This is a genomic window from Kordiimonas lipolytica (assembly GCF_001550065.1).
Genome location: NZ_LRUB01000033.1, coordinates 57,672 through 115,342, shown reverse-complemented (window position 1 = coordinate 115,342; position 57,671 = coordinate 57,672). Strand labels below are relative to the sequence as shown.

The following is a 57,671-nucleotide window of genomic DNA, read 5'->3' as shown; positions in this document are numbered from 1 at the left end:
TTTTGCCATGGCTTCCTTGATGACATCATTCTGAAGCTGCACATCGGCATACATCTTCTTGAGCCGGGCATTCTCCGCTTCCAGCTCTTTCATTCGGCTCATCAGCGAGGCATCCATGCCTCCGTATTTTGCACGCCACCGATAAAAGCAGGCGCTGCTCATTCCATGCTCCCGGCACAGTTCAGGCACCGGCGTGCCAGCCTCCGCCTGCTTCAAGATGCTGATGATCTGGCTGTCCGAATAACGTGATGTCTTCATGTAAAATCTCCTGCGTTCTGGTTACGAGAAAATTCTACTTTTGAGTACCGCTATTTATTGGGGGTATTACCCAGGGAGGAAACAGATTTTCAAATCTTTTAGCTTAGGCAGGAACCACACGCTGCGATCGCTCGATGTCGTCACTCGGGCCGCGTTTGTTTTTCTTGAACGAACCCTTTACTCGGAACACCACTCAAATCTGAAAGCTGTCATTTCTCGGGTGCTTGTACATTCTGGATACTGCAGCTTCGCGCACGGGTCATCCGCCGTGCGACAGAATGCACCCACCTTGCGATAAATAGAAAACGCCCCGCAGCCAGTCATGGGCCACGGGGCGCTTCAATCAGCCAGGCTATATGGGCTTAGCCGTCGTCTTCGTCGTCATGATCATCGTCATCGTCGTCATCGCCCTTGCCCATGGATTCCTTAAGCGCCTTCCATTCAGCCTTGTGACGCTCTTTCATCTCTTTCTTTTCGGCTTTCTGGGCGGCTTTCATTTCCTTCTTTTCGTCCTTGGACATATCTTTCATGCCCTTCATGGATTCCTTGTGCCGCATCTTCATGGCCTGCCATTCTTCATGATGGCGCTTTTTCATCTCAGCGGCTTCAGGACCCATGTCCTCGTCGTCCATCATTTTCTCGTGTTTGTGCTTCTTCTTGTCCTTCATTTTTTCGTGCTTCTTTTCGTGCTTCTTTTCATCGCCATGATGATCGAAGGCAAAAGAGGCAGGGGCAGCCACCGAAAGGGCCGTCAGTCCCATGACACAAGCTGTCAGAATATTCTTGATTGTCGCCATTTCACATTCTCCGTATGTGCAGAAAGAATTCAGCTATGGCGGAAGGTGCCTGAAAAGATTTCAGTAAAGATATCAGCAAGGATATCAGCTATGGCACTCGATACTATGGTTGTCCCTTCCCGCTAGCAGCTTCACACTATTACCATAAGAAGGCGAAATCTTGGCAGCACTTTCGCGGGACCGGCCATTCACGGTTTCGGCATGAACCTGACATCCACGCCTGCCCCGGCAAAGACATCCGCCATGACGCCGGAGCCCACGAGCCTTGCAGTGACGCCGTCGAATGCCCCAACAAAGGCACGGTTTTCAGGCGTGTCGTGGCAAACCACGGAAACACCGACGCGGATCAGCGCAAGGTCCGGGTTATAGGGCGGCAGCGGGCGCCCCAGGGACTTGAAAACAAAGATATTGTCCGGCAGTGACCCGGACATATGGTCCACACGGCCCGCAATCAACATGCGGGCTTTCGCAGTCTCCGTGGTGGTTGGCAAAAAGCTGGCGCCATAGCCTTCCAGCACCGTGGGCAGGGCAGAGCCGTTTGGATAGGCAATCTTGCGCCCTTCAAGCGCCTCAAGCGAGGCAAGCGGCGCTTCGCCGTAGCGGCTGAAAATGTGACTTTCCACCCATATAAGCGGGACAGTCTGGATGAAGCCGTCCGGGCCCTCAATCTCTTTGCCGGTTACCAAATGACCAATATCACTGGGATAAAGACAACTGCCTGCGATATCCTGAAAACTGACTTTGGCGCGCTTATAGGGCAGTGGCTGGTAGGCCTTGGGGCTGTCCATCGCATCAAGGACGGTGCCCAGCACTTCGTTATAAAAACCAGAACCGTCGAGCGCGAGCGTCATGCCCCAACTGGTGCCGTATATATCGCCCTGGCCGTCTGGGTGTGCGGGTTGCCTCAACCCGCCCTCTGCCCAGGCGCCAAACGTCTGGCAGATCGCCAGACATAGGATTCCAAAACTGTATGCGGCGGTGCGCACCATTGGCAACAAGCCCTTTCGCACAGACCCCCAGGCACGGCGAGCTGATAACTATATCAGCGAATATTGCTGAAGGGTACCCGTCTCCCCGGATGGGCGAAACGAGGCTTCACCCCGGCGGCCGGCGCAATATCATTCAGGTCTGCAGCTCCTGCATAAGGCGCCTGCATCACGCCCGCACTGGCCAGAAGGTCCTGAAACGCGGCGTCAGCCTGCAGCAAATCGATCCGCTCGTTCAATTGCGCAATGAACGCACGGTTGGCGGGCGTGTCGTGGCATACAATCGCGACACCTGCTTCAATCAGGGAAAAGTCCCGGTCGTAGGACGCCATGCGGGTATCCAGCGACTTGAAGACCAGATATTCATTCGGCAGCATGCCGGACATCATATCCACCCGCCCGGTGATCAGCATCTGGGCCTTGGCCGTTTCGTCATGCACGGAAATCAACTGTGCACCCGTATCCTTTAAAAGCTTGGTCATGATTGAGCCCGTGGGGACCGCCACTGTCTTGCCCTTGAGGTCCGCAAGGGATGCGGGCGGCGCCATGCCTGCGGGCGCGAACAGGTGTTCCGCCGCTGTGAAGAGCGCATTGGATTCGATCAGCTTCTGGCCACCATCATGTCCGCCGGTGGTCAGGACAGACCGCGCAGACGGATACAGGCAAGCTGTCTGGCCCACTAGGAACTGCGACCGCGCGCGCCGGTACGGCATCAGCTTATAGTCGACCGCTCCATCGCCTGCAGGCACCAGATCCCGGAAAACATCATTATAGAAACCTGTGCCGTCCTGCGCCAACGTCTGCCCCCAGACAGTGCCTAACACAACAGCCGGTTCCGGTGTTTCCAAATTGTCAGATGGACTGTCATTTGCCTGAACGCTGGTTGCTGCCAGCAACAGAATTGCTATCGAGACAATGCCCGACGCCACTACAAAAAATTTACGCAACACTCTTTCACCCAAAGCCTGATTACTAATCCAGGTCTCAGCTCCATGGCACCTGTCGCGGCTGTCCGTTCCCCCCGGCATGCCACACCATGTCGCCCTTTCCCGCAAAAAGGCTATTCAAAGGGAGACAGCAAAAGCAACGGCAAAAGAGCTAATTTTCATAAAATTGAGCCTTTTTACTGTGCGACATGATCGCAACTTCCTGCCGGGCTTTCATTATGCACCCATAAGAAGAGCCGCCGTATGGTTAACGCCGGTTTTTCCACCCCTCAATCCTGAACATTAAAGGAATCAGGCTTTTGACAGATTCGGAATAACTAGCGGGCTAGGATCCTATGGGTCAGAGCCTGCCCACGCGGGCGCGTTCCACAGCCGAATAGATGAAGAACTGATTGACGGTCTCACCGTCCTTCGACAGCGGAAAATAAAGCACGCTGACGTCCACATATTCCCGACCGTCCGAAAGCGCCTTCGACAGTCCAAGCGCCGGCATCCGCGTTTCTATGCAATGATTGCTGATGCGGCATACCCGCCTCAGCACCTGGTCACCGTGATAGTCGCTAATCAGTTGCCCGGTCGCCTCGCCATAAAGCGAACTGATCTCCGTCCCCATCAGGCGATAGCGCGCGTCCACCACATGGCCTTCCTCGTCAAAGACAGGCTCCAGGATTGTAATACGCGGCAGATACTTGCTAAGCCTGGAGGGTGAAACATCTGCCCGGCTGTTAAATGGGCGGTCGCCCCGGCTTTTGGCCATCAGCTCGACAAGGGCTGCCATGTCCTCGCGTATTGCCATGCCTTCCTCAACCGTCACCACATAGAAATGGTCGGCCCGTGGCCCCCTATTCCTGATCCGGATCAGCTCATTTTCAAACGAGGACATGCGCTCTACTCCCCCGCCTTCAGGCGCGGCATCAGAGAGCCCGAGGATTGAGCGGGGCATTCCCGCAACACCCAAAGACAGGACGTACTGACAGAGGCTGCGCGCACCACGGAGCGCATGCCGCCAACTGGCACACCATGTCGGTTCAGCGTTTTCAGGCTCATGCCCTATTATGGGCGCAGGCTGGTAAATAAATGCTGAAACGAAATTCCCGCGAAACCCCTGTAAATACCACTTATAAATGCATTTACAGGGGTAAAAGCCTTAATCCTGCAGGCTGGCGTAAAAATGCCTGAGCAGGGAGCGGTGAACTTCGTCCGCCGGTTTGCACGGCGGATGATACAGAAGCATCTCGCGCGTCAGCCAGAAACTTTCGCGGAAGGCCTGCGCCACCTCAACGCCGGAATGGTCCTTCAGCACGGCGTGCTTTTCCGCCAACAAATGGCCAATTTTCTCAGCGGCGGCATCAAAGCTTGGCCCCAAGCCGGTAAAATCCCCCGGCTCTGCCATCTTTTGCGCCATATCAAGCGCCCGGATCACCCCGCTTCGCTCTGAACAAAGCCGCATGAAAAGGCTGATCATCATGCCTGGCGCGTCGTCAATCAGTGCCGGGCAGGTATCCAGCTCATCCACCAGCGCCGATACGGTCTGCTCGCACTCCTGGCCCAGTCGGCTATCAAGGCACCGCAGCAGTGCGGTTTTATCGACAAACCGGTTATAGAAAGACCCGACAGACGCATCTGCCTGCCGCACGATTTCCTGCACCGACACCTCGTGCCAGTTACGGCCGGACAAAAGCCCCTCTGCCGCATCGAGGAAACGGAAAAATGTTCGTTCACTTCGATTTTGTGCCGGACGGGACACCCACCGTCCATATGACCATGCACTGCCCGACATGGCCCTCCGGGATGATGCCCCGGCTTCGGCCGCAATTGCTGCCATGGATTTCTCCTATATAATAGCCTCTCGGCGAGCCGCCACACTCGGCTGCCCGCAACCCCCAACCTTCAGACAAGCAGAAAGCCGGAGCCACCCAACGTCAGCTCCCCTGACACCAGGACTGTGACCACACGGCCCTGCGCCCCGGCTTTCCTGCCATCACACTCAAAACCCATTACCCGGAACAAACTCCGAACCGTCTTCATGACGAGACGCACAGCGCCAGCATAGCGACCGACGCCAGGCAAAAGCCCAGGCTGATGCCGCCGCCCTTTCACAAAGAGATTTATATTAGAATCAGAATTCTAATTCTATTACAAGAAAAAAATAAAATGCCGCAATCGCTTACAACCGCGTAGCAAATCAGCAAACCTTCGCAGCGGCTGGCGTCCGCCACAAATCGCAGCCCCTTCGCCTGCCAGCGATCGCCAGGTTGAACAGGGCAAGATCACGAACCGCAGCCTTCATCTGCAGGCCAATGCGCATCGCCCATATCTCCTTTAGTTTGAGAGGTGGCTTCTGCCCAATCAGCTTGCCTTTATTCCAAGGCTGGTGGGAGTTTTCATGGCGAAAGATGAGTTTCATGATCTGTCTCCTTTTTGATCAGGAGACAGTCATTCTACTCCCATCAGCTGAGTGCACTTTCTGACCCTTTGCGGACCATTTATGCTTCCCGCTGACGACTTGCTGTTACACCCTGGGCGCAGTCAGCATTTTGCCATACTTGAAAATGAACATCAGGAAGCCCAGGGCCCACAGAAGCCCTGCCGCTGACAATAGCATGCTGTAGGCATCTGGTATCAACGATGCTGCTACCCTGAGTACAGCGGCGAGAAAGACGGCCAGATACATTCCGGCACCAAACACGCCTGCCGCAAGGTCGCGACCGGTGTGCCCGAGCGTGGCGCGAGACATGACGGCAAGCGGCATCAACCCCATCAGGCCAGCCGTCAGGGCGTGCATGCCTGCGCTTGGCGTTATGCCAGCATTCGGCAGCAGCGTGTCGAGCCCAAGAAGCGCGAAGCCCACCGGCATCCAAAGATAGGCCGCGTGCAAAACAAGCACGATAGCACTCGAAACCGTTGCCCAACCCTTCCAGCGCGCGAGACGCACCAGATGCCCGACGGCAACCATAACAAGGAACATTCCAGCCACCATGCTTTGCGGCCCCACAACCCACAGGACAAGCGTTGCAGCCGTTGCAAGCAACAGGATTTTGTCAAACTGGTTGAAGGGCACAGGCCGGGCCGCCTTACCGGACTTAATCAACCAATTGGTAGTGAAGCTCGGGACAATGCGCCCACCGATAAGCGCATTCAGCATGACAATGAGCGCAAGCGCAGCACGCACGGCATAATCGCCGGAGAACAGCCCCAATGTTTCAATATGAAAGGCGATATTGCTCACTGCCAGCAGGCTGATGATCAGGCAAACCGGAGCATTGCGCCAATTCCTGCCCGCGATCACCTCGCGGCTTACAAGCCCCGCCACCGCCAGCAGGAAAATACTGTCAACCGTGGCGGCCGTCCCCGGCATCACGGGCGCCACCATGGCGATGCGCCCCAACAGCCATGCAAGCGCGAGCATTAGAAGTGGCATGCCGGATATTGGCAACCGGCCGGTCCAATTGGGGATCGCGGTCAGAAGAAAGCCGGTGATCACAGCAGCCAGAAAGCCAAACAGCATTTCATGGATATGCCAGCGAAGAGGGCCTATCCCACTCGCAATGTCACCACCGTGAGCGAAAAGAAACAGCCAGATCGGCACCAGAATGGCTGCCGAAAGGGCTGCCAAAAGAAAGAAAGGCCGAAATCCGAAACTGAGAAATGCCGGACCTTGGTACCGTTTCGCAGACATGATCTATCTCCTGCACCTGAATTTGAACATTCTAGCCAGACAACAACGAAAATGCCGGGCGCTTCTTGTCACACCCAGCACTCTCTTTTCCATAATTCAGCAGCTGCAGCCTAGAATTTGGCCTGCAGCGTGATCCAGATCTTGTCAGTGTCTGTCGCAAACTCATCCGCGTTATAGAAGGCTGCCTTCACCGAAGCCGACAGATATTTGTTGATCTTTTTCGTCACCAGGAAGTCAACCTCGCTGCCATAGGAAATACCGCCCGTATCGCTGGAAAAGTCGTGGTATACGGCTTTGAACAGCATACCGCCAAATGCACCGTCCCCAGGCACCTTGTAGGCCAACGACACGTTGATCTCCTCAAGGCCATTTCCAGGTGTTGCCAGAAATTTATCAGCCCAGCCATTGAACTTGTGAAGCGTGGCAAGCGGAGTCTGGAAGGCCACGCCATTGTCGCTGCCCAGAAGCTCATACCCGATCTGGCCGGTCACAGCGCCCGCGGTCGCTGACACGCTACCGTTCCAGTAATCGGCCGAGAAGTCATTTGGATTATCTTTATAGTCGGACTGCGACGCATATTCGAGCTCATAGCCAAGCTTCAGGCCGTCAGAGACGGCATACTTGCCGTCAAACCGAACGCCGTACGTGCTGGATGACAGGCCATAAACCGGCGCATCATTGAGGTCGATCAGCAAGGCATAAGCCGTGATGTTAGCGAAATCAAAGCCCTTGTAGGTCAGGTTGATCACATGGGTGTTGGTGTCCAGGTCACCAAATGGATGGTCTTCTCCAAAAATCCGGTTCACATTCCAGACGTAGCCATAAATGGCAGTCAGGTCCTTGGTCGGCGTGGCGATTGCGGCCACCGCATCATAGGTCTGGTCATTCTGGCGGAAGCCAACCGTACCAACAAAACGCTGGTTATCCAGATTGATACCCTGACGCCCACCCTTGAGCGTGAAATAGTCATTCTTATACTGGATATAGGCTTGGTTCAGCTCTGTTGTGTCCGGGTCGGCAACTACCGGACGGGTAATGTTGCCGTTCACGGTACTATTGTAGGTATCCTGCCCCAACACAGTCGTATTGGTGCCCTCCAGATAGGCACTGAACCCATGCAGATCACCCGTTTTGTACCAGATTTTGGTCAGCAGGGTCGACGCGGTTGCCTTCTTGGAAAATCCATCCTGATCAACCAACTCAAGCCGGTAGCGGAGGTCAAGGCCTGCGTCGCCATCCTGCAGGAAATTACCGGTATCTTCGGCGGCTGCGGCGCCGGTTGCAGCAATTGCAAAAGAACTAACAGCAATCAACAGGGGGCTCTTTCTCATGGTTCAAACTCCTTAAAAACCCTTCAATGAGTGTGTTTTAGCTGCACCTGCGGCTAACTTACCTGATCCACATCAAGTGGATGAAAAAATTGGAGAATTTGACAAATTGTTGCACCTGGGTGTGGTATTAGCGACACAGGCGACGGAAGCGGTCTTCCTCGGGGCGGTATGAGAGCAGCTCGCCGCTGTCCAGATGGAAGTACCAGGCGTGAAGCGCAAGTCTTTCATCCTGCACAGCCTGGCGCACCCACGGGTAACCGGCCAGGTTCTGGATGGAAACAAGTGCGCCTTCCATTTCTGCCAATCGAAGGCATTCTTCATGGTCGTGGGCTGGATTGCAATTTTGCAGAACCGCCTCGCGGGCTGGAGCAAGAATGCCCACCCAATCAGCGATATAATCGTCTTCATCGGCGTCAAACCGGTCCGTGGGATCCTTAGCCATCAGGGCGGCAATACCGCCGCAGCCGGAATGCCCCATCACGATGATATGCTCCACCTTGATATGGTTGACGGCATACTGGATGGCGGCCCCAAGCGACTTGTGGTGGCTTTCGCCCTTCTCGTATGGCGGTACGATATTGGCAACATTATTGACGACAAAAATCTCACCCAGGCCAGCGTGGGTCAAAATGGCGGGGTTCACCCGGCTGTCGCTGCAGCCAATAATCAGAACCTTTGGCGCCTGCCCTTTCGAGGCCCAGTCCCTGTAGGCCTCATACTTCTTGTCCAGATATTCAGCACGGAAGATTTTATAACCTTCAATCAGCTCTTCGTATGAATCCATGGTGCACCTCTATGCCACCGCTCAGGCGATATGCAAATTGAAACGCGACACCTTAGAGCGCAGCCGCGAGATCAAAGCCCGCAATCTTTGCCCTTCCAGCAAGGTCCAGTATGTAAGACTGAATTCCATGGCGAATGCTCCTGGTGTGCAGATAATCACGGATGCGCGGCTCCACCTCACTGAAGGGAAGCGGCATTTTGGCCCCTTCCCCGGCACTGAACCGCTCGATGTTATGATCATAATAATGGCGACAGACTTCCGGCGTGGCTTCGGGAGCTGTCACTTCAGACTGGATCAGCTTCATGATCCCGGCATCGAGAGCTTCTTCTTCCGCGTCTTTGGCCAGAAACCCCTTTTCCTGTGCCTCCTGACGCAGCAGTTCCCGGATCAACAGGGCCTTGGCCGCCTCATCGCGGGCGGCCTCCCTGGTTGCGGCCGGGTGAAACTGCATTTCCTTGAACACGTCATCGTCCGTGATTTCGGTTTTGTTGACGAAGATCGGCATGGCTCAGGCCCTCCGGCGCACGATCTGGTAGCCAGACCGGAAGATATATTTGATCGGGGCGGACAGGATGTGCACCAGCCGGGTGAAGGGGAAGAGCACAAAGATCGTCAGCCCAAGCACGATATGCAGCTTGAACACCAGCGGCTCATGCAACACGAAATCCGCTGCACCGCCCCGGAAGGTCACGATATGCTGGGCCCAGTTGGCGAGTGCGATCATTGAGCTGCCGTCTGCATGCTGGGCAGACGCCGGAATGGTGGCGAGCCCGAGAATCAATTGAACGTAAAGCACCAGAAGAATCATGATGTCCGCCGGCTTGCTGGTGGCTCGGATACGTGGGTCGGTCAGGCGGCGCACCAGAAGAATGGTCATTCCAATGAAGCAGAGCGTGCCGAAGATGCCGCCTGCAATCATGGCCATCTTTTGCTTCACAGCCGCTGTCATAACCAGGTGGTACACAGATTCTGGCGTCAAAAGCCCGACAAAATGGCCAAAGAACAGCAGGATGATGCCCACATGAAACAGGTTGCTGCCCGCTCGCATGCCTTTTGAGCGGAGAAGCTGGCTGGAGCCCGCTTTCCAGCTATAGGGATCCTGATCGTACCTGAGGATAGACCCAAGCACCATGATGACGATGGCAAGATAGGGATAAATCCCGAAGAAGAAATCATTGAGATAAGCTGACATTCTTGCCTCCTATCGCTGAGCGTTTGGCGCGGCTGGGGCCGTGCCTTGATGGCGGGTCGCAGATGGGCACACAGCGCAGGACGCATCGCCGTCGAAAGCAGGCGTCTCCTCCCACTGTTTGTCCAGCGCCTCAAAACTGGTGTCTTCCTGTTCGGCGTCGATAAGCGCCTGTTCGACAAACTTCTCGTCCGCCTTCGCATCCGTCAAAGCTTCAAGTGCGCGGTATACGTGGCTATAGCCCAGCTTCTTGGCCTTGAGCTTGGCACCCACGGCGCCGAGGATATGAACTGTCTCAGCCAGAAGTTCCTTGGCTTCCTCAAACGGCAGGACCGCCAGGAATTCGAGGAACAGTGGCAGATAGTCCGGCAGTTCCCGGGCCGCCAGTTCAAAGCCGTGGCTCTTATAGAGGTCCATCAGGTCCACCATAGCCTGGCCGCGGTCGCGGCTTTCGCCGTGGACATGCTCGAACAGATAAAGCGAATGCGCCCGCGAGCGGTCGAAGTTGGCCACATAGTCTTCCTGTACCCGCATCAGGTTCCGGCGGGCCAGATCATCCATAAAACCAAAGAGCGGCTTCATGACCTTGGCCGGAATGAGCTTCTCTTCCGCAATCACGGCCTTGAGTTCATCCATATGTTGCTGCAGGTCTTCCGTTGGGTAGGCAAGCAGCATGCCCATGATTTTGAACGTACGCATTAGCCTCTCCTTACATTGCCGGACATGGTGTTCTTGTGGGTTTTGCCGCCGAACAGGCCACCCGAACGGGCGCTACCGCCGCTACAGCCGTTACCGAAGCTGAAGCCGCAAGCCGACCGGCTCTCGAACGCGATTTCGTTGTCGAACGGCGTTTTGCCTGCATATTCACGGTGGTTGGTAGGAATGACGAAACGGTCGTCATAGTCGGCCAGCGCCATGATCCGATACATGTCGGCTACGGTTCGTTCGTCCAACCCCACCCGGCCAAGCACGTCCACATTGCCTTCGCCGCCCACAGTTTTGGACCGCATGTAGCTGCGCATGGCCATCATGCGCTCAAGCGCATGCACCACAGGTTCTTCCTTGCCCCCTGTCAGCATGTTGGCCAGATATTTCACCGGAATGCGCAGGCTCTTGACGTCTGGCATGATGTCGTCGCCATCAATTTTACCCTCAGCGTAAGCGCTCTGGATCGGCGACAGCGGCGGGATGTACCAAACCATCGGCAACGTGCGATATTCAGGGTGCAGCGGGAAGGCTACTTTCCATTCCATCGCCATCTTGTAAACAGGCGAGTTCTTGGCGGCCTCGAGCCAGCTGTCCGGGATACCGTCCTTGCGCGCCTGCTCAATGACAGCGGGATCGTTCGGGTTCAGGAAGATATCAGTTTGGGCTTCATAAAGATCGCCCTCGTCTGCAGTCGATGCAGCTTCCTCAATCCTATCCGCGTCATAGAGCATCACACCCAGATAGCGGATCCGGCCCACGCAGGTTTCGGAACAAACCGTTGGTTCGCCGTTCTCGATGCGCGGGAAGCAGAAGGTGCATTTTTCGGATTTGCCCGACTGCCAGTTGAAATAGATCTTCTTGTATGGACAGCCCGAGACACACATGCGCCAGCCGCGGCATTTGTCCTGGTCGATCAGAACGATGCCATCTTCCTCGCGCTTGTAGATCGCGCCCGATGGGCACGCCGCCGCACAGGTCGGGTTCAGGCAATGTTCACACAGCCGGGGCAGATACATCATGAAGGTATTTTCAAACTGGCCATAGATATCTTTTTCGACATCCTTGAAGTTATAGTCCTTCGACCGTTTGGAGAACTCACCCCCCAGGATTTCTTCCCAGTTCACGCCCCATTCGGGCTTGTCCATCTTCTGGCCGGTGATGACAGAATGCGCCCGCGCGGTTGGCACGGTTTTCATTTCCGGCGCATTCTGCAGATGGGCGTAATCGAAAGTGAACGGCTCGTAATAGTCGTCGATTTCCGGCAGGTCCGGGTTGGCGAAGATATTCGCCAGCACGCGGAACTTGCCGCCGATCTTCGGCTGGATCTTGCCGCTGGTCTTGCGCTCCCAACCGCCATTCCAGCGGTCCTGGTTTTCCCATTCGCGGGGATACCCCACGCCCGGCTTGGTTTCCACATTATTAAACCAGGCATATTCCACGCCTTCCCGGCTGGTCCACACGTTCTTACATGTGACCGAGCACGTGTGACAGCCAATGCATTTGTCCAGATTTAGGACCATGCCGATTTGTGCACGTATTTTCATGAGCTTATCTCCTACTCGGCTGCCTGGGTGGAGGCTTCTTCTTCGCCCCACTCAATGTTGTCGACGCGGCGGACAACGACGAACTCATCGCGGTTGGACCCGACCGTGCCGTAATAGTTGAACCCGTATGCGAGCTGCGCGTAACCACCGATCATATGCGTTGGTTTGACAACCGCACGGGTCACCGAGTTGTGGATGCCGCCCCGACCGCCCGTAGTGTTGGAGACAGGCGTGTTAATCATCTTCTCCTGGGCGTGGTACATCATGGTCATGCCTTCGGGCACGCGCTGGGAGACAACCGCCCGGGCCATGATGGCCCCGTTGGCGTTATAAAGTTCGATCCAGTCGTTATCCTCGACATCGATCTTCCTGGCGTCGATTTCCGACAGCCAGACCACAGGCCCACCCCGGTTCAGCGTCAGCATCAGCAGGTTGTCACTGTAGGTGGAGTGAATGCCCCATTTCTGGTGCGGCGTGATCCAATTGAGCGCCACCTGTTTGTGGCCCCGGCTGTATTTGTCTTTCACTGGCGCCACCGTTTTGGTGTTGACCGGCGGTTTATAGACACAGAGGCTTTCACCAAAATCACGCATCCATTCGTGATCCTGATAGAACTGCTGACGTCCCGTCAGGGTGCGCCATGGGATCAATTCATGCACGTTGGTATAGCCCGCATTATAGCTGACATGCTCGTCTTCAAGGCCCGACCAGGTCGGGGATGAAATGATCTTGCGCGGCTGCTGCTTGATGTCGTGGAAGCGGATTTTCTCTTCCTGCTTTGGCTTTGCAAGGTGGGTGTGTTCGCGCCCGGTGATGGCACCAAGCGCTACCCAGGATTTCACGGCCACATGGCCGTTTGTCTCCGGCGCCAGTGAAAGGACAACCTCAGCCGCGTCCACATCGGACACAATCTTCGGCATGCCTTCATTAGCGCCTTCTTCGTCATGAATACCGTTAAGTCGGCCCAGAAGCTCGACTTCCTCTTCAGTTTTCCAACTGATGCCTTTCCCGCCGTTACCAATGTTCGCCATCAGTGGACCGAGGGCCGTGAAGCGTTTGAAGGTGTTGGGATAATCCCGTTCCACCTCAATGATGGCTGGCATGGTTTTGCCCGGGATCGGGTCGCATTCGCCCTTCTTCCAATCGGTTACGCCAAGGGCCTGGCCAAGTTCACCCGGGGTGTCGTGCAGGATCGGAAGTGTCACTACATCCTTCTCAACGCCCAGGTGACCAACGCAGACTTCCGAGAATTTCTCGGCAAGGCCACGGTAGATATCCCAGTCGCTGCGGCTTTCCCACGCCGGATCAACGGCGCGGGTCAGCGGGTGAATGAAGGGGTGCATGTCGGAGGTGTTCAGGTCGTTCTTTTCGTACCAGGTGGCGGACGGCAGAACCACATCTGAATACACGCACGTGGTGGACATGCGGAAATCAAGCGTTACCACCAGGTCCAGCTTTCCTTCCGGCGCTTCATCGTGCCAGACAACCTCGCTAGGTTTCTGGCCTCCGGTGTCGCCCAGGTCCTTGCCCAGAAGGCCATGCTGGGTGCCAAGCAAATGCTTCAGCATATATTCGTGGCCCTTGCCGGAAGACCCAAGAATGTTCGAGCGCCAGATGAACATATTGCGCGGGAAGTTCTTTGGATCATCCGGGTCTTCACAGGCGAAGCCCAGGTCACCAGATTTCAGCTTGTCAACCACATAGTCCGCAGAAGACATGCCTGCATCAGTCGCAGCCTTGCCCACTTTGAGCGGGTTTTCATTCAGCTGCGGCGCAGACGGCAACCAGCCCATCCGTTCAGACCGGACGTTACAGTCGATGAGGCTATAGTCTTTCCATTTGTCTTTGTCCGCGAGCGGCGACAAGATTTCATCCACGCCAAGCTTCTCGTACCGCCACTGGTTGGAGTGGTTATAGAAGAAGCTGGTGGAGTTCATGTGCCGGGGTGGGCGAGCCCAATCAAGGCCGAACGCCAGCGGCTGCCAGCCAGTTTGCGGACGCAGCTTTTCTTGCCCCACATAGTGGGCCCAACCACCGCCGGATTTGCCCACACAGCCACACATGATCAGGAGGTTCATGATACCCCGGTAGATCATGTCCATATGGTACCAGTGGTTTACCGCAGCCCCCAGGATCACCATGGAGCGGCCGCGGGTCTGGTCTGCGTTGGTTGCAAACTCCCGCGCCACCTGGATCACTTTTGCGCGGTCAACGCCAGTAATCTTTTCCTGCCAGGCCGGGGTATAGGGGATGTCGTCGTCGAAGCTCGCGGCTACATTTTTGCCACCCAGGCCCCGATCGACACCGTAGTTGGCCACCATCAGGTCATAAACCGTGGCAACCTTCACCGGGCCATCCTTGGTTTCAACGGTCTTCAGCGGCACATTGCGCTCAAGCACGCTTTCGTGGTCTGTGTGCTGAAAGATCGGCTGATCGTTCACCAGGTTACCGAAGTATGGGAAGGCCACGGCAGAGACTTCATCGGACCGGTCAATCAGCGACACTTTCGGCCACACATCGCCGCCATCGGCCACATTCTTCAGCTCCAGGTTCCATTTCTTGGATTTGTCCCAGCGCGAGCCAATGGTGCCGTTGGGGATAACCACTTCGTCGCTGTTGCCGTCGAAGATCGCGGCTTTCCAGTCTGCGTTTTCAGTTTCACCCAAGGCGCCTTCAAAATCGGATGCACGGAGGAGACGCGACGGCACAAGGCGACCATCCTTCTCCTCCATGCGCACGAGGAACGGCATATCGGTGTACATGCGGCAATAGTCATCGAAATATTCCGACTTACCAGCCACATGGAATTCCTTGAGGATCACATGACCCATAGCCATCGCCATGGCGCTGTCGGTCCCCTGGCGTGGGTTAAGCCAGATGTCCGTCAGTTTCGCGACTTCGGAATAGTCCGGCGTCACGGACACGGTCTTGGTGCCTTTGTATCGCACTTCGGTGAAAAAGTGGGCATCCGGCGTACGGGTTTGCGGCACGTTCGAGCCCCAGGCCATGATGTAGCCTGAATTATACCAGTCCGCGCTTTCAGGCACGTCTGTCTGTTCGCCCCAGGTTTGTGGCGAGGATGGTGGCAGGTCGCAGTACCAGTCATAGAAAGACATACACACGCCGCCGATCAGCGACAGGTACCGGCTGCCGGCAGCATATGACACCATGGACATGGCCGGGATCGGCGAGAAACCGATGATCCGGTCGGGGCCATGTTCTTTGGCCGTGAACACATTCGCCGCAGCGATGAGGTCGTTGGCTTCTTCCCAGCTTGCCCGCACGAAACCGCCAAGGCCGCGCACTCGTTTGTATTCCCGGGTCTTCTTCGGGTCGGAGACAATCGAAGCCCAAGCGTCAACTGGATCACCATGCTCGGCTTTCGCCTTGCGCCACAGCTCCAAGAGGCGGCCGCGCACCATGGGGTGCTTCAGACGTGCCGCGCTATAGAGATACCAGCTGTAGCTGGCGCCGCGGGCGCAGCCGCGAGGCTCGTGGTTCGGAAGATCTGGCCGTGTTTTTGGGTAATCGGTTTGCTGGGTTTCCCAGGTCACCAGACCGTTCTTCACATAGATCTTCCAGCTGCAGGAGCCGGTGCAGTTCACCCCGTGGGTTGACCGCACGACTTTGTCGTGCGCCCAGCGGCCGCGGTAGGCCTTTTCCCAATCCCGGCTTTCGTCGGTTGTGATACCGTGCCCGTCCGAGAATGTTTCGGGCGATTTGGTGAAGTATGAGAGCCTGTCGATAAAGTTGCTCATGGATTGTCTCCGGATGCCCTGTTTTCTTATGGGTTTTTCACGTATGCGCCTGGACGCAGGTAGAACCACCAGTTGATAAGGATGCAGACGCCATAGAAGATGGCAAAGCCATAGAGCGCATACTCAGGCGTGGTGGCTTTGATCTGCTCGCCGAACACTTTTGGGATGATGAAGGCACCGTATGCCGCTACTGCTGACGTCCAGCCAAGGACAGGGCCCGCCTGCTCCTTGTTGAACACCACAGCGATAGTGCGGAAGGTGGAGCCGTTACCGATGCCGGTGGCTGCGAACAGGATGATGAACAGCACAAGGAAGGGATAGAAATATTCCTCTGGTGTTGCAGAACCGTAGGCCGCTTTCATGAAGTAGGCCACGCCCAGCGCACAGGCCACCATCACAACACTGATGATTTGTGTTACTTTCGCGCCGCCCATCTTGTCTGCCCAGCTACCGCCGATCGGACGGATCAGTGCGCCAATGAACGGGCCCATCCAGGCGAACATCAGGGCCGATGGGCCGTTCGGGTTCACTGTATTGTGGGTCATCACACCATCAACCATGATGTGTTGGAAACCGAACACCACTTTGATCGCCAGACCCATCGCAGCCGCATAACCAATGAAGCTGCCGAAGGTCATGGTGTAGATCACCGTCATCGCCCAGGTGTGCTTGTTGTCGAAAATCTGGAACTGACGCTTCAGGTTTGTCTGTATTTTGCCAGGGATCAGCTTCAGCGCGAAAACGGTGAGTGCGATCACAATCGGCAGGACAATCCATTTATTGAGCTCAAGGCCGGACCCACCGGTTTTGGCAGGCAACATCAGCCACAGGCCAAAAGTTGCGGTGGCAAGGCCAATCGCCAGCATACCCAGGATTTTGGCAAAGGCCGGCAGGGCAGAGCCCGCATCCGGCGACACATGCTCGTCGCGAATGTTGTTAAGGCCGAACCAACCAGCGAACGCCAGCGGCACCAGTGCGATCAGCCACACCCAGCCGGCGTTAAAGATATAGGTTTCCGTCCCCGCAGGGATTTTGCCGATCAGGGTGCCGGACGTGTTCTGCAGCGTCATGCTTTCGCCGCCAAACAGCGCGAATGTCATCACCAGCGGCACAACAATCTGCATGGTGGTGACACCAAAGTTACCAAGGCCCGCATTCATGCCCAGCGCATAGCCCTGGATCTTCTTGGGATAAAAGAAGCTGATGTTCGACATGGAAGACGCGAAGTTGCCGCCACCAAAGCCAGAGAGGAGTGCCATCAACTGGAACTGCCAAAGCGGTGTGTTAGGGTCTTGAAGCAGGAAGCCCGTTCCGACAGCAGGGATCATCAGCAACGCCGTGGTCAGGAACAGTGTGTAGCGCCCGCCCGCGATGCGGATGAAGAAGGAGCTTGGAATACGCAGTGTTGCACCAGAAAGGCCAGCGATAGCCGCGAGCGTAAAGAGCTGGCTTTGCTCAAACGGAAAGCCCAGGTTCAGCATCTGAACCGTGATGATGCCCCAGTAGAGCCATACTGCAAAGCCACACAGCAAGCTTGGAATGGAAATCCAGAGATTGCGCGTCGCGATCTTCTTGCCAGCTTCGGCCCACTGGACATCATCGTCCGGGTTCCAGCCGTAAAGGTCGTGGCCCTTCTCTTCTAATTTGGTTGCTTGTTCAGTCATTTGAACTCTCCTAAACGAGGCCTCGCGGGACCCCTAAGTAATCTGGGGGAGAGGCCCCAAGGGGCCCCTCACATCCTTGAGGTCTAGCCCTTAAGGCCTTCAAGCTCCGGCAAGTTGCGTGGCCCACGCAATTCCGGGATGCGTTTCTTCTCCAGCCGCTGGATTGCGAAGTGCATCCAGGTAAGCGCGATGGCAATCAGCACCGTCAGCAGCATGAAACAGCTGGTCCAAACGCCGATCACGTCATTCATGATGCCGAACACGATCGGGAGCACGAAACCACCCAGCCCGCCAATCAGGCCAACCATGCCGCCTACGGACCCCACATGAGCCGGGTAGTAGACAGGGATGTGCTTGTAGACAGCCGCCTTGCCGAGCGACATGAAGAAGCCCAGCACGATCGTCAGTGCCACGAACAATTCCAGCGGGATGGTGATATTGAAGGCGATCGGTCCAGTGATGCCCGCCACGGTATAGTCGGTGGCTGGGTAAGACATGATGAAGGTGCAGATCACGCTTGCGATGAAGGTCCAGTACATGACCGTACGCGCGCCAACCTTGTCAGACAGCCAGCCGCCGAGAGCCCGGAAGATGGACCCGGGCAGGGCATAGCTTGCCGCCAGGATGCCCGCAGTGCCGAGTTCAAGCCCGTAGGCGCCCACATAATAGCGTGGCAGCCACAGTGCTAGCGCCACATAAGCACCAAACACAAAGAAGTAATAGAGCGAGAAGCGCCATACTTGCAGGTTCTTCAGCGGCTCAAGCTGCTCCATGAAGCTGGGGTGCTTGTGGCCCTTTTCCTTGTGCGCCGCATGGACCGGATCATCCTTCGTCAAAAAGAAGAACAGAACCGCAGTGACCGCCAGCACAATGGAATAGATCTGGGCCACGCCCTGCCAGGCGCCACCAACAGCCACAAGAAGCATCGGCGCACCGAAGTTTGTAATGGCCGCACCCACATTACCCATCCCGAAGATGCCAAGGGCCGTACCCTGTTGTTCTTTCGGGAACCAGCGCGACACATAGGCCACGCCTACCGCAAAGCTGCCACCGGCAAGACCAACGCCCAGGGCGGCCACCAGGAACATCTCATACGTTGTCACCAGTGTCAGCAGGTAGGCTGCCACCGCTGTAGCCAGCATCTGGATGGTGTACACGATCCGGCCACCATACTGGTCGGTCCAGATGCCCAGGAACAAGCGACTCAAAGAGCCAGTCAGTACCGGCGTTGCCACAAGTATACCGAACTGGGTGTCAGTGAGCCCCAGTTGCGCTTTGATCTTGATCCCGATGATCGAGAAGATCGTCCATACAGCGAAACACACAGTGAACGCGAGCGTGCTGGCGGTCAGCGCGTGTCTGCTTTGTCCTTTGCTTACCAGGGTGTCAGTCACGATTCCCTCCTGACATAGTTGTTGCCCTTTTGGTTGTTGCTAATATGTGCGTAGGATGGGAAGCCGTGTTTGATCCATATCAAGTGCCTCGCTTTTCTGAAGAAAAGGCGTCAAACCAAAGACTTAGAAGGCACTTACAAACAGGGGGAGCACATTAGGAATTGTACTTCGCAGGCGCATTAGCTTGATTGAAGGGCAAAACATGCGATAGTCGGCCAAACAAATTCGGGGATGCGGGGACGCGGAATGAACACACCTGTTCAGAACACAAAACTGGTACAGGAGCTTTTGCATAAGCTTGGCGATGTCGTGCACAAGATCCAGCGCGAACGCGGCTGTGCTGGGTTGCTGCTGGATAGCCTGGGCAAGATATTTTCCCGCCGATACGATGAACAAAACAAGGCCGTCGACAAGGTCATAGCAGAATTGCGGGCTTTCTCGGGACGGACAGATGTGCGGGATGCCCTGCCCCCAAGCTTTGAGGCCCGCCTGACTTTCCTTCTCAGGAAATTTGATGAACTCGCCGATGTCAGGGACCAAATTCGGCTGATGAAGGTGCGCTATACACAGGCTCTCAACAACTATACCTTTAAATTCACGGTCCCCACCATCGACGCCATGATCGAATTGGCCCAGCGTGAACCCAGGCACAATTCTGCTCTCGTGTCTGCTTATTCAAACTTCCTGCAATGGAAAGAACGCGTCGGTATGGAACGTGCGCTCGGCGCCAGGGGCTTCTATACCTTCTCGTTCCGAAACCAGGAATTCTGTGACCGCTTCGTGGCACTGGTCGCGGAACAACGCACCTATTTTGATACATTCAAAGCACTGGCATCGCCAGGTCAGATCGCTGTGTTACAGGAAGCGGTACAGGATGCAGACCTGCGCGCCCTTGGCAAGATCAACGACCTTCTGGAAGAAGGCGCGCCCCCAAGCGAGATCGAGCAATATTCGGGCGAAACCTGGTTCGAGCTTCTGACCCGCATGATTGACGGCTTAAGACAAGCAGAGGTTACCCTTGTTGACGGGCTCGAAGGTGCGGCGACTCCTGTATCAAACTCGTCCGCCCATTCAGGGAAGATGGCGCAATATCGACCCTTCCTCAAATCATTGCCAATGCTGGCGGCGCTGGCGGATGGCGATCTGGATGAGCTGCTGTCGCTTTCTCAGGTTCGCGAATATGAAAAAGACAAATTGCTTTTCCTAAGGGATGAGCCTGCCGCACGGATGTACATCATCCTTGAGGGTTGGGTGAAGGCCTATAACGGGCTGGAGACAGGCGAAGAAGCCATTTTGCAGATGCTCGGCGCCGGTGAAACACTCCTCGAATCCGCCGTATTCCTAAACATGCCCACGCCTGTGAACGCACAGGTAGTTGAGCACGCAACATTACTTTCGATACCAGCGCCAGTGATCCGACAACGCATTCAGGCGAGCCCCCAGCTGGCGGTTAACATGCTGAACGCCGTTTCGCTTCGGTCCCAACGCCTGGTGCAGCAGCTTGAACTTTCTCGTCTCAAAAGTGCGCAGGAACGCGTGGGATGGTTCCTCTTGCGCCTGCGACTTAACCAAAAGTCACCCGATGGTACGATTCTCCTTCCTTATGAGAAGTCCATCATTGCCTCGTATCTGGACATGCGGCCAGAGACTTTCTCGAGGACACTCAAGAAGTTCAAGGACGAAGGATTCAAAGTAGCAACAGATTACGTTGTAATGCCGGATGACAATGCTCTGTGTGGGTTTTGCGACGCTGAACTTGCAGGGAATTGCAACCGGGTACATACGGATGAATGCGCCCGCCCGGAACTTAGCGACCTTGTCTTTAAGCCCGACGCTTGATCTGCATCAAACGCCCCAACTTCATATAGCGATATTCCTTCGATTGCAGAGTGCTCAACTCCGAAGCCTCTGGCCCTAACTGGTGCATGCCACAAGGGCCTTTGGCCGCAGCCGTTGCTGCCGGGTCTGTTTGGGAAACCGACTGGCCTCTCGCTATTAGAAAGGAGCCTGTTTGTGCGCTTAAGTGATGGATTCGGCCGCACCTTCAAATATCTGCGGCTGTCAGTGACCGAAGCCTGCAATTTCCGGTGCAGCTATTGCCTGCCGAATGGCTACAGAAAGTGTGCCGGGCCACAGCCGCTTTCGGTTGACGAATTGCGCCGCGCCGCAACCGCATTCTCCGAACTGGGGCTTACCAAGATTCGCCTGACCGGTGGCGAGCCGACGGTGCGAAAAGACTTTCTTGAAATCGCAGAAGCAATCAGCGCATTGCCGAATGTGCAAAAACTGGCACTCACAACCAACGGCTATAAGCTCGAACACCGTGCCACCGCTTTCCGTAATGCAGGCATCAATGCGATCAATATCAGCCTGGACAGTCTTGATCCCCAAACATTTCACAGCGTCACAGGCCATGACCGCTGCAATGAAGTGCTTCGCGGCATTGATGCTGCTTTTGAGGCGGACTTCGATAGTATCAAGCTGAACGCGGTTTACTTGAAGGGCATCAACGACCTGGAACTGGACGCCTATCTGGCACTTGCCAAAAATCGCCCCCTTGCGGTTCGGTTTATCGAACTGATGGAAACAGGCGACCATCCGGCTTATTTCAAGCGGCACCATATTCCCGCCACTGTGATTGCCGAAAAACTGGAGCGCGCGGGCTGGACCAAGAAACTCAAGGCCGCAGACGCAGGCCCTGCCAACGAATATGTCCACCCGGACTATAGGGGCAGCATTGGACTGATCGCGCCTTATTCTAAAGATTTCTGCAAAAGCTGTAACCGGCTGAGATTTTCAAGCATGGGCAAGCTTCATCTGTGCCTGTTTGGAGAGTTCGGTGTGCCCATGCGCGCCCTTCTGCAGTCCGACGACCAGATCGAAGAGCTGAAAGCCAAGCTAACAAAAGCCGTTGGTCAGAAGGTCGCCAGCCATCAGCTCGCAGCAGGCCTGACCGGGCAGACCTCAAACCTTTCCAGTATCGGGGGATAACCTGATGCATGTTTCAGGAGACTTTGGCTATGTTTGATCCAGCTTTGGACTGTTGTTCCGGCTCAGGCCTCAGGCATTACGTGGATTGCCTGGAAGACCTTCACCGCGAGGTCATCCATCTTGGGGCGACGGAGGTCCCCCTCGCGGAAGCTATCGGGCAAACACTGGCCGGCGACCTCAAAGCGCCCCTTTCCCTGCCCTCCTTCAATAATAGCGCCATGGATGGATTTGCTTTCAATTCTGCGCTTGTAAAAGACGCCGCGATGGACACACCGGTCGAGCTTCCAATCGTCGGCGCCAGCATTGCCGGGGACAACGCAAAACTTGCACAGCTGAACGGCCCTCAGGCCGTGAAGATCATGACAGGTGCTCCCTTGCCCCAGGGGGCAGACACAGTCTTGCCGGTCGAGGCCGCAAGTTGGGAAACAGAGGCCCTGACCTTCCACGCACCCTACCCGGCAGATCAACACGTCAGGCATATCGGTCAGGATGTGGCACAGGGCCGGACGGTACTGAAGGCGGGCACCCTGCTTGCCTGCCAGCATTTGCCGCTGTTGTCGGCATTGGGGCTTGGCAAGGTGGCGGTCAATCAAAGACCAACCGCTGCCTGGATATCCACCGGACAGGAAATTGTTGATGACTTCAGCCAACCCTTGAAGCCCGGCCAGATCTATAACGCCACCCGCCTGTACGCCGAGACCATTGCCCGGGATCTGGGCTTCAACCTCAGGCACGTCGTAACCGTACGCGACACACCGCAAGACTTTGCGGCCGCGCTTGATGCCGCAATCGAAGGCAAGCCCAGGCTTATCCTTTCCACGGGCGGCGTATCGGCGGGCCAGTATGATTTTGTCAAACCCGTTCTGAGTGACATGGGTGCGACAATCATTTTCCACAAGGCGCGCATCAAACCGGCAAAACCTGTTCTGTTCGCTCGGTTGCCCGGGGGCAGTTTCTTCTTTGGGCTGCCCGGCAACCCCATTTCGACGGCCCTGGCGCTCAGGGCCTTTGTCTATCCCTTTGTCCGGGGTCTCTCGGGGCAGCCCCCCGAACCCATGCGGGTCGCCACATTGACGCGGGACGTTCAGGTCGACGCATCGAAAACGGTATTCCTGATGGGGCGTATGCGCCTGAGTGACAGTGGCCTGATGATCGCTACGCCCAGCAAGCGGCAGCAATCCTTCCAGACGTCGCCTTTCTCGGAAAGCAATGCTTGGCTGATGGTGCCCGAACGTGTGTCAGAGCTGTGCGCGGGTGACCAGGTTCACTGCCTGCACTTCAACCCAGGATCAAACTGACAAACAGACACAGCAGGAAAGAAAAAGCCTTTATGCCCGCTTGTGGCGAAAAGCGGTCAACTCTCACATTTGCAGGAACGTCTGCTTTCCAGTTTCAGAAGCCACGAATTGCCTTGCAAATTTGATGTCTTTAGAGACGTCAAGTCTCACATCTGCAGGAGCCAGACAAAGTCATAGATCGCGAGACAGATTCTTGTCCTGCATGCTGTGACAAAATCCGCCGAACGACGATGCTGGACTCGTGAAAATGAGTTTAGCTAAGTCATTGTTTTTCTGAAATTGAGAGTCTGGTGTACTGTGGAGGACGACAACTCCAAGCCCCTCCTCCACGACGAGCCATATCTTTTTTACTTCACAAATCGAAGCGCTGAACGTCTAGCCGCTTTAGGGCTCTGAATGGGGATCCCCGCATTACCTGCGTTTTGGCGCTTGACTCTTGTTTGTACCCATTGTACCCCTTATATACACGGTACATAGGGAACAATAAGAAAGCCAAGTGATCCCAGACCTTTCGGAGCATCAACCCGAGTCCCGACAGATGAGAAGAATATGGAAATTGTCATCGATATAGACGCCGAGGAGCCGCTCTTTTCCCAGCTGATGGCCGAGATCAAGCGCGCCGTCGGCTCAGGCGGCATTGGCCCAGGCGACGCCCTGCCCTCCATCCGGCAACTGGCGAACGACCTGAACCTGAACAACAAGACAGTCGCCAAAGCCTATCAGCTTCTGGAGCGAGACAAAGTGATTGTCACCAAAGGCTACCGGGGCACCTTCGTGCACCCGGACGCCCGCGAAAACATGAATTTTGACCTGAACGACTGGGTCACATCCCAAATTCAGCAAACCATAACCGCATGCCGCGACAGAGGCGCGACCGACAGCGAAATCAGAATAGCCTTCGCGAATATCATGCAAAACAAACTAGCCGCGGGAGAATAACAATGCACGCCGCACTTATCATCATGCTCATGCTCGCCACCGCAGGCGGCCTGGCCTATCTGTTCAAAAAACTTGTCGGGGGTCAGTGATATGCCGTTCGATATGCCTGAAAACACTGTTCTGGCGATCACCTATGCTGTTTTCCTGGGCCAGATTTACCTGATCAGCCACTATTTCCCCGCGCGCTTCATCGCCCGCGTCCGCTATGTGATCGATAATTTCCCGGTAGCTGACTATCCGAAGCTGTTCCCAAACGCAGGCCCGAACTTCAAGGAAAACATGACGGGAAAACTGAAGTTGTTCCGTGTCGTCAATAATGTCATTGCAGTGATTGGCCTGGTTATCCTGTTCAGCATGCTGGCGCGCGGATACCGGCCTGACCCAAAAGGCGGCGACGAGATCTTCGTCATGTTCTATTTCTTTCTGCAGGTCATCCCATTCATTGTTGCGAGCATTACAGAGCACGCCCAATATAAGGCCATGCGAGGCGCCTTCACGGAGGCCCGCCGCACCGCGGACCTCAGACCCAGGCATCTGTTTGACTTCGTCTCGCCTGCTGCAGTATTCGCTGCCCTTGCCTGCTATGGCGCGTGGTTGATTTACTATCTGAGCGTCAAGGGCTGGGACCAGCCCTGGGGTGAGGAGGTCTATATCTCTGTCGGCATGACAACCGCCATGAACCTGGCCTATGCCTTTGTCATTGCGCGCTTTATCTACGGCAAAAAGCTGGACCCCTACCAGGCCAGCAAAGACCACCTGAAAACCGTGGAAGCCGTGACGAAGGTGCTTGTCTATTCCTCAATCGGCATCAGCCTGTTTCATATCATATCTGTTGCGGCGGATGAGCACGCGCTTGAAGCCTTCGACCCTGTGTTCTCCAGCCTATACATGCAATATTGCACGCTGATCGGCTTTGGCGTCATGCTCAGCATCGCGCGGGTGGAAGACTTTGATTTCAGCGTCTACCGCAACAAAGACCAGACAGGCAAACCTGCCTGAGCCATAGGTACGGGAGGCGGCAGTCGCTGGCCGCCACACCGGGGACGCCTGGCGTTCGGCATTCCCTAAGCTCCAACAGAGAGATGTCTGAAAATCTGGCTTGATCCCGTGCTGGCGGGTGGCCCCGGTGCCGCCCGCCATTTTCTTTTCACCCCATTCTGGCATTCGGGCGCTATTCGCCTTAGGCTGATCCCATCGCCAACGCCAGGGGCCAAACATATATGACCTTTTCAGCAACGATGATTTCCTTCATTGCATTTGCCATTGCGGTTGCTCTTCTGTGGCTCGCCTGGCGGATGATGAAAGGCCGCATGGGGGCGGCCTCACGCAAACAGCTTCGGGCGCTGAAGCGCGCCCGGCTGGAGCGCAAGCGGATCATGCGCCAGGGCGAATATCAGCTTTATGGTGACCTGCAGACTGTGCTGCGCGCACTGGGTGGCGGGTATCAGGTGTTCCCGCAGGTATCCATGGGGGAGTTGATCGCCAGCGACACCGACGACGGCTTCCTGGCCTTCAACAGCAAACGCGTGGATTTTGCCGTGACAGACGCGAAAGGATATCCGGTTATCCTGGTGGAATACCAGGGCACAGGCCATGACCTGGACGGCACAGCAAAGGGCCGTGACACGGTCAAGCGCGAAGCCGCCACCCGCGCAGGGATTGGCTTTCTGGAAGTTTTCCCGGACTATGACACCGATGCCCTGAGGGCCGACATCCAAATGCTTCTGGAAGAAGCAAGCTAGCCAACAAAAAAGGCGGCCCCGGAACTGTTTTCCTTAAGGGACCGCCTCTTCCATAACTGATCAGGCTTTACCTTACATCACGCCGGCGATGGCATCTGCCACATACGGGATGTTGGCTTCGGTCAGGCCCGCCACGTTGATGCGGCCGTTCGCCGGGAAATAGATGGACTTGTCTTTCTGCACGCTTGCGACCTGCTCGGGCGTCAGGTTCAGCAGCGAGAACATACCCGTCTGGCGGCCAACGGCACCGAACTGTTCGCCGTAGCCCTTCTGGGTCAGGCTGTCTGCCAGCGTGCGACGAAGGGTATTCACCCGGTCACGCATTTCGCCCAGTTCCGCCACCCAGTCAGCGCGCAGGGCTTCGTCCTGCATCACGGTGGTCATCAGCGCAGCACCATGGCTTGGCGGCATGGAGTAATTTTCACGTGCGATCCGCGCCAGGTTGGTGGTCAGCGCCTTCGCGGCGTCCTTGCCCTGGGATTTCACAACCAGCGCCCCTGTGCGCTCGCGGTACAGGCCAAAGTTCTTGGAGCAGCTGTAGGAAAGTACAGCTTCCGGCAGCTTTTCAAACGCACGGCGCAGCGGGCCGGCATCAGCTTCCAGCCCCTGAGCGAAGCCCTGGTAGGCCATATCCAGGAACGGCACCAGGCCACGCTCGCCGATCAACTCGATCACGCGGTCCCATTCATCGTCATTCAGGTCAGCGCCGGTCGGGTTGTGGCAGGAGGCGTGCAGCAGCACGAGGTCACCGGCTTTGGCGCCCTTCAGGTCTTCGAGCATGCCTTCAATGTCGATCGACGTGGTCGCGCGGTCATAATAGCGGTACACCTTGCTATCGAGCCCAGCGGCCTTCAGCGTTGGCACATGGTTCGCCCAGGTTGGGTTCGACACCCACACAGTAGTGCCCGGTGCGGCATGGTTCACCAGTTCAAAGCCAAGGCGCAGCGCGCCGCAGCCACCCGGCGTCTGGATCGCGCCAAGCTGGCCTTCAAGCGCATGCACAAGTGGCGCGCCCAGCGACAGGTCAAGCGCGGCATCTGTGAACCCCGGCCAGCCAGTTGGCGCAATGTAAACCTTGCTGCCTTCCGTTTTCGCCAGCCGGTTAAAAGCTTCCTGAATGGAGCGCATAATCGGCGTGTTGCCCTCTGCCGTCTTGTAGACACCGACACCCAGGTCAACTTTTTCTGGGTTGGTATCAGCCTTGAAAAGCGCCGACAGGCCAAGGATTGGGTCAGCGGGAAGCGGCTCGAGGTGCGAAAACATTAGACTCTCCTAAGGGTGTGGATCGCAGCAAAACAATTGGTTTCATTTGTAACTTTAAAGTGCGGCATTTCCAACCCTGGAATCACCTGCACTGGTGCGCCTATATATACCTGACGATTAATGCTGGCAAAGTGGCAAAATCTGCTGCAAGAGTTTAGCAGACCTATAGGGAAGGCAAATGTATGTATAAATTGGCGATCGCGCTTCTGGCCGGTATGTTCGGCCTGCAAGACCCGGCTCTTGCTTCAACCATCGAGCAGGGCGAAGCGGAAGAACATTCCAGCTATCATTTCGACACCGAAGCACCCTACAAGCCGTCCGCTGATGCGATGACGGAAGTGGATGCCACGCTGGACCGCGCGCGCCGGTCCGGCAAGCTTGCGATGATCGTGATGGGCGCTAACTGGTGCCACGACAGCATCGGGCTTATCGAACACCTGAACAAACCGGAAGTCTCCGCCGTGGTGAAGGCGGGCTATGAAGTGCAGATCGTTGATGTGGGCTACCTTGACCACAGCCTGCATGTGGCCACGCGCTTTGGCCTGCCGGTGATTTACGGCACGCCCACCGTGCTGGTGATTGAACCAGAAACCGAAACACTCCTGAACGCCAGCACGCTGAACCTGTGGCGCGACGCGGCAGCCATGCCAACGGAAGAAGTGATCAGCCTGTTTGCGGGCCAGCCCCGGACCGTTACCCCGGAACCAGAGCCCACCGGCGAACTCGCCCGGCTTCTGCAGGAAATCAAGGACTTCGAAAGCAAGCACGCAGCCCGCATCTATGGCGGCTTTGCCATCGTGGGCCCCATGCTGGCCGCGGACAAACGGCCTGAGCATTTCGGCAGTTACTGGACCCAGCTTCGGAACCTGCGCTACAGCATCACCGAAGACCTGACGCGCCTGCGCGAGGAAGCCCGCACACGCGTCGCCGCTGGCGAAACAGGAATCACTCTGGACTATCCTGAATACCCGGCCTTTGACTGGGAAAAACAGGATGGCTAATATTTTTGCATTAATTTGCAAACGTGGATTAGAAACAATAAACAACTGTAAATAAGGCCTCATTCCGAAATGAGGCCTTTTCTTTTGCAACAACTAGCATCTTTTGCAGAAATATTTGCAATGAGTTTGCAGTTGCGCCTATACTCCCCTCCGGGCCGAAGGAGGGAACCATGGGAATCATCAGGCTTTTTCAAGTCGCTTGCTTTGCCGCGCTTGTGGCAATCACTCCCGCCAGCAGCATGGCAGCGGGCGGTGTTGCCTCCAAATATGATCCCAAACCCTATATGCAGGTTCAGCATCCGGACTGGGCGAAAAACGCCGTCCTTTACCAACTGAACACCCGCCAGTTCACGCCCGAAGGAACCTTTGAGGCCGCGCGCAAACAGCTGCCGCGCCTCAAGGAACTGGGCGCAGACATCATCTGGCTGATGCCCATCCACGAAATTGGCGAAGAGAACCGCAAGGGCAGCCTTGGCAGCCCCTACAGCGTGAAGGATTACTATAGCGTCAACCCGGAGTTCGGCACGCTTGATGACCTGAAAGCCTTCACCCGAGACGCGCACAAGATGGGCATGCGCGTGATCCTGGATTGGGTGGCAAACCACACCGCCTGGGACAATGTAATCAGGGAAAAGCACCCCGACTGGTACGAGCGCGACTGGAAAGGCGATTTCCGCCCCACACCCTGGTGGGACTGGTCTGACATCATTGACCTGGATTTCTCGAAACCCGGCCTCAGGCAGTATATGACCGAAGCCATGAAATACTGGGTTGAGGAAGTGGGCGTGGACGGTTTCCGCTGCGATGTGGCGGGCTTTGTGCCGGTGGATTTCTGGAACACGGTGCGGGCGGAGCTCGAAAGCGTCAAACCGGTTTTCATGCTGGCGGAATGGGAATCGCGTGACCTTTACCAGCACGCGTTTGACGCCACCTATGCCTGGAGCTGGGGTGAGACCATGCACAAGATCGCCCACGGCAAGGCCGACACGGGCGCGCTGTTTGTCTACTATAGCTGGAATGAAAGCGCCTACCCGCGCGATGCTTACCGCATGACCCATGTGACGAACCACGACCAGAATTCCTGGGAAGGCACCATGTTCGAACGCTTTGGCGACGCGCTTGAGAGCGCCATCGTGCTGTCTGTCGTCGGTGAAGGCATCCCGCTTATCTATAACGGCCAGGAAGCCGGGAACGACAAGCGCCTTGAGTTCTTTGAGCGCGACCCGATCAAGTGGCGCGACCATGAAATTGGTGATCTATACAAAGCGCTGTTCAAGCTGAAGCATGAGAATACGGCGCTCTGGAACGGGGCGGCTGGTGCGCGCATGGTCTCCATCGTCAACTCAGCCCCCAAGCAGGTCCTCAGCTTTGTGCGCGAGAACGCCAAAGACGGTGTTTTTGCAATCATCAACCTGTCGGACAAGGCGCAAACCGTGCGCTTCGAGAATGGCCCGCACCTCGGGAGCTATCATGACTTTGAAGGCGGAGCAGCCGTTACCGTTGATGCGGATTATGACATCACCCTGCCCGCCTGGGGCTACCGCGTGCTGGTGGAAAACAAATAACCGATATCCGAGACATTTATGCGCTTCATCAAACCTACCCTGATTGCCGCCAGCCTATTGACGATCGCTGTCACCGGCACCTCCTGCGCGGGGCCTGAAACAAGCCCAATCCCAGAGACGGAGCGCGCAGGCAAGCCTGTTGTCTATCAGGTTTTCAGCCGCCTGTTCGGTAACCAGAACACGACAAACAAGCCTTGGGGCACCGCAGCCGAGAACGGCGTTGGCAAGTTTGCTGACTTCACGGACGAGGCACTTGAAGGCATCCGACGACTGGGTGTCAGCCACGTTTGGTACACGGGCGTGCTGCACCACGGCGTGATCCGCGACTATACGGCCTACGGCATATCGAATGATGATCCGGACGTGATCAAGGGCCGCGCGGGCTCACCCTACGCGGTGAAGGATTATTATGGCGTCAGCCCAGACCTTGCGACCGACCCCGCCAAGCGCATGGATGAATTCCGCGCGCTTATTGACCGCACGCATAAGCACGGCCTGAAGGTTATCATCGACATCATTCCCAACCATGTGGCGCGGGGGTACACATCCCTTGGCAAGCCGGACGGTGTGGTAGACTTCGGCGCGGCAGATGACACGAGCGTAGAGTATGCGCGCGACAATAATTTCTATTATGTACCGGGTCAGGCATTCGAGGTGCCTGACTTCAAAGCGGGACACGAGCCGCTGGGCGGTGAAGCGCACCCGCTGGCTGACGGCCAGTTCACCGAAGTTCCCGCCAAATGGACCGGCAACGGCGCGCGGTCGGTCAAACCCAGCGCCGATGACTGGTATGAAACCGTGAAGCTGAACTATGGCGTTCGCCCCGACGGCAGCCATGATTTCCCAAGCCTGCCGGAAGGCTATGAGGCACTGGACGTCCGCGCCCACGCCACCTTCTGGGCAGACAAAGACCTGCCGGACACCTGGATGAAGATGCGCGACATCGCCTTTTTCTGGCTGGACCAAGGCGTGGACGGCTTCCGTTATGACGTGGCTGAGCTGGTGCCGGTGGAGTTCTGGAGCTTCCTGAATAGCGCCATCAAGATGCGCAACCCGGACGCCTTCCTGCTGGCGGAAGTTTATAACCCGAAGCTTTACCGGGACTATGTGCATAAGGGCAAAATGGATGTGCTTTATGACAAGGTCGGGCTTTATGATCTGCTGAAAGCCATCCTCCAGGGCCGCGAGACAACAGATGCCCTGCCGCGTGAGATCGCGAGCCTGAGCGACATCGAAGCCCACATGATGCACTTCCTTGAAAACCACGACGAACAGCGCATCGCCAGCCCGGAATTCGCAGGCAACCCATGGCGCGCCATGCCTGCCATGGTGGTCTCCGCCACGCTGCGCACGTCCCCCACCATGCTCTATTTCGGGCAGGCGGTGGGCGAAGACGGGTCTGAGGACGCGGGCTTTGGAGACCCGAGCCGCACCAGCATTTTTGACTATGTCGGGGTGCCTGCGCACCAGCGCTGGATGAACGGCGGCAAGTTCGATGGCGGCGCACTGACAGAAGATGAAGCAAAGCTGAGAGCATACTATGAGCGCCTGATGCGTTTCACCGCAGGCAGCCCCGCAATGATGGGCGATTACCGGGAGCTTCACAGCGTGAACCGACAGCATGTGCCTGGATACACGGACCAGCTGTTCGCCTTCGCGCGCTGGAGCGAGGATGAAAAGCTGGTGGTTGTCAGCAATTTCGCAGAGAATGAAACTGCGACCTTCCCGCTGCGCCTGCCCACAAAACTTGCAATAGATTGGGGCTTCACGAATAACGGCAGCTACCCGCTTTCGGATGTGCTGGGTGGCGGCAACGCTACCCTTGTGATTGAAGACGGGCAGGCTATTATCGAGCTGACGCTCGAGCCGCTCCAGTCCATGATCCTCCAATTGCCACGAGGCGAGTGATGACCAACGCAGACCGCAACATCAAAAAGATTGCAATCGTGGGCGGCGGCTCCGCCGGCTGGATGACGGCGGCGGCGCTTTCAAATGCACTTCAGGGCGCTGCTGAGATCACGCTGGTGGAATCGGAAGAGATTGGCGTCGTGGGCGTGGGCGAAGCCACCATCCCGCCGATCAAGATTTTCAACCAGTCACTGGGCATAGGTGAAGCCGAATTCATCCAGCGCACCGAAGGCTCCTTCAAGCTGGGGATCGAATTCGTAAACTGGTTCAAGGAAGGCCACAGCTATTTCCACCCGTTTGGGGACTATGGCGCACCCTTTGATGCCGTGCAGCTGTACCACTATTATCTCAAGGCCCGCACGGAAGGCCCAGTGGACCCAATCGACGATTATTCCATGGCCTGGGTTATGGCCAAGCACGGCAAATTCAGCGTACCTGCCCAGGACCGCCGCATGGTCCAGAGCACGTTTGACTATGCCTATCATTTCGATGCCATCATGTATGCCCGGTACTTACGCGAATACAGTGAGGCCCGCGGCGTCAAGCGCCTGGAAGGCAAAGTGGTTGATGTGGGCCTCCGCGGCACTGACGGCTTTATTGAAAGCCTGACGCTTGAGAACGGCACAAAGGTGGACGCCGAATTTTTCATCGACTGCACAGGCTTCTTCGGCCTGCTGATCGAGAAAACCCTCAAGACTGGCTATGTGGACTGGACCCACTGGCTGCCGTGCGACCGCGCCGTGGCGGTACCGTGTGAGCACGGCGGCGAGTTCACACCCTATACCCGGTCAACAGCACGCAAGGCAGGCTGGCAATGGCGCATCCCGCTGCAGCACCGCATCGGCAATGGTTATGTGTATGCGAGCCAACACATCAGCGACGATGAAGCCCAGGCCACACTGTTGGATAACCTTGACGGCAAGCCCCTGGCGGACCCGCGCCTCCTCAGGTTCGTGACCGGCAGGCGCAAGAAATTCTGGAACAAGAACTGCGTGGCCATCGGCCTCTCCGCCGGTTTCATGGAACCGCTTGAGAGCACCAGCCTGCACCTGATCCAGAGCGGCATCACGCGCCTTCTGGCGCTGTTTCCGACACTGGATTTTGATGAATACGCCGCCCAAGAATATAATCGCATCACTGTGGGTGAATATGAGCGCACGCGCGATTTTATCATCCTGCACTACAAGGCCACCGAACGCCGCGACGCGCCCCTGTGGCAGCATGCCGCCGACATGGATATCCCCGAAGAGCTTGCCTACAAGATCGAACAATTCCGGCGCGGCGGCCGCATTGTGGCCCATGAGCTGGAGCTGTTTCGGAACCCAAGCTGGCTGGCGGTCTATACCGGCCAGGGCATCTGGCCCGAGCGGTACGACCCGCTCGCAGACGCGCGGAATGTGGACTATCAGGGCCGTCTTGCCGGCCTGAGGCGCGTGATGGAAGAAACCGCCGCCGCCATGCCAAGCCACGCGGACTTCATTGCCAAACATTGCCCGGCAAAACGCAGCATGTAGACTCCTGCAATACCCCGCAAGGGAACAGGATTCTCCGCTTTCGCGATAAATTGGTAACGTCAATTCCCCGTTAAGTTTTTTTGCGCTATTAAAGTTGCATCAAGCCACAGGAAGGAATGACCGCTTGCCGATGCAGAACAGACCGAAGGAACAACTGCAGATCCTGAACAAGTTTGCGCGGGACCTGATGGGGCTGTCCTCTGTTGAAGACCTGATCTGGTATGTGGTTGAGGAAGTTGTCGGCCAGCTGGGTTTTGTCGACTGTGTGATCTACCTGCACGACGAAAAGCGCGGCACACTTGTTCAGCAGGCCGCCTTTGGCGAAAAAAAGGGTGCCGACCATTCCATTGAGAACAAGATTGAGCTCAAGCTGGGGGCTGGCATCAGCGGGCATGTAGCCCTGACGATGAAGCCTGAGCGCATCGCTGATACGCGCAAAGACCAGCGCTATGTCGAGGACCTTCGGGGCATGCGATCCGAACTGACGGTGCCTATCGTTTATAATGACAAACTTTACGGCATCATCGACTGCGAGCACCCTGACGTCGGCTATTTCACCAAAGACCATGAAGACCTGCTGACCACCATCGCATCCATGCTGGCTGTACGCCTGGCTGAATGGCAGACACATGAGCAATTGGCAGAAAGCGAGGAAAAATACCGCCAACTGTTCGAGATGTCAGAAGACGCCATGATGATCCTGGCAAACAACAAGTTCGAGCTGTGCAACCAGGGTGCCGCGACCATGTTCGAGTATGCAAGCCCAGAGGAAATGGCAAAGGCGCACCCATCCGAGGTATCGCCCGAATATCAACCCTGCGGGCTGACATCGTTTGAAAAAGCCGAAGACATGATGCGCATTGCGGTACAGGAAGGCTATACCCGCTTTGAATGGATGCACCGCAAGAAATCCGGTGAGATATTCCCGGTTGAAGTGACTCTGACCCGCGTGCCTTACCAAGGCCAGGTGGCGCTATATGCCATCTGCCGGGATATCAGTGAAGCCAAGGCCGACCAGGCAGTACTGCAGCGCGCGCTTGCGGAAGCCGAAGCCGCAAGCAAGGCCAAATCCGCGTTCCTGGCGAACATGAGCCACGAGCTCAGAACGCCGCTGAATGCCATCATCGGCATGTCGGAAATCATGAAAGACAAGGTTTTCGGCCCCATCGGCAGCGCCAAATATGAAGAATACAGCAGCGATATATACCGGTCAGGCACTTTCCTGTTGCAGATGATCAACGACATTCTTGACCTGTCGGCCATCGATGCGGCTGAACGGGCAATGGAAAAAGCCCACCTGGATATCGCCGAGATTATCGCCGACTGCACGGTAATGGTCAGCGCGCAGGCCAACAAAAAGCGCATCCAGATTCAGCCGGACCTTAGCAAGGCGCCTTCCACCGTGTGGGCGGACTCGCGCGCGCTCAGGCAGACCCTGATCAACCTGATGTCAAACGCCGTCAAATTCGGATACGACGGCGGACACGTTCAGGTGCAGGTGGTCAACGAAAAGGAACGGGTTGTCTTCCGCGTTAGCGATAACGGACGCGGCATTCCGGAAGACCGCTTGGCCACCATCACTCAACGGTTCGACCGCGGTCACCTGGACCCGACCAATGCGGTGGAGGGTACTGGCCTTGGCCTTGCCATCGTGGAACAATTCGTCACGCTGCAAGGCGGCACGCTGCAGATAGAAAGCCGCCTGGGTGAGGGTACCACCGTCACCTTTGACCTACCCAAGGAACGGGGCTAACCCCTCCGGCGCGCGGGCCCTACGGGCGATTTTTGGTCCAGCCTGGGCCTTGCGGCAGCCGCGGCCAAGCGCCAAGAAATTGCCACGAAAAAGGAAGCGCCGCCGGTCGCACTTTCACCCGCTCTATCGAGACCTGAACGAACCGTTCGGCCCCTGGATAGTCATGGATACTGTCTTCAGGCCAGGCGATCGCTGCGGCCCCGCCCACCTGCAACAGGTCGCCGCTTTCGAAATCGATAAACAGCAGCCCAGCGCGGCCCGTGTCGTGAATGTTTCCCAGCGTTTTGAAATGCCGGTTGCCTGAAAAATCAGGGAACAGGAGCGTGCCTTCATTCAGGAATTTCACAAACCCCGGCGCGCCGCCCCGGTGCGATACATCCACACCGTGGCGCGCATCCTGCCCCAAATGGGCGGACGCCGAAGCGATAAAGAATGTATCCGCGCGTTCGATAACACGCCTGTGGGTTGCCGACAGGGCGCTTTGGAGTGGGCTTTCCTGCCGCGCCACCAGGGCGTCCGGCACGCGCGCCTGGATATATTGCGGGCAATTCCCAAACGATTGGGTAACCCGGAGCGTCACGTCATCGGCGTCCACTTCCGCCACCCGGCCGTTGATGCGGTTCCGACGCCGGTTTTCCAGCATCAGACCAAGGCCGCCGACCTCCACAGCCAGAACAAGGGCCTCCGCCGGCAGGCACGCGCGCGGGATCACCAGATGCTCTGGGTCCGGCGACCGGATGAACCCTGGCTGCCCCCATATCATGTGGGCCCAAGGCATGCCTTCCGCGTCCACCGTGCCCAGAAAGAAATACAGCAGCCCAGAGAAGAAATCGCGGTGTTGGTCCGGCATGTAGGGACGCACCATTCTGGTGGCATATTTTTGGACTTTTTCCTGCACACCCAGCCTTTCCTGGATGGCGAGCTCGCCGTCATGAAACGGGCTGACCAATTCCTTCAATTTCTTCTCCTTTAACTGGTTGGCCGGGGCAGCCCCCAAAGCGAGGAGATGGAAACGCCCACCCCGGCCTGCGACCACCCCGTCAGGCAGCCGCTGAAACCTCTGTGTGTGGAATTTCCACAAAGCCTTCCTGCGCTTCTATGCGCGCAAGCCAGCCGCGGATGTTTGGATAAGGCTCAAGACTGACAAAGCCTTCAGGTGCCCGCGCCACATAGCTGTAGAGCGCCACATCAGCGAAGGTGATCGCGTCGCCAACAAGGAAATCGCGCCCATCAAGATTTGCCTCCAGCCCTGCAAGATAAGCATGGGCATTTGTGATAGACTCCTCTTCGTCGAAATTCGCACCGAAAAGCTGGATCAGCCGGGCACGCGCGGGACCGGAAGCCAGCGGGCCGCTTGCCTGCGCGAAAAAGCGCTCTACCAGCGCCTTGCCGGCTGCGCTTGCTGGAATCCACTTGTTGTCTGCATCATATTTGGCTGCCAGATAGGCCAGGATAGCAGTAGATTCGTATATCACGTCCTCGCCATCCAGGAGAACCGGCACCTTGCCTTCGGGGTTCAGCTCCAGGAACCAGTCGGACTTATGCTCGCCTGTGCCGAGGTCGACCACCCGGTTTTCGAACTCAAGCCCCATAAGCGACAGCGCCAGCTCGGCCCGGTGTGAATGTCCCGATAAGGGAAAGCTATAAAGAATGCGTTTTGTTTCAGACATGGAAGCCTCCGTAGTGGCGCTTTGGGCACCAGAATTTAATATGTACTGATCGGTACGTTTTAAAATGAACAGATCGGTACATATTGTCAACTTCATCGCTTTCACATGACCGTGAACGGCCAGGATTTCTCATTAAAGAATTGTAATTAATAGATTATTTCCAAACTGGATTGAACAAGACAAACATGATACAAAAAGAACAGATCAGTAATTTTTGGAATAATCAGCTATGCGCGCGTCGCGGAAAGACGAACTGATAGACAAGGCCTTGGAGGCCTTTTACCGGGACGGCTTCCACGCCACCGGCATGGACAAGCTGGTGGCCGAGACCGGCATCTCGAAAACTTCCATGTATAAATATTTTCGCACCAAGGAAGACTTGATCCTAGCCACCTTAGAGCGTCGGCACGAGCGCCTTACTGCCTTGCTGGTTGACGGCCCCGCAGCGCGGGCCGACACACCAAAAGGCCAGCTGGTGGCCAGCTTCGATGCCCTGCAGGAATGGATCGCGGGCGACGACTTCAACAGTTGCATGTTCATCAAGGCATCATCGGAATATCAGGACCCATCGCACCCCATCCATCAGGCGGCGGCGGCACACAAACGGTCACTGACAGATCACCTCGCCAGTCTGGCACGCAGAGCCGGCGCGAAGGAGCCTGAGACGCTGGCGCGTCAACTGATGCTTCTGAAGGAAGGTGCGATTGTGACAGCCCACATTCAGGGCAAGGCCTTCGCCGCCCCCGATGCCAAGGATGCCGCGCGGACACTGATCAACCTGGCGTGCCCGAAAGACTAAATAGCCGCTAGCCGCTACATCCCTGGCGCGGCACAGTGTTTCGCGATGAAGTCTTTCTGCGTCGGCAATTTGGGTACTGTGCCGCCAATGATGGTCCTCAGGTTATTGAAATAGTCCCGAAGCTGCGCCTCATCAAGCGCATCCGCCATGGGGTGATAGGCTTTCGGCATCACACGCTGGCCCAGCATCACCTGCAGCCATCCGGCTTCCGAGAACAGCTCGTTATTGAAGCGGAAGATGCGGCCCGTTTCCCTGAACAAGTCCATCTTATGCTTCAGGCTTTCGGGGATTTCCATCTCTCGGCAGCGCTTCCAGAAGGCGCTGTCGTCCCGTTCGGTGGCGTGATAGTGCAGGATGATAAAGTCGCGAATGCTTTCAAACTCGAAGCCGACTTGCTCGTTATATTCAGCCACGTTGCTGGCGTCCAACCCCAGGCTTGGGAACATCTGCACGAAGCGCACGATGCTTGTCTGGATCAGGTGGATGCTGGTGCTTTCAAGTGGCTCCAGAAAGCCGGATGACAGGCCGACGGCGATACAGTTCTTGTGCCAGAATTTCTCGCGCCGCCCAACCTTGAACGGGATTACGCGCGGGTCAGCCAGCGGCTTGCCTTCCAGGTTATCCAGAAGCGCCTGCGTGGCTTCGTCTTCGCTGATGTAATCGGAACAGAAAACATGGCCGTTTCCGGCCCGGTGCTGCAGCGGAATACGCCACTGCCAGCCCGCCTTGTGGGCGATGGACTGGGTATAGGGCCGCATGCGCGCGCCGTTTTCGGCAGGCACCGCCACCGCGCGGTCGCACGGCAGCCAGTCTGTCCAGTCGGTATAGCCAACGCCCAGCGCCTGACCGAGGAGAAGCGACCGGAAACCCGAACAATCGATGAAGAAATCGCCTTCAACCACCTGCCCGTCTTTGAGCGTGACGGATTCGATATTGCCGCTTTCACCATCAAGCGACACATCGGTGATCATGCCTTCCACGCGGTTCACGCCCGCGTGCTCACAACCTTTCCTCAAGTACCGCGCATAAAGCCCGGCATCAAAATGGAAGGCATGCGTGATGCCTTCGAGCGGCGAGTTGGGGATTTGACGCAGGCGGTCGAACCGGTCCTGTTTCGCCGCCTGATAGTTGAAGGAGAAATCCCAAAGGTCACCGGCGAAGCCCGCGGCCTTGGCGCGCAGCCAATAATGTTGGAATGGCACCATGCCGATCTGCCGTCCGATGGCGCCAAAGGCGTGCATATATTTGTCGCCCACCGCCCCCCAGTTTTCAAACTGGATCCCGAGCTTGAAGGTGCCCTGGGTGGCCTTGATGAATTCGTCCTCATTGAGGCCCAGCACATTATTGAAAATCTGGATCGGCGGAATGGTGGCTTCGCCCACGCCCACGGTGCCAATATCGTCGGATTCGATCAGCACAATCTCAAGCTGGCCACGCATCAGCTTTACAAGGAGGCTTGCCGCCATCCAGCCAGCGGTGCCGCCGCCCACGATTACCAGTTTCTTGATGCTGTCTTTTTGCACGTCCCGTGTCCTCACCCAATCCCGAAAAGAAAACCCCTGCCGACAATCATATCGGCAGGGGCAATTGTTTCAACCAGCCTCAGCCGGACCTGACTACATTTTGTAGTTCAGGCCGAAGAGGAAGGTACGGCCATAGTTCTGGAAGTCACGAACCTGGCGGCTGTCCTGATTGTAGAAGGTGGTGAACGGCTCGTTCGTCAGGTTGTTCACCTGGAACAGAACGGTCAGGCCGTCGATACCAACTTCACTGAGGTCGTAGCCAAGCTGCGCATCAATGATGGTTTCTGCTTCAACATCAACCTTCACACGCGTCAGGCTGAGAGCCGAAACCTCACCCAGGAACGACGAACGGTGGCGTACGGAAGCACGCGCCTGGAAGCCGTGGTTCTCATAGTAAACCGTACCGTTCAGGACTGTCTTAGACAGGCCAGGCAGCGTGATCTTTTCCTGGCTGCTTGGATCAACAATCGAGCTCTTGGTAAAGGACGCGGAACCCAACATACCAAAGCCTTCAAGCGCTTCAGAGAAGTTCGAGAATGGCAGGGACGCAGAGAATTCAACGCCATAGATCTTACCGCCGTCTACGTTGTCTTTGAAGTCGCGGCGACCAACGGTGGAAAGCGTGAACTCATTGCCCTCACCGTCAACAAACGTCAGGTCTTCGCCAAGTGGGCCCAGAACTTCCGCGAAGTCATAAACTTCAGAGTCGCTGAACGGGAAGCTGGTGATCTGCTTGTAGAAACCAGCGACCGAAACATAGGCGCCTTCGCCGAAATAGTGCTCGAACGACAGGTCATACTGCCAGGTCTTGAACGGCTTCAGGTTCGGGTTACCGCCACCACCGGTGAAGATCAGGTTCTGCTGGTCGAAACCGAAGCCGAAGCCAGCGTTCATGTCAGCCATTGGCGCGCGCGCCAGCACCTGGGCCACACCAACACGGATCTTGTTGTTGTCGTCGAGGTTGAAGCTAAGGTTCAGGCTTGGCAGGAAGTCCCAATAGTCAGTGCCTTCCGTAACTGGCGTTGCAACCACCTGGTTATCAACCGTCTTGGCTGCCCAACCGTCCGAGCTCTGGTCAGTGTAAACTGCCTGCACACCGACGTTACCGGTAACAGGCAGGCTGCCCAGCTCGGTATCGATGTTGGCCTGAGCATAGAGGTTCACAACCTTCTCGGTCACGGTCCAGCTGTTGGTCAGACGGGACTGCGTGCTCGCCGCTTCGTCATTGATGACATAGGCACCGCTGTCAAACAGGGCTTTCGCATCATAGCTGAGAACGTCACCCATGCCGATGAACTCAAGCGACGTTGGGTCCTCAAGGAACTGGCTTGGTACCGGCACATCCGCTGGATATTCATTGAGCGTCAGGAAGAAGCCCTGATCCAGAAGCGTTTTTTGACGCTTGGAGAAGCGGGCACCATATTCAATGCTGGTGAACGGGCTGTCATCCAGGAACTGTTCAGCGCTCAGACGGATTGCAGAAAGCTCATCGTCTGTTTCAGGCGCGTTGATGAAGCCGTCCTGTGCGCGGTCATCCGGATAGAAGCCTGCAACGAACAGACCCCAGCCCCAGCTGAGCGGACCGCCAAGCTGAATGAGGCTTGGGTCGGAATAGTCAAGACCATGGGTGAAGACCGCACCGCCGTCTTCGCCAATGGTGAAGCCCAGGTTGTCGGTCGCACCATTGCCGCTACCACGACCGGTACCAGCGTAGGTTTCCATGTTGCTTTCGATGCGGTCTACGCTTGAGTAGCTAACATCGAGTTCAATCGTCAGGTTTTCATTCACCTGATATTCGGTGTTCCAGCCGAGAGCCAGCGTTTCAGCTTCGCGGTTAACGAAGTCGTTACGCACCACAACTTCTGCACCATTGAACTGGCCCTGAGTGATCAGGCCATCTTCAACCGTGTAGCCGTCCTGCAGCTGCGCGCCAGACCAGGCAAGCGGGATTTCAATACCACGCAGGGTCTGCTCGTCATCAAACTTGGAATAGTAGGCATCAATCGTCGTGCGGACCTTGCTGTCATGGGGCGCATATTCCAGCACACCCAGGAAACCATCGCGCGTCAGCTCGTTCGATTTCACATATGGCTTGGCACCACCAATGATCAGGTTACCGTCAGAAGCCTCCGGGAAGCCCCAGCTGTTCCAGCGCTCTTCCTGGGTTGGAGAGAGCATGCGTGCATAACCGATGGCAATACCCAACTGGTCATCGTTGAACTGGTCAACGTAGGAAACGCTGGCACGGTAACCAAGTGCCGTCGTGCCGGAATTGAGCGCACCAAGGTCGGCATATTCGCCGCGCAGGTTCAGAACGATTGCTTTTTCGCCATATGCCAGCGGCTTGATCGTCTGCAGATCAACCGTACCACCGACTGCCTGTGACGTCAGGCTGGCGTCAGGCGTTTTATAAATGGTTACGCCGTTGATCAGCTCTGATGGATACTGGTCATATTCCACCGCACGGCCGTTGTTTGCAGACACCTGCTCGCGGCCGTTCAGTGTGGTGGTGGTGAAGTCTGGCGCCAGACCACGGATCGAGATCACGTTGGCGCGACCGTCAAGACGCTGTGCCGCCAGACCCGGCAGACGGGCAATCGATTCTGCGATCGACGCATCCGGCAACTTGCCCAGATCTTCCGCCGAAATCGTTTCAACAATCGAGCTGCTTTCGCGCTTGCGGGCAACCGAGCTCATAATAGAGGCGCGGAGACCGGTGACGACGATTTCTTCGAGCTCGACGCCTTCGCCTTGTTCGTCAGAATCGGCATCCTGCGCGAGTGCAGGAGATGCCGCGAATGCGATGGCCGAAGCCGACGCAAAGGACAATAAATTCGTTTTAAAATTTGAGGTACGCATGAAGCCTTCCCTTCCCTGATTAACCCTGGAAGCCAACCGGTATGGCCGATCCTACTGGCCAAAAGTTAAACTTCCGCAACTTTCCCTGTGTCGAAAGCTCGCGCATCACTTTGCAAACATCAAGTCATTTTTTCATCTTTTTGCTATTTATTGCAACGACCCTGCAAACTGTGCCATTCCTGCAACAGTTTTCGCTATAGCCCAGCTTATATAGGGTTATATGGACAAATAGGCGTTATAAAATAGCCTGCTTCACGCCCTGACATCTTTGCAAAATTGCGCTCTGCAATATTCTTTTTGCATTTTTTGCAAAAATTGCTAATCCTTGAGACTAGGAAGGGAGGCCCGAGTCTTCGGTGCCATATCAAAATAGGGAACGGGATCACCTCATGACGCAAAAACCAGCGCTGAGTTTTTGGCAAATCTGGAACATGTGTATCGGCTTTATGGGCATTCAGTTCGGTTTCGAACTGCAGGTCAGCAATGTCAGCCGTATTTTCCAGACACTGGGAGCCAACATTGACGAAATTGCCATTCTGTGGGTGGCTGCACCGCTGACGGGTCTGATTGTCCAGCCGATCATCGGCTATATGAGCGACAAGACATGGACCCGGCTTGGCCGCCGGCGTCCCTATTTCTTTTATGGTGCGATCCTCTCGACACTCGCGCTCCTTATTATGCCCAATTCGCCCACGCTCTGGATTGCGGCTGGCATGCTCTGGATCATGGATGCCTCCTTCAATATCGCCATGGAGCCGTTTCGCGCCTTCGTGGGCGATATGCTGCCGAACCGCCAGCGCTCTCTTGGCTATGCCATGCAGACCTTCTTCATCGGCATCGGCGCGTCTGTTGCGGCGGCCCTCCCATGGATCATGACCAACGCCTTTGGTGTCGCGAATGAGGCCGACCCGGGCATCATCCCGGATTCGGTGATTTATGCCTTCTACACAGGCGGCATCTTTTTGCTGATCTGCGTGTTCTGGACCGTTTTCACCACCAAGGAATATTCGCCCGAGGAACTGGACGCCTTCAACAAGGCAGACCATGCCGCATCTGAAACCAGCAAGGCACAGGCCGCGGCCCACGACGAAACGCTGATTGCACCCGCACGCCACAAGCAGGGCGGCATGCTGTGGCTCGCCGTCGGCGTGGCCGCCTCTCTCGTCATCTATATGACAGCCGCGTCCTACCGGCTGCATATCCTCTCGGGCGGTGTGATCGTCTTCGGCCTGTTGCGCTTGATTGTCTCTGCAAAGAAAGACAAGGGCCAGACCGCCTCCGCCATTGTGGAGATCACCGACGACCTGATGCTGATGCCCACGGTGATGAAGCAGCTGGCCGTGGTGCAGTTCTTCTCATGGTTCGCCATGTTCGCCATGTGGTCTTTCACAACACCAGCCGTGACCGCCTTCCATTTTGGCGCCATGGACCCATCGAGCGAGATCTATAACACCGGCGCCAACTGGGCAGGCGTGCTGAATTCCGTGCGCAACCTGGTAACCATCGCAGCCGCCATCTTCATCGCGCTTTACGCCAACACGATCGGGCGGCGCAAAATCCACATGCTGAACCTCACGCTGGGAGGCATTGGGCTGGCGTCTTTCTATGTCGTTAAAGACCCTGACCTCCTGGTAATTTCAATGGGGCTTGTGGGTTTTGCCTGGGCTTCGATCCTGTCGATCCCCTATTCGCTGCTCTCAAGCGCGGTCGCCCACCACAAGATGGGCATCTATATGGGCATCTTTAACTTCTTCATTGTGATCCCACAGATTGTGGCATCCACCACGCTGGGCCTTCTGGTCAGCGAGCTCTTTGCCGGTCAGGCGATTTACGGCCTGGTGTTTGCCGGCGGCTCCATGATCATTGCCGCCCTTGCCACCCTCAATGTCAGCGAGCCGGAGGCCGAATAAAATGAAATATCCACTTACCAAACTGGCGGGCGGCTGCCTTGCCCTTGCCCTACTAGCCGCCTGCGGCGAAGCCGACAAGGCCCTGCCACCAGAGGAACCCGTTACGGTTCGCCCGGAACTTCTGGAGCCATACATCAGCCGTCCGATTACCGATGACGTGATGTATTTTGTCATGCCCGACCGGTTCAATAACGGTGACCCGTCAAACGATACAGGCGGCTTTGGGGGCGACGCCAGCACGCATGGCTTTGACCCAACCCACAAGGGCTTCTTCCATGGCGGGGACTTCAAGGGCCTGACGGAAAAGCTGGATTATCTGGCTGACATGGGCATCAGCGCCATCTGGATGACGCCCATTTTCAAGAACAAACCCGTGCAGGGCAATCCGGTGAACATGACAGCCGCCTACCACGGTTACTGGATCACGGATTTCACCCAGATTGACCCGCATCTGGGCACGAACGATGACCTCAAGACCCTGGTGGATGAAGCACACAAACGCAACATGAAGGTGATTTTCGACATCATCACCAACCACACGGCTGATGTGATCAAATATGAAGAATGCTTTCCACGCGGCAGCGACCCGGCAAATGTGCCGCTATGCGCCTACCGCTCAAAGGAAGCCTTCCCCTACACCACCAAGGGCGGGCCTGGCGGCGACGCCATCAACGAAGGCTTCCTGGGCGACGAGCCTGTGCATCAGACAGCGGAGAATTTCGCCAAACTGACAGACCAGACATTCGCCTACACGCCTTATGTGCCCGCGGGCGAGGAGAATGTGAAGGTGCCGGCATGGCTCAATGACGTGCGCTATTATCACAATAGGGGTGACAGCGAATGGCAGGGCGAAAGCAACACCTACGGCGATTTTGCAGGCCTCGATGACCTGTTCACCGAACACCCGGATGTTCAGCAAGGCTTTATCGACATCTATAAATTCTGGATTTCCGAATTCAAGATAGACGGCTTCCGCATCGACACCGTCAAGCATGTGAACGACAGCTTCTGGCAGGCCTTCGCGCCCGCCATCATGGCCCATGCTGAAGCCGAAGGTATCCCGAACTTTTACGTATTCGGCGAAGTGCATGAACCCACGCCAGAGCGCCTCAGCCACTATACCAATGTGGCGAAGGTGCCGTTCGTGCTGGATTTCGCCTTCCAGTCTGCAACCTACCAGCTATTTGCTGAGGGCAAGGGCCCCGATGTCTTCGCCGAAACACTGAAAAAGGATGTGCTCTATAAGCCCGCGAAAGGCGACGCCCGGTCGCTGCCGATCTTTTTGGGCAACCACGACATGGGCCGCATCGGCCACTTCATTCGTCGCGGAAACCCGGATGAAAGCCTGGAAACGTCCCTCAAAAAAGACCTGCTGGCGCACGCGCTGATGTTCTACAGCCGCGGCGTGCCGGTCATCTATTATGGTGACGAACAAGGCTTCATCGGCGACGGCCATGACCAGGACGCCCGCGAGGATATGTTCGAAAGCCAGGTGGCGAGCTACGCAGACAATGACCTTCTGGGCACTTCGAAGTCCAGCGCCGACAATAACTTCGACGCTGAGCACCCGCTTTATGAGGCCATGCAACGCTTCACCATGGTCAAACGCGTCCACCCGGCGCTGCGGCATGGCAAGATGACCTTCCTGCACGCCGACAGCGAGCCCGGCCTTCTGGTGTTCGAACGCACAGACGAGACCACAGGCGACACGGTCCTGGCGGTATTCAATACGGCTGCCTATGAGGCCTCCGTCACGCTGCCTCAGTTCAGCGGTCCGCTGTGCTTCATTGACGGCACGGAAGGCGAGATGAATGGAGCCTACACAGCCCCCGCGCTTAGCTGGGCGGTTTATGAGAAAACGGCCTGCGAAAGCTAGGCCCACCCACATCCAACAAAAAAGGCGGCGCCCGGTGGTGCCGCCTTTTTCATGCACGCTTCAGAGGTATCAGGCGCCGCAACTTTCACGGATAATCAAGTCAGTCGGCAGCGTGGAAGACTGCACGTCCTCGCCTTCCAGCATCCTGAGCAGCTTCGATACCAGCAGCCGGCCAGCCTTGGTCACATCCTGCCGAATAGTGCTGAGCGCCGGACTTGAATAGGCCGCCACCAGCACATCGTCATACCCGATCACGGATACATCCTTCGGCACATTGATGCCGCGGTTCGCCAGCGCCTTCATGGCGCCGATAGCGATCATATCCGACATGGCGACGATGCCGTCAAATTCCACACCCTGCTCCACCAGCACATCCACCGCTTCCATCGCCGATTCCGGGTAGAAGTGGGCCGGGCGCACAAGGCGTGGGTCAAATTCGATGCCGTTCTGGTCAAGCGCCTCACGGTAGCCTTCCTGCCTGAGCTTCATCTCTGGCCCTTCGCAGTCACCCACGAAAGCAATGCGTTTGCGGCCCATCCGGATCAGGTGGTTGGTGGCGCGGCGACCGCCCTGGCGGTTGTCACTGCCGACAGAGCAATATTTCTGGTCCGGGAACTGCGCGCCCCAGGTCACGAACGGCACGCGCTGGGCCGCGAGCTGGTTCAGCTGTTTGTGCATGGTGCTTTGGCCCAGCACAATCAGGCCGTCGCACCGGCCGCTGGCCACCAGGTTGGCCGCGCTGTGATAGTCGGTCATCGTCAGGTGCGAAATCAGCAGGTCGCAATTCTGTTCCTTGAGCGCATCGCCAATGCCGCCGATCAGATCCAGCGTGAACGGGTCAGACAGGCGCGTATCACGGCCCTGCGGCGGCGGGATCACGATCGAAATCGTCTTGTCTGCATCCTCGGTATAGACCTTGTCGCGCAGGCGGCCGGAATAATTGTTACTTTGGGCGAGCGAGAGGATTTTCTTCTTGGTGCGGTCCGATACCAGCGGGCTGTCGTTAAGCGCCCTGGACACGGTCGAAATCGATACACCGGCAAGCGCCGCCAAGTCCTCCAGACGGTGGAGATTTTTTTCTTTTTCGTCGTCGCTCATACTGCCATCCCGAGTTGCATATTTTTGCAAATTTTGCTGTCGTTTTCTTTCCTGCTTCCGTTTTAGCAAGAAAATCCATCATTTTGGAAGACTTTTATTTTTGCAAATTGGCGCTGCAACTAGCCCGAATTTACCAAAAACGTAGGTCGCAAAAAAAATCAAAATTATATAGCGGGTCGCTCGCCTGGGCGGCGTCAAACATCTGAGAGCCACCAGTGGTGGCAAGAAGATTTGCGGGCGTAGCACCCCGTCCATGGCGCAGCGACAATCATCAGGTTTCAGGAGGAGCTGCCCTGGACGGGGGAATTGATACGCCCACTATGGCCAGATAGTCGGCGAGGCTGGCGCCACAAGACTATCTGGAAGCGCGGACAGCATCATCATCGATGGGGGTCATGATGATGACGCCTGTGGGGCGGCGCCGGGGATTTCCCCGGCGCGTCCGCTGCTTTAGACCCGTTCCTCATCGGGCTGAGTGTGGATAATTTGTCCAGCACTGCGATCAAACCTCTGCCCGTTAACTGGTCCCCCGCTTCCCTCTTTGGCGGGGGACCGTTTTGTATCGACCCGCCCATTTTGCATATGAGTGATATTGCGAAATCTTCCCACATCTGGAATGGTTGGCACCTGTATGAAGGCGCGGACGCAGCCGCATTGTTCAGGGCTAACCTTTTGGATACTGGTAAAAAATCAATCTTGCTGAAAGCCTACCTGGAGAAACGCCCGGCGCTGAAGCGGTTCCTGGTGGTGCGGTTTCGGGACGAGACGCTGGCAGAAGACCTGCTGCAGGACCTGTACCTGAAGCTGGAACGCGTTGATGACGCCTCAACGATCAGCAATGTCGGCGCCTACCTGTTTCGCATGGCCAACAACATTGCCCTGGACCACAACCGGCAGAAGATGCGTCAGATGGCGCGCGACAGAAGCTGGGTGGATATCAGCCGGTCAGAGTACGGCAGCGAAAGCGTCGATGAAGGCCCGGCGGCTGATCGCACGATCGAAGCCAGGCAGAAGCTGGCGCAAGTGTCTGAAGCGCTCAACCAGCTGCCGCCACAATGCCGCAAGGTATTTGTGCTGCATAAGCTGAAGGGGCATAGCCACAGGGAAGTCAGCGAAAGCCTGGGCATCGCCATAAGTACCGTGGAAAAGCATATGGCCAAGGCCATGAAATTCCTGGTTCTGCATTTGAAAGATAAAGACTAGCCAGCAAACTGGCGGGTATGCGCCTATCGCGGCGTCATTAGACTGAACGAGAGTAATTAGGGCCTGCGGGCTCATGAAGGCAGTAAAAACAGATGACCAAAACCGATACCAGTTTCCTGACGGATGAGCGGCTTGAAGCCGCCGCCGGCTGGCACGCGCGCCTCAGCGGCGACAGCGTGACCGAGGCCGACTGGCATGCCTTCACCGACTGGCTCGAAGCCGATGAAGCCAACAGCCTGGCCTACGAGCATGTCGAACACCTGGCGCTGATGGTTGAAAGCGGCGCAGACACGGTGGCCGCCAGCGTGACCGATACGGATGACGATGCGGATATGGGCACCGTTATCAATGCCGGCTGGCGCTGGAGCAAACCGAAAGCATGGATCGGGGCGGCGGCTGCCCTGGCTGCGATGCTGCTGATCATCGGCACAAGCTTCACTGGCCCCTTCTTTGGCCCCGACACCCAATATTACCAGACGGGGCTTGGCGAAACCCGCCTTGTCACGCTTAAGGACGGCTCAACCGTTCAACTGAACACCAACACAAAAATCAGCGTTGCCTTCACGGGCGACGTTCGGCAAACCGCACTTGCCTATGGCGAGGCGCTCTTTTCCGTAGCCAAGAACCCGGACCGTCCGTTCCGGGTGGACCTGGGCGGCAGGTCGGTTCAGGTTGTGGGCACCCAGTTCAATATCCTGCGTCACAACAACCAGCTTGTTGTCACTGTGGCGGAAGGGCTTGTGGATGTGGCGCCGACACACGTGATCGAAGAGGAAGCCCAGTCGGCCGAGCGGGAGCGCCTGGGTGTTGGCGACCAATTGACCGCTTTTGAGAAATCATCAGAGACCCACGTTCAAAAAGTGGATGCCCAGCAGGTAACCGCATGGCTGCACGGATATCTGGAATATGAAGACGCTGCGCTTTATCTGGTCGCTCGTGACCTCAGCCGGTATCTGGGCGAGCCTATCGCCGTAACCTCAGGCGCGCGGGACATCAGCTTTTCCGGCATTCTCAATATGGGTGACCGGGAAACAGTACTGACGACACTTGAAAAACTACTGCCTGTGACCATAAAACAGACGGATGGAGCAATTCTGATCGGTCGCAGGGAGTAGACATGTGCGCATAGTTGGGAAGAAGGCTTCCGCCCTGGCGCTGCTGACCTGCTGCTTTGCCGCCCCGACGGAAACTTCGGCGTCTGCAGAATCCAAGACTTTTGACATAGAGGCCATGCCGCTTGCCAAGGCGCTAGCCTCTTTCGCGCGTCAGGCCGGCATTTCCATTGGCCGTCCGCCACTGTCCTTCAGGGACGGCAAGGCGAAGGCAGTCAGCGGCGACATGAGCACCAGTGAAGGCCTGGAGCATCTGCTGGATGGCACCGGTTTCACCTTCGAGATCGTCAGCCCCGGCGTGGTGCGGGTTTTCCGCAAGCCGCCCGAGGGAAAGCCCGCCCCGAAAACTGAAGCCTCGTCCCACAGTGAACCCTTCGTCCAGGAAATCATGGTTTCCTCGCTCAGGCGCGCCGACAATCTGCAGAAGCTGCCATACGGCATCAGCGCCATCAGCGCCGCCACCAAAGAGCAGCTTGGCATCGGCACCACCAACCAGGCGGCCCGGCGAATTGTTGGCATGCATGCCACAAACCAGGGCGACGGCCAGAACAAGGTCATCGTGCGCGGGCTCTCGGACGGGGCTTTTTCCGGGCGCGCGCAATCGCTTGTCAGCACCTATTTCGACAATACGCGCCTGACCTATAATGCGCCCGACCCATCGCTGAGGCTTATTGATATCGAACGCATCGAGGTGCTGCGCGGCCCACAGGGCACGCTATATGGCTCCGGTGCTCTTACCGGGCTTTACCGGGTGATCACCAAAAAACCGAACCTCGCGGAAGTGGAACTGAGCGCCACTGCAGGCCTTGCCTGGACCAAGGGCGGCACCCCGTCCCAGGATGTCAGCGGCATTGTGAATATCCCACTTGTCGAGAACCAGCTGGCCATCCGCGCAGCGGGTTACTTCGAGCATGAAGGCGGCTATATCGACGACCTGCGGCTGGGGCTGGATAATGTCAACCAGTCAGATACCTATGGCGGGCGCCTGTCGGCCCAGTTGAAGCTTGGGGACAACTGGTCGCTGCTCGCAGGCATAACCCTGCAGGAAAACGAACGGGACGACAGCAATTATTATGATGTCGGGCGCACCTTCACCAAGCGCGGCAATTACATCCAGGAACCCAGGACAGACAGCTTCAGCCAGGTCTATGCCACGCTGGGCGCGGACTATGACTGGGGCACGCTTGAGAGCACCTTCAGCTGGACCGACCGCAACATTACCGCCACCTATGACGGCTCACTCGCGGTCCCGAAACTGATCCTGATAGACGTGGCCCCCAGCCCCTTCAGCCTGGACCGCGACATCGCCACCACGTCAAATGAGACGCACCTGTCATCCAGGACCGGGGGGCGACTTGAATGGACTGTCGGGACCTTCTGGTCGAAGAGAGGCGAGCGCACCCATTCGAACCTCGCTGTACCTGCCTCCGCCATCTGGCCGTCCGAAGAAGGCGACCTGAACATCTACACCGAACTGCTCACCGGCAGCCTGAAGGAAACCGCGCTCTTTGGCGAAGTGACCTACTTCCTCACGGAAAAACTGGCACTGACCGGCGGGCTTCGCTGGTTCGACTACCGCGAGCGCGCGTCCTCCGACCTTGTGGACCTTGGCCTGTTCCTGTTTGCCCAGACGGACGGCGAGCAAAAGAAATCCGGCGTCACCCCGAAGGCGGTGCTGGCGTATCACCACAGCAAGGACCTGATGATCTATGCCCAGGTGGCCGAAGGCTACCGGCTGGGCGGCATCAACCTGACCGGTCCGACCCCCATCGGCGGCGAGAGCCAGCTCGCGGATGAGCTTTCGAACTTCCAGTCGGACTCGCTGACCAATTATGAAGTCGGCTTCAAATACCAAAGCCCGAACAAGGCTTTAACCACCACGGGTGCGGCCTATGTAGCGCTGTGGCGCCGCATCCAGAGCCAGCAGTTCAGCTTCGAAGGGTTGCCGGATATCGACAATGTCGGCAACGCCCGCGTAGTGGGTGCTGAGTTCGAGCTGACTTACCGCCCAGCCTATGATTTCGAAGTCCGCGCGCACTTGTCGGCGAGCGACGGCGAGCTGACAGACACAACAGCCCGCTTCGGCGCGGAAGTGGGCACCCCCCTGCCCGCCACACCGAAGTTTTCAGCGGGTGCATCGGTTTACAAGGAATTCGAAATCCGCGACGACCTGCGCATGAGCGCAAGCGCGGACTATAGCTTTGAGGGCGGCGCTAACCTTCTGTTTGAAAGCGATTTTTCACCAGAGATGGACAGCTATCATCTGGTCAATGCGCGGCTCGGGCTGCAGAAAGATAACTGGTCGCTGACCATCTACGGCACCAATCTGCTGGCTGACAAATCCAATGTTTTCGCATTTGGCAACCCGCTGAGCCTTGAGGTGATCCAGGGCGAGGACCCGGACAATCCGAATTTCATCATTGTTTCCACAGGTTTACATGCAACCCCGCTTCGCCCGCGCACGTTCGGCGTGGAACTGGGCTGGCGCTTTTAGTCGAACATCATCTTTTTGGTATGGCGCTCCAGCACCCCTTGCGGCAGCTTCAGCGCCCGCGCCCAGGCGCCGATATCGCCAGGGTGAGCGTCCATCGCAGCACGGATTTCCGCGTCCGGCACATCCTCTAACGTCCTGACGCTGCTGGATTTTTCCATCAACCCATAAAGTGCGGTGCGCGAGACATTCAGATGCTCCGCCGCTTCCTTGATCCGCCAATCGGCGGCATCCAGGGCTTCCAGCATTTCGGCTTCCGTCACACTTGCGGGCGCGCGGTAGGTGGGCTTCGATGCAGGCTTACCAGAGGGCACATCTGGGGTTTTTGTTCCCATTTCGGGCACACCGGTAGGGCCCATTTCGCCCCCATCCATTGGCGCACCGAACTGCGGCACATGCCCAACGGAGATTTGCTGCACCGCGTTCCTCAGTTCGCGCACATTGCCCGGCCAGTCATGCAGCACCATGGCGGTGATATGGTCTGCAAAATCGACTGGCCGCGTGTCCACAGCACCCGTATCCAGAAAATGCTTGATCAGAAGGCCGATATCCACGCGCCGACGCCTGAGCGGCGGAATCTCGATCACCATGCTCTCAAGCCGCCGAAGAAGCGGCTGAGAGAAATCATCCGCGCCCAAGGCCCGGTCTGTCGCCGCCAGCACCCGCGCGCCAGAGAAACGCAGCCGGGTTTCTCCCACGCGGCGGAATTCGCCCGTTTCCAGAACCCTGAGCAGCATGGCCTGCAGGTCCGCGGGCGTATCGCCAATCTCATCCAGGAAAATGGTGCTTTTGTCGGCGGTCTCAAAAAATCCGATCCGGTCCCTGACCGCGCCCGTAAACGCGCCTTTGGCCGCCCCGAAAAGGTCAGCGCCGCCAAGCTCGCGCGACAGCGTCGCCATATTGATTGAAACAAGGTTTTCAGACGCCCGGTCGCTCGCCAGATGAAGCGCCTGCGCCACCAGTTCCTTGCCCGTGCCGGTTTCGCCCCGGATAAGTACCGGAAGGTGTGTCGGCGCAACCCGCGCAATCGCCCGCCAGACAGACTGCATCGCCCCGCTGATGCCAAGAAGGCGGCCTTCGGGCGGCTGGGGCGCGGTCTCTGCCGGGCTCAGGAAAAGCGACAGCACAACCGTGCCCGCAAGCGTGATGATGATATCGTCCCCCAGCGCATCCAGGCTGACGGTGACCGGCGCGGTGACCGGCTGGCCGTTCACCAGAACTTTCATCTTGCTGTCTGGCGGGGTGATGGAAAATTCGCGCGGACCAGTGCGCTTGATCATGAGTTCAGAGCGCGAAATCCGGCGGTCTGCCAGCGGTTCTTCCGCCGACCCGCGCTTACGGAACATCGGCGCATTCCGGGACACGCTGGCCTCAGTGGCCCGGCCGAACATCAGCGGCGCCACCGCGCCTATGCGGGAGGCGTCTGCATGCCAGATGATGCCAAGGCTGGGCAGCAGGATTTCCCGGTCCGCGCCCATGCCGCGCCCGGTATCAACCGATACGGTTTCGTCCATCAGGCCGTAATCGCCGGTTTCATCCTGCATGCTGCTGTCTCCCCACAAGACCGGACAGCGCCTACTGTCCTTGAAATGTCATGAAGCTACGCGTAAAAGCAATACTGTCTACTTTTGCGTGCCTCTATAGCAACTTAAGGCGATATAGCAGGCAGGGCAAATGTGCGCGAGCCTTTTGTGTTTTGGGCCTGAGTGACGGGCCGATGTTTGGGGCGGGGGAAATCGGGAATGAGTACGACGATCGGCAGGTACACGCTTGGCGAGACTGTGGGCAAGGGTGCTTACGGCACCGTTTACCGCGCGGAAGACACGCTGCTCGATCGTTCCGTTGCCATCAAGCTTTTGAACAAGTCGGTGTCCGACGGCGCGGACCCGAAGGCGAGCCTTGTTGAAGCCAAGACGCTGGCGAAGCTCAATCACCCCAATATCGTCACGCTTTTTGAAATTTCAGAGCATGACGGCCACACCGCCATGGTGATGGAATATCTGGACGGCGAACCGCTGAAGGATTACCTGAAGCGCGCAACCCCGCCTTTTGAGGAACGCCTCGCGCTGGTGCGGCAACTGGCCGATGCGCTCAGGGCCAGCCATTCGCTTGGCATCGTGCACGCCGACATCAAACCCGGCAATATCATCATGCGGTCTGGTGAAGTTCCTGTGCTGGTGGACTTCGGCCTGGCGAAAACAGCGCCCACCGCCAATGATATGGAAACCCTGACCCGTGGGTCATTGGGGCAAAGCCTGATTTTGGGTACGCTGCCCTATATGGCGCCTGAGGTGATGAAAGGCGGAAAGCCCGATGAAGTGTCTGATATCTTTTCCTTCGGCGCGCTTCTGTATGAGGTTTTGACGGGGGAGCGGGCCTTCAAGGCGGGATCGGACGCAGAGATCGTGCATCTGATTCTTAACGAAGACCCCGCGCCGATTTCGGCCCACACGCCGGACGTGCCCACATGGTGCGCCAATTTGGTGGCGCGGATGCTTTCAAAAGAGCGCGCGGCGCGGCCCCAGACATTCGCGGATGTCCTCAAGGCCATCGACAGCGCCGACCCCGGCACCCCGATGCGGGACCGGAAAGCGGCGGATAAGGCGAAAAAGCTTGTGTCGCTCAAACGTATCGCTGCGGCCGCCATGGTTGTTATCGCGCTGGGCGCGGGCTTCTATGGCGCGCGCTTCATGGGTGACGAACCGCTGACCGTCAGCGGCCGCATCGAAGCGGGCATGGACCGGTTGAGGAATTTCGAGCAGAAAGACGCAATTGAAAAGGCCCAAGCCACCTTCCAAACCCTTCTCGCAGAAGACCCCGAAAACGCGGCTGCTACCGGCGGCTACAGCCTCGCGTTACTACTGGAGTATGCAAGCATTGAAGCCGACCCAATCAAGTTAAGAAACGGCAAGGCTTCTGCAGAACTCGCCTTAGCATTAGATGACCAATTAGCGATCAGCCACACTGCCATGGCTTGGGCTCTTGAATATGATGGAAAAGCTTTGGAAGCCGATCAAGCATACCAGAGAGCCTTATCACTTGACCCAACCAACTTTTTCGCTCTCCAAGGGTTTGGCAGACATCTGAAAAACACTAGGCGGTATGATGAAGCAATCCGTGTTCTCCTGGATGGAGTTAATCACTACCCCAAGTTTGGGCGGTTTCACATTCTGTTGGCAGATACCTACTACAAGGCAGGCAACTATGATAAAGCAAATGCAAGCGCAATGATGGGAGTTCAGTTAGCGCCCGACAACGTCTTCGCATACCGAACACTTAGCGCAGTGCTTTTCGCCAAAGGAGATAGCTTCGGTGCCATTTCGGCAGCACAAAAGGGCCTGCAAGTCCGCCCAGATCCGATGCTTTATGGCAACCTTGGTTCTTTCTATTTCGCTCTCGGTCAATACGCTCAGTCAGCCAATGCATTTGAACGCGCTATTGATGCACAAGGCAACAGCCACCACTATATCATGTGGGCAAATCTCGGCGATGCTTACAGCATGATGCCGGGAAAAGAAGAGGACAGAAAAGTCGCCTATCGACGAGCTATTCAACTCCTTTCGGCGCGACTTCAGCCTAATGAAAACCGCCCAGCAATGCTGAGCCGTGCTGGACTATATTATGCAAAGTCCGGGCAACCTAAGGAAGCGCTACAAAAGACGGAGCGAGCCCTTGAACTTGCACCAAAAAATCGGTGGGTTCTATTCCGGGCTTCTGTAGTCATGGAACAGGCAGGCGAAAGGGACAAGGCCCTCAAACTTCTGGGACAGTCGATGGACGCTGGCCATCCGTTAAGCGAAATCCAGAACGAGCCATACCTGAATGCCCTTCGTGAAGACCCGGCCTATCACAAATTACTTGCAAGCCGACCATCATAAGGCACGCATCTTGCTATTACCCCCTTTGATGGGACGGCAAGCGCCACTAGTTCTCAGTGTTTTGAGTTGGGCACCCGCCCCAATTTTGATGAGACAGTTTAACAACCGGGGAGTCTTTTTATGACCGCGAAAAAGCCAACGAACTATAAACTGAAACTGCAGTTTGATGGGGACCAGATCTCCAACGCGCTGCTCTATGAATTCGAAGACGGTGGCAAGAACGCCATGACCAAGGAAGGCCGCTATAGCGGCTGTATCCAGTTCAAGGCGGGTGACACCATTGATGTGGAAGTCACAATGACCGCCACGCCGGGGGAACTGCGGAAGGTCAGCGGCATGCAGCCGATCAGCCTTGATCTGGTGTCTGTGCCCAACGTGAATCAGGACTTCGATAGTTTCTCCCCGTTTGACCGGGACCAGGTAACCAAATGCCTTGTGGGCAGCTGGAGCGAACCACAGCATTCTACCGACCCATCAACAGGCATCAGCACCTGGGTGAGCAACTGGAGAGGGGCCCCCGTTGAAGTAGTGGCCGAAAAGGGCTTCTGGCAGCTGGCCGGTTTCCTGGGCATCGCCATTTACCAGAACACGGGCGGTGACGAAGTGCGCATCGCCCGCGTACTGAGCTTCGACCCCGAGACTACAAGCGGAGACGGAAGCGATCCGGTTTGATACCATATATTTAAGAGCAAATAAAAGCGGGCGCTGCGGTGCCCGCTTTTTTTATGCCTGCGCCTCATCCGCCCGCCCTTTTCAGACATGTTAGGCGTGTCAGACACGCTTCAGGTGGCAGCGCCCGACACGCCCCAATAGCCCCCCCTTCGTCACTCCACAAACAAAAACCGGTGCGACGGAAAACCATCGCACCGGCTCACATCCCACCGCTGACTGGGGGTCAGCAGATCTCGCTGGCAAGACCATGGGCGGGCGTGACTTCCGCAAGCTTTTCACCCAGCACCTTGTCAGCCATGCCGACGCTGAGGAAATCACCGTTCGCGTAAGCGATATCCACTTCCATGCCCTGGGCCGTCAGCACGGCTTCGTGCCAGGCTTCGGCCATATTCTCAAACGCGGCTTCGGCGGCCTCAAAATCCCGGCCTTCAAGCGCCTTCTGCATTTCGGTGCAGTGGGTGATGGCGCGTTCGATCTCCGCCGCGATCAGAAGCAGCTGTTCGCAGATGGCCTTGCGCTGCGCCAGCACATCCTGCGCATGCATCATCAGGGCCGCCATGGTGTCTGCCGTGGCCCCGGCGTGAAACACGCTTTTGGCCGCGTCGCACAGGCTGTTATGAAGCGCCTGCGCCCGCGCCGCCGACTTCTGCAGCAGTTTGCCGTCCAGCTTGATGGTCTCTTCCCCCACCTGTGCCACCACAGAAACGAACGGCACCTTCTTCCACGGCATGTCTTTCGAGATTTCCGCATGCGCCAGACGGAAGCGTTCGCCCGTGCGCACGCCATTTTCAATCAGCTGCCAGGATGAGGCGCGCAACTGCATCGCCAGATGGTTGCGCTGGCCTTCAAACGCATGAAGCTGCGCCAGGTCCACTTGGCGCGCAGTCTGGGTGCGGATTTCCGCCGCCAGCTTCTTGAGGGCTTGCACAGGCTTGGTCATTTTATCCGAATAGTCGCGGATGCTGGCCTCCAGCGTCAGCACCTTGCCGGAGCTGCTGTTGAGGCTGAAGAAAGCCGTATCTGCCTGCACCTTCAGGAAGTCGCTGGCCTGCTGGCGGGCGTCCGCCGGTGCGCTCTCGTCGCGCAGCAGCGTGAAACAGTTCCTCACCCCCACCGGGTTCTTGGAAATGATCTGCTGCTGGCGCTTCAGATAGTTCGGCACCTCCAGAAGCGGGTCCAGCACCTGATTGACAAAGGCATAAGCTGCGGCCTTGGCTTCAGTATAGCGTTTCTGGAAAGTGGCGGGCAGGCCGCGTGACGGCGACGGGGCCTCAAGTGCGGCGCTCGCGTGCAATACAACTCCCATCAGTTCCTCTTTATATTCAGCGGCAAGGTCTTGACCCAGGCCCCTTTGCATTGAAATCAGTGGTGCGTTCATTGTCTTCGTCCCCTCAAGTAGTCGCTGGTGATCTGTGCGTAACTCTGGTGATTGCAGGGGACGTGCCAATTGAAAAATCATGAATTTTCAATGAATTAGATACAGGGGCATGGGTGGGCACAAGGGCGCGTCCGTGTCGGACACGTCGGACAGGCGCGCGACAGGCGCAGCAATGCGGGAATTGATGCA

General features: G+C 56.9%; 42 protein-coding genes, 2 pseudogenes and 1 riboswitch (1 of these 45 only partly in view). Of the genes and pseudogenes, 19 read left to right on the top strand and 25 right to left on the bottom strand.

The window, feature by feature from the left end; all coding sequences use genetic code 11:
* The 17 genes and pseudogenes from KORM41_RS21610 to KORM41_RS17615 form a co-directional block, all read right to left on the bottom strand.
* Positions 1 to 258: pseudogene (locus KORM41_RS21610) on the bottom strand (transposase) (its annotated part extends 376 nt beyond the left edge of the window); the annotation flags it as partial.
* Between the two features lie 362 nt (positions 259 to 620).
* On the bottom strand, positions 621 to 1,055 hold the full coding sequence (locus tag KORM41_RS17690; RefSeq protein ID WP_068151415.1) for a hypothetical protein: 435 nt from the start codon (positions 1,053 to 1,055) through the stop codon (positions 621 to 623).
* Between the two features lie 188 nt (positions 1,056 to 1,243).
* Positions 1,244 to 2,044, bottom strand: coding sequence for a type 2 periplasmic-binding domain-containing protein (locus KORM41_RS17685; protein ID WP_068151413.1), 801 nt, complete (start codon positions 2,042 to 2,044; stop codon positions 1,244 to 1,246).
* A gap of 53 nt (positions 2,045 to 2,097) precedes the next feature.
* Positions 2,098 to 2,991 (bottom strand): substrate-binding periplasmic protein, encoded by an 894-nt coding sequence (locus tag KORM41_RS17680; protein ID WP_197421252.1) that lies wholly within the window; start codon positions 2,989 to 2,991, stop codon positions 2,098 to 2,100.
* A 337-nt stretch (positions 2,992 to 3,328) separates the two neighbouring features.
* Positions 3,329 to 3,931, bottom strand: a complete 603-nt coding sequence (locus KORM41_RS17675) for a PAS domain-containing protein (RefSeq protein ID WP_082720036.1) — start codon at positions 3,929 to 3,931, stop codon at positions 3,329 to 3,331.
* A gap of 204 nt (positions 3,932 to 4,135) precedes the next feature.
* Entirely contained in the window at positions 4,136 to 4,813 is a 678-nt protein-coding gene (locus KORM41_RS17670) for a TetR/AcrR family transcriptional regulator (protein ID WP_068151404.1), read from the bottom strand.
* Positions 4,814 to 5,206: 393 nt separating this feature from the next.
* Positions 5,207 to 5,395 (bottom strand): annotated as a pseudogene (locus tag KORM41_RS17665) (integrase); the annotation flags it as partial.
* 105 nt (positions 5,396 to 5,500) lie between these two features.
* The gene (locus tag KORM41_RS17660) at positions 5,501 to 6,667 is read right to left on the bottom strand and encodes an NnrS family protein (RefSeq protein WP_068151398.1); all 1,167 of its coding nucleotides are present in this window, start codon (positions 6,665 to 6,667) and stop codon (positions 5,501 to 5,503) included.
* A 110-nt stretch (positions 6,668 to 6,777) separates the two neighbouring features.
* Entirely contained in the window at positions 6,778 to 7,998 is a 1,221-nt protein-coding gene (locus KORM41_RS17655) for an alginate export family protein (protein ID WP_068151394.1), read from the bottom strand.
* Between the two features lie 127 nt (positions 7,999 to 8,125).
* A complete protein-coding gene (locus KORM41_RS17650; RefSeq protein WP_068151391.1) occupies positions 8,126 to 8,782 on the bottom strand; it encodes a carbonic anhydrase in 657 nt (218 codons plus the stop codon).
* Between the two features lie 52 nt (positions 8,783 to 8,834).
* Positions 8,835 to 9,287 (bottom strand): hypothetical protein, encoded by a 453-nt coding sequence (locus tag KORM41_RS17645; RefSeq protein WP_068151390.1) that lies wholly within the window; start codon positions 9,285 to 9,287, stop codon positions 8,835 to 8,837.
* A gap of 3 nt (positions 9,288 to 9,290) precedes the next feature.
* Positions 9,291 to 9,974 carry a respiratory nitrate reductase subunit gamma gene (gene narI / locus KORM41_RS17640; RefSeq protein ID WP_068151387.1) on the bottom strand — a complete coding sequence of 228 codons (684 nt, stop codon included), beginning with the start codon at positions 9,972 to 9,974 and terminating at the stop codon, positions 9,291 to 9,293.
* A 9-nt stretch (positions 9,975 to 9,983) separates the two neighbouring features.
* Entirely contained in the window at positions 9,984 to 10,670 is a 687-nt protein-coding gene (gene narJ, locus KORM41_RS17635; RefSeq protein WP_068151385.1) for a nitrate reductase molybdenum cofactor assembly chaperone, read from the bottom strand.
* Positions 10,670 to 12,223, bottom strand: a complete 1,554-nt coding sequence (narH, locus tag KORM41_RS17630) for a nitrate reductase subunit beta (RefSeq protein WP_068151383.1) — start codon at positions 12,221 to 12,223, stop codon at positions 10,670 to 10,672. The genes narJ and narH overlap by 1 nt, the downstream gene beginning before the upstream one ends.
* Positions 12,224 to 12,234: 11 nt before the next feature.
* The gene (locus KORM41_RS17625; RefSeq protein WP_068151380.1) at positions 12,235 to 15,981 is read right to left on the bottom strand and encodes a nitrate reductase subunit alpha; all 3,747 of its coding nucleotides are present in this window, start codon (positions 15,979 to 15,981) and stop codon (positions 12,235 to 12,237) included.
* Between the two features lie 26 nt (positions 15,982 to 16,007).
* Positions 16,008 to 17,645, bottom strand: a complete 1,638-nt coding sequence (locus KORM41_RS17620; protein ID WP_068151378.1) for an MFS transporter — start codon at positions 17,643 to 17,645, stop codon at positions 16,008 to 16,010.
* An 83-nt stretch (positions 17,646 to 17,728) separates the two neighbouring features.
* Positions 17,729 to 19,039 carry an MFS transporter gene (locus tag KORM41_RS17615; protein WP_068151373.1) on the bottom strand — a complete coding sequence of 437 codons (1,311 nt, stop codon included), beginning with the start codon at positions 19,037 to 19,039 and terminating at the stop codon, positions 17,729 to 17,731.
* A 246-nt stretch (positions 19,040 to 19,285) separates the two neighbouring features.
* On the opposite strand from KORM41_RS17615, the gene KORM41_RS17610 reads away from it, so the two are divergent.
* From KORM41_RS17610 to KORM41_RS17585, 6 genes are all read left to right on the top strand, one after another.
* The gene (locus KORM41_RS17610; protein ID WP_068151370.1) at positions 19,286 to 20,878 is read left to right on the top strand and encodes a nitrate- and nitrite sensing domain-containing protein; all 1,593 of its coding nucleotides are present in this window, start codon (positions 19,286 to 19,288) and stop codon (positions 20,876 to 20,878) included.
* A 46-nt stretch (positions 20,879 to 20,924) separates the two neighbouring features.
* Positions 20,925 to 21,061, top strand: a riboswitch (molybdenum cofactor riboswitch).
* Positions 21,053 to 22,030 (top strand): GTP 3',8-cyclase MoaA, encoded by a 978-nt coding sequence (gene moaA, locus KORM41_RS17605; protein ID WP_068151430.1) that lies wholly within the window; start codon positions 21,053 to 21,055, stop codon positions 22,028 to 22,030. It overlaps the preceding riboswitch by 9 nt.
* Before the next feature lie 29 nt (positions 22,031 to 22,059).
* Entirely contained in the window at positions 22,060 to 23,328 is a 1,269-nt protein-coding gene (locus tag KORM41_RS17600; RefSeq protein WP_068151367.1) for a molybdopterin molybdotransferase MoeA, read from the top strand.
* Between the two features lie 549 nt (positions 23,329 to 23,877).
* Positions 23,878 to 24,267: a GntR family transcriptional regulator gene (locus tag KORM41_RS17595; RefSeq protein WP_068151364.1), complete on the top strand. Its 390-nt coding sequence runs from the start codon at positions 23,878 to 23,880 to the stop codon at positions 24,265 to 24,267.
* A 90-nt stretch (positions 24,268 to 24,357) separates the two neighbouring features.
* The gene (locus tag KORM41_RS17590) at positions 24,358 to 25,266 is read left to right on the top strand and encodes a hypothetical protein (protein WP_068151362.1); all 909 of its coding nucleotides are present in this window, start codon (positions 24,358 to 24,360) and stop codon (positions 25,264 to 25,266) included.
* Positions 25,267 to 25,487: 221 nt separating this feature from the next.
* Positions 25,488 to 26,009, top strand: coding sequence for a DUF2726 domain-containing protein (locus KORM41_RS17585; protein ID WP_068151359.1), 522 nt, complete (start codon positions 25,488 to 25,490; stop codon positions 26,007 to 26,009).
* A gap of 72 nt (positions 26,010 to 26,081) precedes the next feature.
* Here the strand turns inward: KORM41_RS17585 and KORM41_RS17580 are convergent, their stop codons facing one another.
* Positions 26,082 to 27,272: an amino acid aminotransferase gene (locus KORM41_RS17580; protein ID WP_068151356.1), complete on the bottom strand. Its 1,191-nt coding sequence runs from the start codon at positions 27,270 to 27,272 to the stop codon at positions 26,082 to 26,084.
* Positions 27,273 to 27,454: 182 nt separating this feature from the next.
* Here KORM41_RS17580 and KORM41_RS17575 point away from each other — a divergent pair, with 182 nt between their 5' ends.
* From KORM41_RS17575 to KORM41_RS17555, 5 genes are all read left to right on the top strand, one after another.
* On the top strand, positions 27,455 to 28,273 hold the full coding sequence (locus tag KORM41_RS17575; protein WP_068151353.1) for a thioredoxin domain-containing protein: 819 nt from the start codon (positions 27,455 to 27,457) through the stop codon (positions 28,271 to 28,273).
* 179 nt (positions 28,274 to 28,452) lie between these two features.
* Complete coding sequence (locus KORM41_RS17570; RefSeq protein WP_380084310.1) at positions 28,453 to 29,838, top strand: alpha-amylase family glycosyl hydrolase; 1,386 nt, start codon at positions 28,453 to 28,455, stop codon at positions 29,836 to 29,838.
* Between the two features lie 18 nt (positions 29,839 to 29,856).
* Positions 29,857 to 31,746: an alpha-amylase family glycosyl hydrolase gene (locus KORM41_RS17565; protein ID WP_068151352.1), complete on the top strand. Its 1,890-nt coding sequence runs from the start codon at positions 29,857 to 29,859 to the stop codon at positions 31,744 to 31,746.
* A complete protein-coding gene (locus KORM41_RS17560) occupies positions 31,746 to 33,260 on the top strand; it encodes a tryptophan halogenase family protein (protein ID WP_068151349.1) in 1,515 nt (504 codons plus the stop codon). Before KORM41_RS17565 ends, KORM41_RS17560 begins: the two co-directional genes overlap by 1 nt.
* Positions 33,261 to 33,390: 130 nt before the next feature.
* Positions 33,391 to 35,013, top strand: a complete 1,623-nt coding sequence (locus KORM41_RS17555) for an ATP-binding protein (protein ID WP_068151346.1) — start codon at positions 33,391 to 33,393, stop codon at positions 35,011 to 35,013.
* Positions 35,014 to 35,032: 19 nt separating this feature from the next.
* Here the strand turns inward: KORM41_RS17555 and KORM41_RS17550 are convergent, their stop codons facing one another.
* Together KORM41_RS17550 and KORM41_RS17545 are read right to left on the bottom strand one after the other, a co-directional pair.
* Entirely contained in the window at positions 35,033 to 35,971 is a 939-nt protein-coding gene (locus KORM41_RS17550) for a pyridoxamine 5'-phosphate oxidase family protein (protein WP_068151345.1), read from the bottom strand.
* A gap of 82 nt (positions 35,972 to 36,053) precedes the next feature.
* A complete protein-coding gene (locus KORM41_RS17545) occupies positions 36,054 to 36,683 on the bottom strand; it encodes a glutathione S-transferase family protein (protein WP_068151341.1) in 630 nt (209 codons plus the stop codon).
* Between the two features lie 229 nt (positions 36,684 to 36,912).
* Here KORM41_RS17545 and KORM41_RS17540 point away from each other — a divergent pair, with 229 nt between their 5' ends.
* Entirely contained in the window at positions 36,913 to 37,482 is a 570-nt protein-coding gene (locus KORM41_RS17540; protein ID WP_068151339.1) for a TetR/AcrR family transcriptional regulator, read from the top strand.
* A 14-nt stretch (positions 37,483 to 37,496) separates the two neighbouring features.
* On the opposite strand, the gene KORM41_RS17535 is transcribed toward KORM41_RS17540, so the two are convergent.
* Both KORM41_RS17535 and KORM41_RS17530 read right to left on the bottom strand, forming a co-directional pair.
* Positions 37,497 to 39,005: a tryptophan halogenase family protein gene (locus tag KORM41_RS17535; protein WP_082720032.1), complete on the bottom strand. Its 1,509-nt coding sequence runs from the start codon at positions 39,003 to 39,005 to the stop codon at positions 37,497 to 37,499.
* A 93-nt stretch (positions 39,006 to 39,098) separates the two neighbouring features.
* Complete coding sequence (locus KORM41_RS17530; protein ID WP_068151336.1) at positions 39,099 to 41,864, bottom strand: TonB-dependent receptor; 2,766 nt, start codon at positions 41,862 to 41,864, stop codon at positions 39,099 to 39,101.
* Positions 41,865 to 42,295: 431 nt separating this feature from the next.
* On the opposite strand from KORM41_RS17530, the gene KORM41_RS17525 reads away from it, so the two are divergent.
* Together KORM41_RS17525 and KORM41_RS17520 are read left to right on the top strand one after the other, a co-directional pair.
* A complete protein-coding gene (locus tag KORM41_RS17525) occupies positions 42,296 to 43,774 on the top strand; it encodes an MFS transporter (protein WP_231727318.1) in 1,479 nt (492 codons plus the stop codon).
* Between the two features lies 1 nt (position 43,775).
* A complete protein-coding gene (locus KORM41_RS17520) occupies positions 43,776 to 45,650 on the top strand; it encodes an alpha-amylase family glycosyl hydrolase (RefSeq protein WP_068151330.1) in 1,875 nt (624 codons plus the stop codon).
* A 69-nt stretch (positions 45,651 to 45,719) separates the two neighbouring features.
* Here the strand turns inward: KORM41_RS17520 and KORM41_RS17515 are convergent, their stop codons facing one another.
* Complete coding sequence (locus KORM41_RS17515; protein ID WP_068151327.1) at positions 45,720 to 46,748, bottom strand: LacI family DNA-binding transcriptional regulator; 1,029 nt, start codon at positions 46,746 to 46,748, stop codon at positions 45,720 to 45,722.
* A 582-nt stretch (positions 46,749 to 47,330) separates the two neighbouring features.
* On the opposite strand from KORM41_RS17515, the gene KORM41_RS17510 reads away from it, so the two are divergent.
* The 3 genes from KORM41_RS17510 (at position 47,331) to KORM41_RS17500 (ending at position 51,557) form a co-directional block, all read left to right on the top strand.
* Complete coding sequence (locus tag KORM41_RS17510) at positions 47,331 to 47,951, top strand: RNA polymerase sigma factor (protein ID WP_068151324.1); 621 nt, start codon at positions 47,331 to 47,333, stop codon at positions 47,949 to 47,951.
* Positions 47,952 to 48,043: 92 nt separating this feature from the next.
* Positions 48,044 to 49,066, top strand: coding sequence for a FecR family protein (locus KORM41_RS17505; protein ID WP_068151322.1), 1,023 nt, complete (start codon positions 48,044 to 48,046; stop codon positions 49,064 to 49,066).
* A 4-nt stretch (positions 49,067 to 49,070) separates the two neighbouring features.
* Positions 49,071 to 51,557, top strand: a complete 2,487-nt coding sequence (locus tag KORM41_RS17500) for a TonB-dependent receptor domain-containing protein (protein WP_068151318.1) — start codon at positions 49,071 to 49,073, stop codon at positions 51,555 to 51,557.
* Here the strand turns inward: KORM41_RS17500 and KORM41_RS17495 are convergent.
* The gene (locus KORM41_RS17495; RefSeq protein ID WP_068151316.1) at positions 51,554 to 53,098 is read right to left on the bottom strand and encodes a sigma 54-interacting transcriptional regulator; all 1,545 of its coding nucleotides are present in this window, start codon (positions 53,096 to 53,098) and stop codon (positions 51,554 to 51,556) included. The two genes, KORM41_RS17500 and KORM41_RS17495, sit on opposite strands and share 4 nt — an antisense overlap.
* A 198-nt stretch (positions 53,099 to 53,296) precedes the next feature.
* Here KORM41_RS17495 and KORM41_RS17490 point away from each other — a divergent pair, with 198 nt between their 5' ends.
* Positions 53,297 to 55,432: a serine/threonine-protein kinase gene (locus KORM41_RS17490; protein WP_068151312.1), complete on the top strand. Its 2,136-nt coding sequence runs from the start codon at positions 53,297 to 53,299 to the stop codon at positions 55,430 to 55,432.
* A gap of 120 nt (positions 55,433 to 55,552) precedes the next feature.
* Positions 55,553 to 56,104 (top strand): hypothetical protein, encoded by a 552-nt coding sequence (locus KORM41_RS17485; RefSeq protein ID WP_068151309.1) that lies wholly within the window; start codon positions 55,553 to 55,555, stop codon positions 56,102 to 56,104.
* 223 nt (positions 56,105 to 56,327) lie between these two features.
* Here KORM41_RS17485 and KORM41_RS17480 read toward each other — a convergent pair whose 3' ends face one another.
* Positions 56,328 to 57,482 (bottom strand): hypothetical protein, encoded by a 1,155-nt coding sequence (locus tag KORM41_RS17480; protein ID WP_068151306.1) that lies wholly within the window; start codon positions 57,480 to 57,482, stop codon positions 56,328 to 56,330.
* Positions 57,483 to 57,671 lie beyond the last annotated feature (189 nt).

Excerpts from the sequence above, each read along its gene's own strand:
- KORM41_RS17690 (WP_068151415.1), bottom strand. The coding sequence starts at position 1,055 with ATGGCGACAATCAAGAATATTCTGACAGCTTGTGTCATGGGACTGACG.
- KORM41_RS17685 (WP_068151413.1), bottom strand. The coding sequence starts at position 2,044 with ATGGTGCGCACCGCCGCATACAGTTTTGGAATCCTATGTCTGGCGATC.
- KORM41_RS17675 (WP_082720036.1), bottom strand. The coding sequence starts at position 3,931 with ATGCCCCGCTCAATCCTCGGGCTCTCTGATGCCGCGCCTGAAGGCGGG.
- KORM41_RS17670 (WP_068151404.1), bottom strand. The coding sequence starts at position 4,813 with ATGGCAGCAATTGCGGCCGAAGCCGGGGCATCATCCCGGAGGGCCATG.
- KORM41_RS17660 (WP_068151398.1), bottom strand. The coding sequence starts at position 6,667 with ATGTCTGCGAAACGGTACCAAGGTCCGGCATTTCTCAGTTTCGGATTT.
- KORM41_RS17655 (WP_068151394.1), bottom strand. The coding sequence starts at position 7,998 with ATGAGAAAGAGCCCCCTGTTGATTGCTGTTAGTTCTTTTGCAATTGCT.
- KORM41_RS17650 (WP_068151391.1), bottom strand. The coding sequence starts at position 8,782 with ATGGATTCATACGAAGAGCTGATTGAAGGTTATAAAATCTTCCGTGCT.
- KORM41_RS17645 (WP_068151390.1), bottom strand. The coding sequence starts at position 9,287 with ATGCCGATCTTCGTCAACAAAACCGAAATCACGGACGATGACGTGTTC.
- narI (WP_068151387.1), bottom strand. The coding sequence starts at position 9,974 with ATGTCAGCTTATCTCAATGATTTCTTCTTCGGGATTTATCCCTATCTT.
- narJ (WP_068151385.1), bottom strand. The coding sequence starts at position 10,670 with ATGCGTACGTTCAAAATCATGGGCATGCTGCTTGCCTACCCAACGGAA.
- narH (WP_068151383.1), bottom strand. The coding sequence starts at position 12,223 with ATGAAAATACGTGCACAAATCGGCATGGTCCTAAATCTGGACAAATGC.
- KORM41_RS17625 (WP_068151380.1), bottom strand. The coding sequence starts at position 15,981 with ATGAGCAACTTTATCGACAGGCTCTCATACTTCACCAAATCGCCCGAA.
- KORM41_RS17620 (WP_068151378.1), bottom strand. The coding sequence starts at position 17,645 with ATGACTGAACAAGCAACCAAATTAGAAGAGAAGGGCCACGACCTTTAC.
- KORM41_RS17610 (WP_068151370.1), top strand. The coding sequence starts at position 19,286 with ATGAACACACCTGTTCAGAACACAAAACTGGTACAGGAGCTTTTGCAT.
- KORM41_RS17600 (WP_068151367.1), top strand. The coding sequence starts at position 22,060 with ATGTTTGATCCAGCTTTGGACTGTTGTTCCGGCTCAGGCCTCAGGCAT.
- KORM41_RS17595 (WP_068151364.1), top strand. The coding sequence starts at position 23,878 with ATGGAAATTGTCATCGATATAGACGCCGAGGAGCCGCTCTTTTCCCAG.
- KORM41_RS17590 (WP_068151362.1), top strand. The coding sequence starts at position 24,358 with ATGCCGTTCGATATGCCTGAAAACACTGTTCTGGCGATCACCTATGCT.
- KORM41_RS17585 (WP_068151359.1), top strand. The coding sequence starts at position 25,488 with ATGACCTTTTCAGCAACGATGATTTCCTTCATTGCATTTGCCATTGCG.
- KORM41_RS17580 (WP_068151356.1), bottom strand. The coding sequence starts at position 27,272 with ATGTTTTCGCACCTCGAGCCGCTTCCCGCTGACCCAATCCTTGGCCTG.
- KORM41_RS17575 (WP_068151353.1), top strand. The coding sequence starts at position 27,455 with ATGTATAAATTGGCGATCGCGCTTCTGGCCGGTATGTTCGGCCTGCAA.
- KORM41_RS17565 (WP_068151352.1), top strand. The coding sequence starts at position 29,857 with ATGCGCTTCATCAAACCTACCCTGATTGCCGCCAGCCTATTGACGATC.
- KORM41_RS17560 (WP_068151349.1), top strand. The coding sequence starts at position 31,746 with ATGACCAACGCAGACCGCAACATCAAAAAGATTGCAATCGTGGGCGGC.
- KORM41_RS17555 (WP_068151346.1), top strand. The coding sequence starts at position 33,391 with ATGCAGAACAGACCGAAGGAACAACTGCAGATCCTGAACAAGTTTGCG.
- KORM41_RS17545 (WP_068151341.1), bottom strand. The coding sequence starts at position 36,683 with ATGTCTGAAACAAAACGCATTCTTTATAGCTTTCCCTTATCGGGACAT.
- KORM41_RS17540 (WP_068151339.1), top strand. The coding sequence starts at position 36,913 with ATGCGCGCGTCGCGGAAAGACGAACTGATAGACAAGGCCTTGGAGGCC.
- KORM41_RS17530 (WP_068151336.1), bottom strand. The coding sequence starts at position 41,864 with ATGCGTACCTCAAATTTTAAAACGAATTTATTGTCCTTTGCGTCGGCT.
- KORM41_RS17525 (WP_231727318.1), top strand. The coding sequence starts at position 42,296 with ATGTGTATCGGCTTTATGGGCATTCAGTTCGGTTTCGAACTGCAGGTC.
- KORM41_RS17520 (WP_068151330.1), top strand. The coding sequence starts at position 43,776 with ATGAAATATCCACTTACCAAACTGGCGGGCGGCTGCCTTGCCCTTGCC.
- KORM41_RS17515 (WP_068151327.1), bottom strand. The coding sequence starts at position 46,748 with ATGAGCGACGACGAAAAAGAAAAAAATCTCCACCGTCTGGAGGACTTG.
- KORM41_RS17510 (WP_068151324.1), top strand. The coding sequence starts at position 47,331 with ATGAGTGATATTGCGAAATCTTCCCACATCTGGAATGGTTGGCACCTG.
- KORM41_RS17505 (WP_068151322.1), top strand. The coding sequence starts at position 48,044 with ATGACCAAAACCGATACCAGTTTCCTGACGGATGAGCGGCTTGAAGCC.
- KORM41_RS17495 (WP_068151316.1), bottom strand. The coding sequence starts at position 53,098 with ATGCAGGATGAAACCGGCGATTACGGCCTGATGGACGAAACCGTATCG.
- KORM41_RS17490 (WP_068151312.1), top strand. The coding sequence starts at position 53,297 with ATGAGTACGACGATCGGCAGGTACACGCTTGGCGAGACTGTGGGCAAG.
- KORM41_RS17485 (WP_068151309.1), top strand. The coding sequence starts at position 55,553 with ATGACCGCGAAAAAGCCAACGAACTATAAACTGAAACTGCAGTTTGAT.
- KORM41_RS17480 (WP_068151306.1), bottom strand. The coding sequence starts at position 57,482 with ATGAACGCACCACTGATTTCAATGCAAAGGGGCCTGGGTCAAGACCTT.